The organism is Streptomyces sp. NPDC042201 (genome assembly GCF_055582185.1).
The window spans coordinates 286,156-342,627 of record NZ_JBVJDS010000004.1 but is presented as its reverse complement, the minus strand read 5'-3'; the positions used below and the strand labels follow the sequence as shown (position 1 = coordinate 342,627).

The 56,472-nt window shown below is 71.0% G+C and carries 50 protein-coding genes and 1 pseudogene (2 of these 51 cut by a window edge); 28 read left to right on the top strand and 23 right to left on the bottom strand.

The genetic code is table 11. The features are described from left to right. Window positions 1-20, top strand: the end of a protein-coding gene (gene ppk2 / locus ACZ6MZ_RS11945; protein WP_384193592.1) for a polyphosphate kinase 2. The gene continues 937 nt to the left of window position 1, outside the view; only the last 20 of its 957 coding nucleotides appear in the window; the start codon falls outside the window, past its left edge; it ends in the stop codon at window positions 18-20. A 26-nt stretch (window positions 21-46) separates the two neighbouring features. On the opposite strand, the gene ACZ6MZ_RS11940 is transcribed toward ppk2, so the two are convergent. Further along, complete coding sequence (locus ACZ6MZ_RS11940) at window positions 47-574, bottom strand: GNAT family N-acetyltransferase (protein WP_469351365.1); 528 nt, start codon at window positions 572-574, stop codon at window positions 47-49. Between the two features lie 208 nt (window positions 575-782). On the opposite strand from ACZ6MZ_RS11940, the gene ACZ6MZ_RS11935 reads away from it, so the two are divergent. Then, entirely contained in the window at window positions 783-1,529 is a 747-nt protein-coding gene (locus ACZ6MZ_RS11935; protein WP_389788055.1) for a DUF4118 domain-containing protein, read from the top strand. A 142-nt stretch (window positions 1,530-1,671) separates the two neighbouring features. Further along, window positions 1,672-2,913, top strand: coding sequence for a D-mannonate dehydratase ManD (gene manD / locus ACZ6MZ_RS11930; protein ID WP_469351363.1), 1,242 nt, complete (start codon window positions 1,672-1,674; stop codon window positions 2,911-2,913). On the opposite strand, the gene ACZ6MZ_RS11925 is transcribed toward manD, so the two are convergent. After that, window positions 2,885-4,261: a DUF2252 domain-containing protein gene (locus tag ACZ6MZ_RS11925; RefSeq protein WP_469351362.1), complete on the bottom strand. Its 1,377-nt coding sequence runs from the start codon at window positions 4,259-4,261 to the stop codon at window positions 2,885-2,887. The two genes, manD and ACZ6MZ_RS11925, sit on opposite strands and share 29 nt — an antisense overlap. Before the next feature lie 286 nt (window positions 4,262-4,547). Between ACZ6MZ_RS11925 and ACZ6MZ_RS11920 the strand changes: the two genes are divergently transcribed. Then, window positions 4,548-5,720, top strand: a complete 1,173-nt coding sequence (locus ACZ6MZ_RS11920; RefSeq protein WP_389788051.1) for a methyltransferase — start codon at window positions 4,548-4,550, stop codon at window positions 5,718-5,720. Window positions 5,721-5,746: 26 nt separating this feature from the next. Here the strand turns inward: ACZ6MZ_RS11920 and ACZ6MZ_RS11915 are convergent. Then, window positions 5,747-5,965: pseudogene (locus tag ACZ6MZ_RS11915) on the bottom strand (TOBE domain-containing protein); the annotation flags it as partial. 110 nt (window positions 5,966-6,075) lie between these two features. Here ACZ6MZ_RS11915 and ACZ6MZ_RS11910 point away from each other — a divergent pair. From ACZ6MZ_RS11910 to ACZ6MZ_RS11875, 8 genes are all read left to right on the top strand, one after another. After that, entirely contained in the window at window positions 6,076-6,471 is a 396-nt protein-coding gene (locus ACZ6MZ_RS11910; RefSeq protein WP_384193529.1) for a TOBE domain-containing protein, read from the top strand. Between the two features lie 48 nt (window positions 6,472-6,519). After that, the gene (gene modA, locus ACZ6MZ_RS11905; protein ID WP_389788047.1) at window positions 6,520-7,320 is read left to right on the top strand and encodes a molybdate ABC transporter substrate-binding protein; all 801 of its coding nucleotides are present in this window, start codon (window positions 6,520-6,522) and stop codon (window positions 7,318-7,320) included. A 111-nt stretch (window positions 7,321-7,431) separates the two neighbouring features. After that, the gene (locus tag ACZ6MZ_RS11900; protein ID WP_469351361.1) at window positions 7,432-9,399 is read left to right on the top strand and encodes an ABC transporter permease; all 1,968 of its coding nucleotides are present in this window, start codon (window positions 7,432-7,434) and stop codon (window positions 9,397-9,399) included. 75 nt (window positions 9,400-9,474) lie between these two features. After that, window positions 9,475-10,428, top strand: coding sequence for a LysR family transcriptional regulator (locus ACZ6MZ_RS11895; RefSeq protein ID WP_384193535.1), 954 nt, complete (start codon window positions 9,475-9,477; stop codon window positions 10,426-10,428). Window positions 10,429-10,530: 102 nt separating this feature from the next. Beyond that, window positions 10,531-11,694, top strand: coding sequence for an NAD-dependent formate dehydrogenase (locus ACZ6MZ_RS11890; protein WP_389788042.1), 1,164 nt, complete (start codon window positions 10,531-10,533; stop codon window positions 11,692-11,694). A 180-nt stretch (window positions 11,695-11,874) separates the two neighbouring features. After that, on the top strand, window positions 11,875-13,815 hold the full coding sequence (locus ACZ6MZ_RS11885; protein ID WP_389788150.1) for an NAD-binding protein: 1,941 nt from the start codon (window positions 11,875-11,877) through the stop codon (window positions 13,813-13,815). Between the two features lie 118 nt (window positions 13,816-13,933). After that, window positions 13,934-14,134: a hypothetical protein gene (locus ACZ6MZ_RS11880; RefSeq protein ID WP_384193540.1), complete on the top strand. Its 201-nt coding sequence runs from the start codon at window positions 13,934-13,936 to the stop codon at window positions 14,132-14,134. Between the two features lie 405 nt (window positions 14,135-14,539). Continuing rightward, window positions 14,540-15,583 carry a phosphatidylinositol-specific phospholipase C domain-containing protein gene (locus tag ACZ6MZ_RS11875; protein WP_384190364.1) on the top strand — a complete coding sequence of 348 codons (1,044 nt, stop codon included), beginning with the start codon at window positions 14,540-14,542 and terminating at the stop codon, window positions 15,581-15,583. A gap of 143 nt (window positions 15,584-15,726) precedes the next feature. Here the strand turns inward: ACZ6MZ_RS11875 and ACZ6MZ_RS11870 are convergent, their stop codons facing one another. From ACZ6MZ_RS11870 to ACZ6MZ_RS11840, 7 genes are all read right to left on the bottom strand, one after another. Further along, window positions 15,727-17,280 carry an ATP-dependent DNA ligase gene (locus ACZ6MZ_RS11870; RefSeq protein WP_469351358.1) on the bottom strand — a complete coding sequence of 518 codons (1,554 nt, stop codon included), beginning with the start codon at window positions 17,278-17,280 and terminating at the stop codon, window positions 15,727-15,729. A 195-nt stretch (window positions 17,281-17,475) separates the two neighbouring features. Continuing rightward, window positions 17,476-18,444: a recombinase family protein gene (locus ACZ6MZ_RS11865; protein WP_389790827.1), complete on the bottom strand. Its 969-nt coding sequence runs from the start codon at window positions 18,442-18,444 to the stop codon at window positions 17,476-17,478. Window positions 18,445-18,785: 341 nt separating this feature from the next. Then, window positions 18,786-19,766, bottom strand: coding sequence for an aldo/keto reductase (locus tag ACZ6MZ_RS11860; RefSeq protein ID WP_389790828.1), 981 nt, complete (start codon window positions 19,764-19,766; stop codon window positions 18,786-18,788). A gap of 37 nt (window positions 19,767-19,803) precedes the next feature. Continuing rightward, window positions 19,804-20,568 (bottom strand): SDR family NAD(P)-dependent oxidoreductase, encoded by a 765-nt coding sequence (locus ACZ6MZ_RS11855; protein WP_389790829.1) that lies wholly within the window; start codon window positions 20,566-20,568, stop codon window positions 19,804-19,806. 204 nt (window positions 20,569-20,772) lie between these two features. After that, window positions 20,773-21,186: a (R)-mandelonitrile lyase gene (locus ACZ6MZ_RS11850; RefSeq protein ID WP_389790830.1), complete on the bottom strand. Its 414-nt coding sequence runs from the start codon at window positions 21,184-21,186 to the stop codon at window positions 20,773-20,775. Window positions 21,187-21,361: 175 nt separating this feature from the next. Then, window positions 21,362-21,808: a nitroreductase family deazaflavin-dependent oxidoreductase gene (locus ACZ6MZ_RS11845; protein WP_389790831.1), complete on the bottom strand. Its 447-nt coding sequence runs from the start codon at window positions 21,806-21,808 to the stop codon at window positions 21,362-21,364. 73 nt (window positions 21,809-21,881) lie between these two features. Then, complete coding sequence (locus ACZ6MZ_RS11840) at window positions 21,882-22,727, bottom strand: SDR family oxidoreductase (RefSeq protein WP_389790832.1); 846 nt, start codon at window positions 22,725-22,727, stop codon at window positions 21,882-21,884. A gap of 241 nt (window positions 22,728-22,968) precedes the next feature. Between ACZ6MZ_RS11840 and ACZ6MZ_RS11835 the strand changes: the two genes are divergently transcribed. The 3 genes from ACZ6MZ_RS11835 to ACZ6MZ_RS11825 all read left to right on the top strand — a co-directional run bounded on the left by ACZ6MZ_RS11835 (window position 22,969) and on the right by ACZ6MZ_RS11825 (window position 25,209). Continuing rightward, on the top strand, window positions 22,969-23,928 hold the full coding sequence (locus ACZ6MZ_RS11835) for a helix-turn-helix domain-containing protein (protein ID WP_389790833.1): 960 nt from the start codon (window positions 22,969-22,971) through the stop codon (window positions 23,926-23,928). Window positions 23,929-24,149: 221 nt separating this feature from the next. Continuing rightward, window positions 24,150-24,596: a hypothetical protein gene (locus ACZ6MZ_RS11830; RefSeq protein WP_389790858.1), complete on the top strand. Its 447-nt coding sequence runs from the start codon at window positions 24,150-24,152 to the stop codon at window positions 24,594-24,596. A gap of 280 nt (window positions 24,597-24,876) precedes the next feature. After that, window positions 24,877-25,209 carry a transposase family protein gene (locus tag ACZ6MZ_RS11825; protein WP_469351780.1) on the top strand — a complete coding sequence of 111 codons (333 nt, stop codon included), beginning with the start codon at window positions 24,877-24,879 and terminating at the stop codon, window positions 25,207-25,209. Window positions 25,210-25,349: 140 nt separating this feature from the next. On the opposite strand, the gene ACZ6MZ_RS11820 is transcribed toward ACZ6MZ_RS11825, so the two are convergent. Beyond that, the gene (locus ACZ6MZ_RS11820) at window positions 25,350-26,279 is read right to left on the bottom strand and encodes an NADP-dependent oxidoreductase (RefSeq protein WP_389790834.1); all 930 of its coding nucleotides are present in this window, start codon (window positions 26,277-26,279) and stop codon (window positions 25,350-25,352) included. Between the two features lie 75 nt (window positions 26,280-26,354). On the opposite strand from ACZ6MZ_RS11820, the gene ACZ6MZ_RS11815 reads away from it, so the two are divergent. Continuing rightward, on the top strand, window positions 26,355-26,747 hold the full coding sequence (locus ACZ6MZ_RS11815) for a winged helix-turn-helix transcriptional regulator (protein WP_389790835.1): 393 nt from the start codon (window positions 26,355-26,357) through the stop codon (window positions 26,745-26,747). Between the two features lie 326 nt (window positions 26,748-27,073). On the opposite strand, the gene ACZ6MZ_RS11810 is transcribed toward ACZ6MZ_RS11815, so the two are convergent. Next, window positions 27,074-30,115: a Tn3 family transposase gene (locus ACZ6MZ_RS11810; RefSeq protein WP_469351352.1), complete on the bottom strand. Its 3,042-nt coding sequence runs from the start codon at window positions 30,113-30,115 to the stop codon at window positions 27,074-27,076. 295 nt (window positions 30,116-30,410) lie between these two features. Here ACZ6MZ_RS11810 and ACZ6MZ_RS11805 point away from each other — a divergent pair, with 295 nt between their 5' ends. Continuing rightward, the gene (locus tag ACZ6MZ_RS11805; protein WP_469351350.1) at window positions 30,411-32,675 is read left to right on the top strand and encodes a serine/threonine-protein kinase; all 2,265 of its coding nucleotides are present in this window, start codon (window positions 30,411-30,413) and stop codon (window positions 32,673-32,675) included. 103 nt (window positions 32,676-32,778) lie between these two features. Further along, window positions 32,779-34,347: a phytoene desaturase family protein gene (locus tag ACZ6MZ_RS11800; protein ID WP_469351347.1), complete on the top strand. Its 1,569-nt coding sequence runs from the start codon at window positions 32,779-32,781 to the stop codon at window positions 34,345-34,347. Between the two features lie 147 nt (window positions 34,348-34,494). Here ACZ6MZ_RS11800 and ACZ6MZ_RS11795 read toward each other — a convergent pair whose 3' ends face one another. Continuing rightward, window positions 34,495-36,246, bottom strand: coding sequence for a serine hydrolase domain-containing protein (locus tag ACZ6MZ_RS11795; RefSeq protein WP_469351345.1), 1,752 nt, complete (start codon window positions 36,244-36,246; stop codon window positions 34,495-34,497). 179 nt (window positions 36,247-36,425) lie between these two features. Between ACZ6MZ_RS11795 and ACZ6MZ_RS11790 the strand changes: the two genes are divergently transcribed. Both ACZ6MZ_RS11790 and ACZ6MZ_RS11785 read left to right on the top strand, forming a co-directional pair. Next, on the top strand, window positions 36,426-37,532 hold the full coding sequence (locus ACZ6MZ_RS11790; RefSeq protein ID WP_384190350.1) for a calcium:cation antiporter: 1,107 nt from the start codon (window positions 36,426-36,428) through the stop codon (window positions 37,530-37,532). A gap of 148 nt (window positions 37,533-37,680) precedes the next feature. Next, complete coding sequence (locus ACZ6MZ_RS11785) at window positions 37,681-39,180, top strand: fatty acyl-CoA synthetase (protein ID WP_389790860.1); 1,500 nt, start codon at window positions 37,681-37,683, stop codon at window positions 39,178-39,180. Between the two features lie 67 nt (window positions 39,181-39,247). Here the strand turns inward: ACZ6MZ_RS11785 and ACZ6MZ_RS11780 are convergent, their stop codons facing one another. After that, window positions 39,248-39,721, bottom strand: coding sequence for an NUDIX hydrolase (locus ACZ6MZ_RS11780; RefSeq protein ID WP_469351343.1), 474 nt, complete (start codon window positions 39,719-39,721; stop codon window positions 39,248-39,250). Between the two features lie 200 nt (window positions 39,722-39,921). Here ACZ6MZ_RS11780 and ACZ6MZ_RS11775 point away from each other — a divergent pair, with 200 nt between their 5' ends. Continuing rightward, window positions 39,922-40,353 carry a VOC family protein gene (locus ACZ6MZ_RS11775; RefSeq protein WP_384337128.1) on the top strand — a complete coding sequence of 144 codons (432 nt, stop codon included), beginning with the start codon at window positions 39,922-39,924 and terminating at the stop codon, window positions 40,351-40,353. An 85-nt stretch (window positions 40,354-40,438) separates the two neighbouring features. Here the strand turns inward: ACZ6MZ_RS11775 and ACZ6MZ_RS11770 are convergent, their stop codons facing one another. Continuing rightward, window positions 40,439-40,687, bottom strand: a complete 249-nt coding sequence (locus ACZ6MZ_RS11770; RefSeq protein ID WP_469351341.1) for a transposase — start codon at window positions 40,685-40,687, stop codon at window positions 40,439-40,441. Between the two features lie 179 nt (window positions 40,688-40,866). Between ACZ6MZ_RS11770 and ACZ6MZ_RS11765 the strand changes: the two genes are divergently transcribed. Then, a complete protein-coding gene (locus ACZ6MZ_RS11765) occupies window positions 40,867-41,151 on the top strand; it encodes a hypothetical protein (protein WP_469351340.1) in 285 nt (94 codons plus the stop codon). A 165-nt stretch (window positions 41,152-41,316) separates the two neighbouring features. Here ACZ6MZ_RS11765 and ACZ6MZ_RS11760 read toward each other — a convergent pair whose 3' ends face one another. Then, the gene (locus tag ACZ6MZ_RS11760; RefSeq protein ID WP_389790842.1) at window positions 41,317-41,916 is read right to left on the bottom strand and encodes an MBL fold metallo-hydrolase; all 600 of its coding nucleotides are present in this window, start codon (window positions 41,914-41,916) and stop codon (window positions 41,317-41,319) included. A 147-nt stretch (window positions 41,917-42,063) separates the two neighbouring features. Here ACZ6MZ_RS11760 and ACZ6MZ_RS11755 point away from each other — a divergent pair, with 147 nt between their 5' ends. From ACZ6MZ_RS11755 to ACZ6MZ_RS11735, 5 genes are all read left to right on the top strand, one after another. After that, window positions 42,064-43,584, top strand: coding sequence for an alpha/beta fold hydrolase (locus ACZ6MZ_RS11755; protein ID WP_469351337.1), 1,521 nt, complete (start codon window positions 42,064-42,066; stop codon window positions 43,582-43,584). 93 nt (window positions 43,585-43,677) lie between these two features. Beyond that, on the top strand, window positions 43,678-43,920 hold the full coding sequence (locus ACZ6MZ_RS11750) for a DUF397 domain-containing protein (RefSeq protein WP_384190336.1): 243 nt from the start codon (window positions 43,678-43,680) through the stop codon (window positions 43,918-43,920). 299 nt (window positions 43,921-44,219) lie between these two features. Continuing rightward, on the top strand, window positions 44,220-44,720 hold the full coding sequence (locus ACZ6MZ_RS11745) for a hypothetical protein (protein ID WP_469351336.1): 501 nt from the start codon (window positions 44,220-44,222) through the stop codon (window positions 44,718-44,720). Window positions 44,721-44,946: 226 nt separating this feature from the next. Continuing rightward, a complete protein-coding gene (locus ACZ6MZ_RS11740; protein ID WP_469351334.1) occupies window positions 44,947-47,220 on the top strand; it encodes a glycoside hydrolase family 95 protein in 2,274 nt (757 codons plus the stop codon). A gap of 181 nt (window positions 47,221-47,401) precedes the next feature. After that, complete coding sequence (locus ACZ6MZ_RS11735) at window positions 47,402-48,511, top strand: baeRF3 domain-containing protein (RefSeq protein WP_389790845.1); 1,110 nt, start codon at window positions 47,402-47,404, stop codon at window positions 48,509-48,511. 165 nt (window positions 48,512-48,676) lie between these two features. Here ACZ6MZ_RS11735 and ACZ6MZ_RS11730 read toward each other — a convergent pair whose 3' ends face one another. Both ACZ6MZ_RS11730 and ACZ6MZ_RS11725 read right to left on the bottom strand, forming a co-directional pair. Further along, window positions 48,677-50,656 carry an N-acetylmuramoyl-L-alanine amidase gene (locus tag ACZ6MZ_RS11730; protein ID WP_469351331.1) on the bottom strand — a complete coding sequence of 660 codons (1,980 nt, stop codon included), beginning with the start codon at window positions 50,654-50,656 and terminating at the stop codon, window positions 48,677-48,679. Between the two features lie 330 nt (window positions 50,657-50,986). Beyond that, entirely contained in the window at window positions 50,987-52,114 is a 1,128-nt protein-coding gene (locus tag ACZ6MZ_RS11725; RefSeq protein WP_389790847.1) for an aminoglycoside phosphotransferase family protein, read from the bottom strand. Window positions 52,115-52,348: 234 nt separating this feature from the next. On the opposite strand from ACZ6MZ_RS11725, the gene ACZ6MZ_RS11720 reads away from it, so the two are divergent. Next, entirely contained in the window at window positions 52,349-53,842 is a 1,494-nt protein-coding gene (locus ACZ6MZ_RS11720; RefSeq protein ID WP_389790848.1) for a DNA-binding protein NsdB, read from the top strand. 65 nt (window positions 53,843-53,907) lie between these two features. On the opposite strand, the gene ACZ6MZ_RS11715 is transcribed toward ACZ6MZ_RS11720, so the two are convergent. From ACZ6MZ_RS11715 to ACZ6MZ_RS11695, 5 genes are all read right to left on the bottom strand, one after another. Further along, window positions 53,908-54,090, bottom strand: coding sequence for a hypothetical protein (locus ACZ6MZ_RS11715; RefSeq protein WP_469351329.1), 183 nt, complete (start codon window positions 54,088-54,090; stop codon window positions 53,908-53,910). 139 nt (window positions 54,091-54,229) lie between these two features. After that, entirely contained in the window at window positions 54,230-54,739 is a 510-nt protein-coding gene (locus ACZ6MZ_RS11710; RefSeq protein ID WP_469351327.1) for an SRPBCC family protein, read from the bottom strand. A 128-nt stretch (window positions 54,740-54,867) separates the two neighbouring features. After that, window positions 54,868-55,770: a MauE/DoxX family redox-associated membrane protein gene (locus ACZ6MZ_RS11705; RefSeq protein WP_469351325.1), complete on the bottom strand. Its 903-nt coding sequence runs from the start codon at window positions 55,768-55,770 to the stop codon at window positions 54,868-54,870. A gap of 1 nt (window position 55,771) precedes the next feature. Then, window positions 55,772-56,389, bottom strand: coding sequence for a cell wall protein (locus ACZ6MZ_RS11700; protein WP_469351323.1), 618 nt, complete (start codon window positions 56,387-56,389; stop codon window positions 55,772-55,774). Between the two features lie 14 nt (window positions 56,390-56,403). Beyond that, window positions 56,404-56,472 carry the 3' portion of an RlpA-like double-psi beta-barrel domain-containing protein gene (locus ACZ6MZ_RS11695; RefSeq protein WP_384190310.1) on the bottom strand. It continues 135 nt past the right edge of the window, so the window shows 69 of its 204 coding nt (coding positions 136-204); its start codon lies off the right edge, out of view — the gene reads right to left on this strand; the stop codon is at window positions 56,404-56,406.

The following is a 56,472-nucleotide window of genomic DNA, read 5'->3' as shown; positions in this document are numbered from 1 at the left end:
GTGATCACCCGCCCGGCTGACGCGCCGGAACTCGCCAGAACGCCCCCTAGAAGCCGGGGGCCGTCGTGTCGTCCGTGTCGTCGTCGGGCCATACGATCCGGAAGTACTTCAGCTGCTCGTCCTGCGCGACGAGCAGCATGCCGGCCGCGCTCATGACGTGCTGGGACGCGATGTTGTCGTGATCGGCGTCGCCCTCGACACAGGTGATGCCGCTCGCCCGCGAGAACCGCAGCAGCTCTCGGAGCGCTTCGCTGGCGTATCCCTTGCCGTGCGCCGACGGGATCAGGCCGTAGCCGATCGTCACCTTGAGATTCTCGTCCGGGGCGCCGTGGAAGCCGAGACCGCCGATGGCCCGGCCGTCCTCGCGGCGACGGATCTCGTACGCGCCGAAAGGCTGGGGGTCACCGGTGATGGAACAGGTCGTCAGAAAGCGCCTGGCCCCCACCATGTCACCGTCGGCGGGATATCCGGGAGCCCACCGCTCCTCGCCGTCCGGCTCGCCCGACGCCACCCGTTCGGCTTCTATGACACTCATCGGATGCAGCACGAGCCGCTCTGTCACAAGATCGTCCATGACAGGGACAGCTATCACGAGTGGGGGCCGTGCCACAGCGGATTTACCCGACTGTGCATCGAGCGTTCGCCGGGGAGCCAGCAGGGGCGCGTCAAGACACCGCCCATCCCGGGCCCGGCGGGCCCGGCGGGTGGACCATGGAGGTGTGGGCGCCCGACGGGGCCGCCGATTCCGAGGGTCCGACGTACGAGGTACGGCGAGGTGGACCATGAGATACCCGCTGCGTGATCGCGTCGCCCTGGGCGTCGCCGTGGCCGCGCCTCTCGCGGTCGCCCTGCTGCTGGTGCCGTTCCGTACGGACCTGGCGAGCACCAACCTCGCGCTGATCCTGGTCGTGGTCGTCGTGGCGGTCGCCGCCCTGGGGAACCGCGTCGCCGGCGCCCTCGCGGCGCTGTCGTCGGCCGTGTGGTTCGACTTCTTCCTCGCCCGGCCGTTCCAGCAATTCGCCATCAGCGGCGCGAAGGACATCGAGACGGCCGTCCTGCTGCTGGCCGTGGGTCTCGCCGTGTCGCAGATAGCGGCCCGCGCTCGGCGGCTGCATGTCATCACCGTGACCGACGCCGGCCTCCTCGCCCGGGTCCACGACACGGCCCGGCTGGTGCAGGCCGCCGGCTCCCCCGACGCGGTCGTCAGCCAGGTCAGAGGGCAGCTCGCCGACATACTGCGGCTGCGCGGCTGCCGCTTCGAGTACGGCAGCCTCCTCGGCCATCCGGCGCGGCTGGAGCAGGACGGCACCGTCGTCGTGAACCGTAAGCCCTGGGATCTCGAACGGCTCGGCTGGCCGGAGGGCGAGATCGAACTCCGGGCCGCCGCCAACGGCCGCTACTTCGGCCGGTTCATGCTGCTGCCCGCTCCCGGGTCCGTCCCGTCCCGGCAGACGCGGCTGGTCGCCGTGACGCTGGCCGACGACGCGGCGGCGGCGCTGGACACCGCCGGCCCGGCGCTGGACGGCTGACAGGCCGCGGAGGCGCACCACAGGCCCTGTGGACGAGGACATGCCATGGGTCAATCCTGAAGGCGTACGGCGGGCGCGGTCATCGCGCCCGCCGGCTGTACGGCACCGCCATGCCTCTCGTACGACAGGAGCCGCGCCCGTCATGAAGATCACCGCAGCCGACGTCATCGTCACCAGCCCCGGCCGTAACTTCGTCACCCTGCGTATCACCACCGAGGACGGTCTCACCGGACTGGGCGACGGCACCCTCAACGGGCGGGAGCTGGCCGTCGAGAGCTATCTGCGCAGCCATGTGGTGCCCCTGCTGATCGGCCGCGACGCCGCGCGGATCGAGGACACCTGGCAGTACCTGTACCGCGGCGCCTACTGGCGCCGCGGCCCGGTGACGATGGCAGCGGTCGCGGCGGTCGACACCGCCCTGTGGGACATCAAGGCCAAGGCCGCCGGCATGCCGCTCTACCAGCTGCTCGGCGGAGCCTCCCGCACCGGCGCCCTCGCCTACGGCCATGCCTCCGGGCGCGACATCGCGGAAATCCTGGACTCCGTACGCGCGCATCTGGCCCAGGGGTACCGGGCGATCCGTGTCCAGTCCGGGATCCCGGGGCTGGATTCGGTGTACGGCGTGGCCGCGTCCACCGCGGCGGCCGGTGACCGCTACGACTACGAACCGGCCCGCCGTGGCGCGGACGGGCCGCCGCGCCCCGTCGAGGAGGCCTGGGACACCCGCGCGTACCTGCGCCACATGCCCCGCGTCTTCGAGGCGGTCCGCGAGGAGTTCGGCCCGGAACTGCCGCTGCTCCACGACGCCCATCACCGCATGACCCCCATCCAGGCCGCCAAACTCGGCAAGGAACTCGAGCCATACGACCTGTTCTGGCTGGAGGACGCCACGCCCGCCGAGGACCCCACCGCCCTGCGGCTCATCCGGCAGCACACCACCACCCCACTGGCCATCGGTGAGGTCTTCAACTCCCTGCACGACTACGGCGCTCTGCTGAGTGAGCGGCTGATCGACTACGTACGATCGGCGGTCACGCATGTCGGGGGCGTGACGGCGATGCGCAAGCTGCTCGACCTCGCCGCCGTGTACGGCATCAAGTCAGGCATCCACGGGCCCACCGACATCTCGCCCGTCGGTATGGCCGCGGCGCTCCATCTCGACCTCGCCGTACACAACTTCGGCATTCAGGAGTACATGAAGCACACGGACAGCACCCTGGAGGTCTTCAGGACCTCCTACCGCTTCACCGACGGTCTGCTGCATCCGTCCGACCAGCCGGGCCTCGGGGTGGAACTCGACGAGGCGGCCGCCGCGCGCTTCCCGTACGAAGCGGCCTACCTGCCGGTCAACCGTCTCACGGACGGAACGGTGCACGACTGGTAGCCCCCGCCGCGACCGCCGTGACGAGCGCCGCGTGGTCGGCCGCGTTGCGGGCGGTGTAGCGCAGCGCGAAATCGGCGACGGCCCGGTCGAAGGTGTCGGAGCCGCCCAGGTAGGCCGCGATGGCGATGCGGTCGCCCGAGCGGGCGTGCGCGCGGGCCAGGGCCGTACCGCACAGCTTCGCGTAGTCGTGCAGCAGCGACGGCGACATGTCGTCGACGCCGGCGGAGGTCTTCATGTCACGGACCTGACGCCAGTAGAAGTGCCGGCCCTCAGGGCCGGTGACCCAGCCGAGGAAGAGGTCGCCCGCCGCCTGGAGCAGCCGCTGCCCCGTCACCACCCGCCGGCCCTGGTGGGGGTACGCGCTCTGCTGCAGATGGGGTTCGAGCACGGACGTCTCGGCCTCCTTGATCTGGAGGAACAGCGGGTCCTCGGCGTTCCACCCCTCCAGCAGCACGAGGTAGCAGCGCGTGCCGACACTCCCGATCCCCGTGGCCTTCCGGGCCGCGTCGACGAAACGGAACCGGTCCAGGAGCATGCGCTGCTCCTCGGGAAGCGTGGACCGGTAGCCGATGAAGATCCGGCGCAGCGCGGCCGTGTCGAGTCTTCCGAGCGGTTCGAGCAGCGGCGGGTCGGGGGTGATCCGGCGCTGTCCTTCCACCACGTCGGTCAGCTTCTCCAGCGCCCGCAGGCTCGTCCGCCGCCCGGCCCGCGACGGGTCCTCCACCGCCCGTTCGCGATGGCCCGCCCGTATGAGGGGAAGGAGGTCGGCGGTGTCGATCCGCTCGTACCAGACGTCGAGTTCACCGAGGGCGGCCAGCCGCCGCATCGCCGTGCGGTACGCCTCGACCGCGGCGCACACCGCGCGCCGCGCCTGCGCCTCGGACTGGCCGTTGTCGCTCGCGGCCACCGCGATGCTGGTGGCGAGACGCTTCACATCCCATTCGAAGGGCCCCGGCAGGGTCTCGTCGAAGTCGGTGAGGTCGAAGAGCAGGGCGCGCTCGGGTGAGGCGAAGACGCCGAAGTTCAGCAGATGAGCGTCCCCGCAGAGCTGTACGGTCAGCCCGGTGCGGGGCTGTGTGGCCAGATCGGCGGCCATGACGGCGGCCGCGCCGCGCAGAAAGGCATACGGGGAGGCCGCCATCCGTTCGTAGCGCGGCGGCAGCAGCTCAGGGATCCGGGTCGCGGTCTGCCGGGCCAGTACGGTCAGCGGGTCGAGACGGTCGGCGCTCGGTATCCACAGTCCGTGCGAGGACCGGGATGCCCGCTTGCGAGCGGCCCGGCCGCGCTCAGCCCGCGCGGCGGGAGTGACGGACGTGGTGTAGGCGGCGTACGTGGCGGGAGTGGTCATACGGCCCCTCCCGCTCCGATCGTTCAACGCCGTGTCACAGCTGCTGACCACGAGCATCGCGCCCCCGCGGCCGACCGGCCCGGCGTGGCGGGCATACGGGTGGTGCCGGTCGGGTGGCGCCGGTTTCCAGCAGCGGATGGGCGGATCGAACGACATCCGGCCCCGCGGACGTGGTGGTGTGACACCGGCGGGAACCCGGCGTGAACCCGGCTCCGACGCGCTGAACAGGCAACGCGCGGGCCTCGCCGCTCGCGTCCGCCTCCCGTGGCGCTAGCCTGAGTGCACGATGAACCGGTTGACGACACCCTGGGGCGAGTTCGGCCTCACCCGATTTCCCGAGCATCCCCGCGACACGCTGCGCGCGTGGGACAGCGCCGACGAATATCTGCTGCGGCACCTCGACGGAATCGACGCCGAGCCGACGGACCTGTCGGGCACGGTGGTCGTCGTCGGCGACCGGTGGGGCGCGCTGACCACGGCGCTCGCCGGCCACCGGCTCGAACGGCTCGTCACGGGCCCTCTCGTACAGATCACCGATTCCTATCTCACCCAGCAGGCGACCCGCGCCAATCTGCGGCGCGGCGGCGCCGACGCCGTCCAACTGCTGTCCGCCAGGGACACCCCGCCGGAGCGGATCGACGTCCTGCTGATCCGTGTCCCCAAGAGCCTCGCTCTCCTGGAGGACCAGCTGCACCGCCTCGCGCCGGCCGTCCACCCGGGGACCGTCGTCATCGGTACCGGACGGGTCACCGAGATCCACACCTCGACGCTGAAACTGTTCGAGCAGATCCTCGGCCCGACCAGGACCTCGCTCGCGGACAAGAAGGCGCGGCTCATCTTCTGCGCGCCCGCCTCGGGACGCGTACGGACCCCCAGCCCCTGGCCGCACAGTTACGCGCTGCCCGACGGGCTCGGAGCCGTATCGGGCCGTACGGTCGTCAACCACGCGGGCATCTTCTGCGCGGAACGGCTCGACATCGGCACGCGGTTCCTGCTGCGTCACCTCCCGCGGCGCCGCGGCGCCGAGCACGTGGTCGACCTCGGCTGCGGCAACGGCGTGGTCGGGACGGCCGCGGCCCTGGACAACCCGGCGGCCAGGGTGACCTTCATCGACGAGTCCTTCTCGGCGGTGGCCTCGGCCGAGGCCACCTTCCGCCGGAACGCCGACGCCGCCACCCCGGCGGAGTTCGTCCTGGGCGACGGGCTGACCGAGGTACCGGCGGGGACGGTCGACCTGGTGCTGAACAATCCGCCGTTCCACACCCATCAGGCGACGACCGACGCGACGGCCTGGCGCATGTTCACCGGATCACGCGCGGCGCTGCGCCCCGGCGGCGAACTGTGGGTCATCGGCAACCGGCACCTCGGGTATCACATCAAGCTCCGGCGGCTCTTCGGCAACTGCGAGATCGTGACGAGCGACCCGAAGTTCGTCATCCTGCGGTCCGTCAAAAGCTGACTCACGCGCGGGCACCGCGCTCAGGCGGTGGCGAGCGAGATCTCGGTCGACTTGATGAGCGCGGTGACGGCGGACCCGGCGCTCAGCCCGGGGTCGGTGACCGCTATCCCCAGCTCCTCGACCGCCTCCAGCGTGATGGCGGCGCTGATCTCCTGACCACCGTCCAGCCGCACCTTGACGGCGGCCATGACCTCGCCGCGGGTGACATCGGTGACGGTGCCACCTGGTGTGGCGGTCCGCTCGATGGGGCGGCCGGTTCATGGTGCTGAATCTTCCTCCAGGCGACCTCGCATCTGCTATGGACTATTGTCCAGAGAGTTGTGAATGCGAGGGAAAACGCCCTACGGTGTCGCACATGCAGTCCTACACGATCGGTCAGGCGGCCCGGCTTCTCGGCGTGAGTCCCGACACCGCACGCCGCTGGGCCGACGCCGGCCGGGTCGCGACGCATCGCGACGACGGCGGGCGCCGCCTCATCGACGGCCGCGCTCTCGCGGCGTTCTCCGTCGAGGTCGCACAGGGCGCCGCCGGTGAGGAAGAGGTCTCGTACACCTCGGCCCGTAACGCGTTCCCGGGCATCGTCACCGCCGTCAAGCTCGGTGATGTCGCGGCCCAGGTGGAGATCCAGGCGGGACCGCACCGGCTGGTCTCCCTGCTGACCAGGGAAGCCGTCGAGGAACTGGGACTGGAGGTCGGCATGCAGGCCACCGCCCGCGTGAAGTCCACCAGCGTGCACATCGACCGCGTCTGACCGCTCGCGCGCCCTCCCCGGGCCCGCACTGCCAAGGAGTCCACCCTGATGTCTTCCGCCTTCACCCGCCGCGCCGCCGCCGCGTTCGTGACCGCAGCTCTTCTTGTGCCGCTGGCCGCCTGCGGCGGCAACGACGACAGCGAGAAGGTGACCGGCTCCCCGAGCGGGTCGGCGAGTGCCACCAAGGCGAACCTGACCGTGCTGGCCGCCTCGTCGCTGACCGATGTGTTCACGACGGCGGGCGCCGCCTACGAGAAGGAGAACCCCGGCACGAAGCTGACGTTCTCCTTCGCCGGTTCGCAGGAGCTGGCCGCGCAGGTCGAGCAGGGCGCCCCCGCCGACGCGCTGGTCACCGCCGACACCAAGACCATGGACGGGCTGAAGGCCGACACCGGCACCCCGACGATTATCGCCAAGAACCGTCTGGTGATCGCCACCGGTGAGGGCAACCCGGACAAGATCGAGAACCTCAAGGACCTCGCCGATCCGGATCTGAAGGTCGTACTGGCAGCGCCCGAGGTCCCCGTCGGCCGCTACAGCAAGCAGGTGCTGGACGCGCAGAAGATCAATGTGAAGCCGGTGTCCGAGGAGCCGAACGTCCGCGCCGTCCTGAGCAAGGTCGAGCTGGGCGAGGCCGACGCGGGCATCGTCTACGAGACCGACGCCGAGAGCGCTCCTGACAAGGTCGACGCCGTCGAGATCCCCGACGCGCAGAACGCCATCGCCGCCTACCCGGCCGCCACCCTGAAGTCGTCCAAGAACGCCGACGCCGCCGCGGCCTTCGTGGCCTGGCTCAGCGGCCCCGAGGCGCAGAAGATCCTGCAGGCCGCGGGATTCCAGCAGCCGTAACACCCCCGGTGCGAGGGAAGGGGCCGGCCGGGTCGCAGGACCGGTCAGCCCCTGACCGCACCGCCGTCCTGATCCGCCCGCGCCCCGGACTGCCGAGCCCAGGAACCCCAGATGAGACGCTCTCGCATCCGCACCGGCAGGACCGGCGCTCCCGTCGCCCTGGTGCTGCCCGCCCTGCTCGCCATCGCGTTTCTGCTGCTGCCCCTGATCGGCATCCTCGCCCGTACGTCCTGGGGCCACCTCGGCGCGGATCTCACCGACCCCGCCGTCGTCGAGGCGCTGAAGCTGTCGCTCCTGGTCTCCTTCTGGGCGCTCGGCCTCTCCCTGCTGTTCGGGGTGCCGCTGGCCTGGCTGCTGGCCCGCGTCCGGTTCCCCGGCAAGACCCTCGTGCGCTCGCTGGTCCTGCTGCCGATGGTGCTGCCGCCCACCGTCGGCGGAGTCGCGCTGCTGCTCGGCTTCGGCCGCCGCGGACTGCTCGGCCCCTGGCTGGAGAACACCTTCGGCATCACCCTGCCGTTCCACACCTCGGGCGCCGTGGTCGCGGCCACCTTCGTCGCGATGCCCTTCCTCATCATCAGCCTCGAAGGAACCCTCGCCGGACTGCGCCCCGCCTACGAGGAGACCGCCGCCTCGCTCGGCGCATCTCCGCTCCGGGTGTTCCTCACCGTCACCCTCCCCATGGTCGCCCCCGGGCTGGCCGCCGGCGCCGCGCTGACCTGGGCGCGCGCCCTCGGTGAGTTCGGCGCCACGATCACCTTCGCCGGCAATCTCCCCGGCACCACCCAGACCCTTCCGCTCCAGGTCTACCTGCTGCTCCAGAACTCCCCGGAGGCCGCCACCTCCGTCTCGCTGCTGCTGCTCGCCATCGCCATGGCCGTATTGATCGCCCTGCGCGGCCGCTGGACCAGCGGGCCCGTCGGCAGCGCAGGCCGCCCACCGGACGCCGGCCATCCGCCGGACGATCCCGAAACGGCGTCGGCCGCCCGGGCCGTGACTGTCGCCGGCACCGGCACCGGCCCGGCCGGGCCGGCGGCCGCGCCGGAGCGCTGGCGGCTGCACGCCGAGGTCACCGGCTTCAACCGGCTCACCCTGGACGCCGAACCAGGCACCACCATCGCCGTCGTCGGCCCCAACGGCGCGGGAAAGACCACCCTGCTGCGCGCCCTCCTGGGACTGACCCCGCGCGCCCACGCCGACCTCCGCCTCGGCGACCTGGATGTCACCTCGCTCCCTCCCCACCGCCGCGGCGTCGCCTGGGTTCCGCAGAACGGCGCGCTCTTCCCGCATCTCAGCGCCCTCTCCAACACCGCCTACGGACTGCGCGCCCACGGCGTCGGGCGCGGCGAGGCCCGCCGTACCGCACAGGAGTGGCTCGACCGGCTGGGCGTCGGCCATCTCGCCCACCGCAAGCCGCACCAGGTCTCCGGCGGCCAGGCGCAGCGTGTCGCGCTGGCCCGCGCGCTCGCCGCCCGGCCGCGGCTGCTGCTCCTGGACGAGCCCCTGGCCGCCCTCGACCAGACGACCCGCGCTCAGGTACGGCACACCCTGCGCGGCCATCTGGACAGCTTCGGCGGCGTCTGCCTGATCGTCACCCACGACCCGGTCGAGGCCATCTCCCTGGCCGACCGGGTTCTCGTACTCGACGACGGCCGCGCCCTCCAGGACGCCCCGCCCGCCGAAGTGACCCGCAACCCGCGCTCCCCGTGGGTGGCCCGGATGCTCGGCCGCAACGCCTGGCCCGGCACCTTCGGCCCCGACGGGCTCGACCTCACCGCGGGCGGGCGGCTGGTCGTCGCGGAGCCGTCAGCCGACGGCTCCGCGGCCCTCGCGATCATCGCCCCGGAGGCCGTGTCCGTACACCGGGACCGGCCCGGCGGCAGCCCCCGTAATGTCTGGCGGGGAACGGTCCGGGAGATCACCGCCCTCGGCAGCCGGCTGCGTGTCCTGATCACCTCGGACGAGGCGCCCGACCTGGTCGCCGAGATCACGCCCGAGGCCGCCGCCGAACTCGGCCTGGCCGACGGCGTGTCCGTCTGGACCAGCGTCAAGGCCACCGAGGTCACCCTCGTCGCCCTGTGAGACCCGTACCGGAAGATCCACCGGTGCCACGGGCCCGACCAGGGCCGGGAGGCAGACAGAGCAGGGGAGCACACGATGTTGCTGCGTCAGCTGGAGTACCTGGTCGCGCTCGCCAGGGAACGGCACTTCGCCAGGGCCGCGGCGTCCTGCTATGTGTCGCAGCCGTCGCTCTCCGCGGCGATACGCAAACTGGAACACGAGCTGGACGTCCCCATCGTCCGGCGCGGCCGCCGCTTCGAAGGGCTGACGCCCGAGGGCGAACGTGTGCTGCTGTGGGCGCACCGCATCCTCGCCGAGCGCGACGCGCTGCGCCATGAACTCTCCGCGATGCGCGACGGTCTCGCCGGCACCCTGCGGCTCGGTGCCATCCCCACCGCGCTCACCGCCGCCTCGCTGCTCACCACACCGTTCGTCGAACGGCACCCACGGGCGCGCGTCTCGCTGGAGTCCCTCTCCTCGCGCGAGATCACCCAGCGGCTGGCCGCGTTCGAACTCGACATCGCGCTCACCTACCTCGACGACCAGAGCCTCGGCCAGGTCCGCAGGACCCCGCTGTACGAGGAGCGCTATCTGCTGCTCACCCCGCACGACGGTCCGATGGCCGGACAGCCGGTGGCCCGCTGGGCACGGATCGCGGCGCTGCCGCTGTGCCTGCTGTCGCCGCAAATGCGCAACCGCCGTATTATGGACGAGTATTTCGCCGCTGACGGAGTGGCCGCCGTGACCCCGGCCATCGAGACCGACTCCGTGGCCGGCCTGTACGCGCATCTGACCGCGGGCCACTGGTCGAGCGTGATCTCGCACGCCTGGCTGCATATGTTCGGTGTCCCCGACGGTATGCGTGTGGTCCCGCTGGAGAATCCGGCGCACGGGCCGCGGGTGGGCCTGGTCATCGCCGACCGCAGTCCCGAACCCGTGCTGGCCAGAGCCCTGTTGGAGATTGCCAGGGAAGCGGGCGTACGGGAAGCGCTCGACCAGCTCCTGGCCACATATCTGCACCCGGTGGCCCCGCCGGGCGCTCGCGGATAGCCGGGCTCTATCCCGACATAGAAAGGTTCATTTTGACCACGGGCACCAGCCCCGAGGACCGTGGAGGCACCTTCCCGCAGTAACGGATGAGGAGCCGCAGTCATGGCAAAGGTGCTGTGTGTGCTGTACGACGACCCGGTGGACGGGTACCCGAAGTCCTACGCCCGTGACGACCTTCCACGTATCGACCACTACCCGGGCGGCCAGACCACCCCGACCCCGCAGGGGACCGACTTCACGCCCGGGCATCTCCTGGGCAGCGTCTCCGGTGAACTGGGCCTGCGTGACTTCCTGGAGTCCCGCGGCCACACCCTGGTTGTCACCTCCGACAAGGACCGGGACGGATCGGTCTTCGACCGGGAGCTGGTGGACGCCGATGTGGTCATCTCGCAGCCGTTCTGGCCGGCCTATCTGACGGCAGAGCGCATCGCGAAGGCCGAGAACCTGAAGCTCGCCATCACCGCGGGCATCGGGTCCGACCATGTCGACCTCGACGCCGCCATCGCCAAGGGCGTCACCGTCGCCGAGGTCACGTACTGCAACAGCATCAGCGTCGCCGAGCATGTCGTGATGATGACGCTGTCGCTGGTGCGGAACTACCTCCCCTCGCACCAGTGGGTCCTGGACGGCGGCTGGAACATCGCCGACTGTGTCTCCCGCTCGTACGACCTGGAGGGCATGCAGGTCGGCACGGTCGCCGCGGGCCGTATCGGCCTCGCCGTCCTGCGCCGTCTCGCCCCCTTCGACGTGGGGCTCCACTACACCGACCGGCACCGGCTCCCCGAGTCCGTCGAGCAGGAGCTCGGGCTCACCTGGCACGCCAGTACGGCCGACATGGTCCCGCACTGCGATGTGGTCACCATCAACGCGCCCCTCCACCCCGAGACGGAGGGACTCTTCGGCGACGAACTGCTCGCCACCATGAAGCGCGGCGCCTATCTCATCAATACCGCCCGCGCGAAGATCTGCGACCGCGACGCCATCGACCGCGCCCTGCGCAGCGGACAGCTCGCCGGCTACGCGGGCGATGTCTGGTACCCGCAGCCCGCACCCGCCGACCACCCCTGGCGGACCATGCCGCACCACGGGATGACCCCGCACATCTCCGGTTCCTCGCTCTCGGCCCAGGCCCGCTACGCCGCGGGAACCCGCGAGATACTGGAGTCCTGGTTCGCCGGCACCCCCCTGCGCGACGAGTACCTGATCGTCGACAAGGGCGCACTGGCCGGCGTGGGAGCTCACTCCTACTCCGTATCCAAGACCTGACAGAGGTTCAGATCTGCCTGTCGGGTGCGTATATGACAGGTGCGTATATGACAGGACATCAGCTGCCCCGGCGCTCGATCATGGCCGGGGCAGCTGTGTTCTGTCCGGGCATCCGTTCGGCACACTGGTGCGGTGTCTTCACTTCCTCACCAACTACCCCACGGCTTTCCGGCGGGCCACATGGTCGTCTGCGGCGACGACACGCTGGCCCACCGGCTGGCGGGCGAGCTGCGCGACGTCTACGGCGAACAGGTCGTGCTGGTCGTGCCGCCCGTACGCGCCTCCCGCCTGCCGCCCGCACCGCTCGCAGGACGGGGCAGGGCCTCCACCTTCCTGGGACGGATGTCCGCCGCCATGGTCCGTACGGCCATCGCCGCGCCGGGCCCGGCCGGTGACGGGCCGGGGAGAGCGGACGGCCCGCGCGTCCTGGAGGCACTCGAACTCGACGAGGACGTGCTCGTGGACGCGGGGGTGGCGGAGGCGGCCGCGCTCGCCCTCGTCCATGACGACGATGACATCAACATCCGGGCCGCACTCGCCGCCCGCCGGCTCAATCCCCAGTTGCGCCTGGTCATCCGGCTCTACAACCGCAAACTCGGCCAGCATCTGGAGGAGCTGCTCGACCAGGCAGCCGCCGTCGCCGTCCCCGGGCTCGACACGGCGGCCCTGGACGCCTCCACCACCGTCCTCTCGGACGCAGACACCGCGGCCCCGGCCCTCGCCGCCACCGCCGTCGCCGGTACCAGCAAGGTGGTCAGGGCCGACGGCCTGCTGCTGCGGGCCGTGGAGCGCAACCCGCCAGGACCCGGCGAGGTGGCCGACCCCGGGCTGTGCACCCTGGCCCTGCTCTCGGCCACCACCAACGACCCGGCGGGCGAGGAGGGTTCGGACAACAGCGGGCAGGACGGGCCGCGGCTGCTGCCCGACGAGGCGAGCGCGGCCGCCGCCACCGGGCGGGGCACCGTGGTCCTGGAGGCCGTGTCCCACGCGGGGCCCGACCTGCCGCTGGGCCGGCTGGCCGGCCGCGGCGCCCCGCTGGGCTCGCTGTTCTCCCGCCGGCTGCGCTGGTCGTTCGCCGGGATCCTCGCGGCCGTGTTCGCCCTGGCCGTCGCCGCCACACTCGCCACCGACGCCGGTCCGCTCCGTGCCACGTACCTCACGCTGCTCGACCTCTTCGGCATCGGCGATCCGGCGGTCGGAGAGCCCGCCGGCCGGCAGATCCTGCAACTCCTCTCCGGAGTCGCCGGACTTCTGCTGCTGCCCGTGGTGCTCGCGGCCGTCCTGGAGGCCCTTGGGACCTTCCGTACGGCGTCGGCGCTGCGCAGGCCGCCGCGCGGTCTTTCCGGCCATGTCGTGCTGCTCGGACTCGGCAAGATCGGCAGTCGGGTGCTGGTGCGGCTGCGGGAGCTGGGCATTCCCGTGGTGTGTGTGGAGGAGGACCCCGAGGCGCGCGGCATCGCGCTCGCGCGCAGCCTGCGGGTACCGACCGTCCTGGGCGATGTCACCCAGGAGGGCGTGCTGGAGGCCGCCAAGATCGAGCGGGCGCACGCGCTGCTCGCCCTCACCAGCGTCGACACCACCAATCTCGAAGCCGCGCTGTACGCGCGCTCCGTCGCTCCCGGGCTGCGGGTGGCGCTGCGGGTGTACGACGACGACTTCGCGACCGCCGTCTACCGCACCCTGCGCGCCGCTCACCCCGGGGCGCTCACCCGCAGCCGCAGCGTGTCCACCCTGGCGGCCCCGGCCTTCGCCATCGCCATGATGGGGCGTCAGATCCTCGGGGCCATCCCGGTGGAGCGCAAGGTGCTGCTGGTCGCCGCCATCGATGTGGCGGGCCATCCGCGGCTCGAAGGGCGCACGATCGCGGAGGTGTTCCGTCCCGGCGCCTGGCGGGTGATCGCGCTGGACACCGCGGGCCCGGGGGAGCGGGTGCCCGATCTGGCGGACACCCGGCTGGACCGCGAGGAGCGGCGGCCCGCGGGGCTCGTATGGGATCTGCACCCCGGCTATGTCCTGCATCCCCGGGACCGGGTGGTGCTGGCGGCCACCCGGCGGGGCCTCGCCGAACTTCTCGGACGGCAGTCCGCCTCCCGGCTCCGCCCCTCCCCGGACCCCGGCTGACCAGGTGCGCTGTACCGGCGGGTAACGGCCGGGAGGTCCGGCGGGCGCGGGATACAGCGGATGCGGCGGCGGTGGGCGGGAACGAGAATGGCGAACACCGGACGAACGAGGAGGCGGCATGAACGCACAGTCCGATGCGCGGCCGGAGCGCGAGAACGTGACCCCGGACCGGCTGCTGCACACCGGCGCATATGACGAGGTCACGGCCGAGGATCTCGCGCTGGCCTCCGGCCGCGATCTCACTCCGGACACCATCGAGTGGGCCCGGCGGCGACTGGCCGAGCGGGGCCGCGCGGCCATCGAGGAACAGCTTCCGTAGAGCACCGCTGTAGGCCGTGTCCGCAAAGTTTCGCCTGGCCGACGACGCCCGGCACGCACGCTCGCCGCGTTGTCGGAATCATCCGAGTACATCCAGTACACGAATGATCCTCCGCCTTGCGATCGCACGCACCGAACGCCGTCGGCCCCGCCCTCCGGGCGGACGGCGCTACTTTGCGGACACGACCTAGCCCCGCTTCCACCGGAGCGAGCAGCGCGCCCCGCCGCGAGCAAGCGGCGGGGCGCGCTGCTCGCTGTCCGGCGGCCGCGCCGCGCCGGCCGCCCCCTGCTGGTCGCTTGCGTGATCAGTTACGTAAGCTCGCGTCCTCCCGCGCGTCACCGAACTCCTTTACGCTCCTCCACGGTTGACATGCCCAAGACATGCGCAACGGGAGGAACAAGGAATATGGCAAAGCTCCTTCGCACCACGGTGGCGGCCGGTGCCGTCGCAGTGCTCGCTCTCGTCACCACCCCGGCCCACGCCGCCGACCCCGCTCAGCTGCCGTACTCCTCCACCACCGGGGTCGGTGTCCACAACGCGTACGTGAAGACCACCTTCCCCTACTTCGCGGACGCGCTGGACTCCGGTGCCGGAATGCTCGAACTCGACGTATGGACCAATGTGTTCGGCGCCTCCTGGCGTGTGTCGCACGACAATCCGATCGGCAACGACAACAACTGCGTGAACGCCGCCAACGCGAGCGGGCTGCGCACCGGTGCGCAGAACCGCGATCTGGCCGGCTGCCTGGCCGACATCAGAGCCTGGCACGACGCCAACCAGGGCCACCGCCCCATCGTCCTCAAGATCGAGCTGAAGGACGGATTCCAGGGAAAGTCGGGACGCGGCCCCGCCGCCCTCGACGCGCTGCTCGGCAGTAAGCTCGGCGACGCGCTCTACCGCCCTGCCGACCTGGTGGGCGGTCACAGCGACCTCGACCAGGCCGCCCAGGCCGGCGCCTGGCCCACCCGCGCGCAGCTGGCCGGCAAGTTCATCGTCGAGCTCATCCCCGGCACGGTCGAGGAGCAGAACCCGCTCGACACACTGTGGACCGACCGTGAGTACGCCACCTATCTGCGTGACCTCAAGGCAGCAGGACGGCTGAGCGAGGCAGCGGCCTTCCCCGCCGTCCACGGCGTCGCGGCCGGCGATCCCCGCACCCGGTACGCGGACGCGTCGATCAGGCCCTGGTTCGTCTTCTTCGACGGCGACGCCTCCGGCTACGCGGCCAGCGGCTTCGACACCGCCTGGTACGACCAGCGCCACTACTTCCTGCTGATGACGGACGCGCACAACGTGGCGCCCGCCATCGACGGCACCAGCCCCACCGAGCAGCAGGCCCGCGACCGGCTGACGCTGCTGGCCCAGCGGAACGCCAGCCTGATCTCGGCGGACTGGCACGCACTGCCGACGGTGCTCTCGACCGTCGTCCCGCGCGGCACGGCCCAGTAGCGGCGCGGATCCCGGGACCGGCGCGGTGCCGGTCCCGGGCCCTCAAGGACCCGCGGCGACTCGTAAGGACCCGCGGCGACTCGTAAAGACCGAGGCGACCTGCAAAGACCGAGGCACCGCACGTCCGGCGCGGCCCGACACGCTCAGTCCTGTGGTCCCGCGTCCCGGCCGTGGGCCGCCAGCACCGTCCCGACCGTGTCCGCCTCCGCCGCCGGTTTGTCCTCGCGATAACGGATCACCCGGGCGAAGCGCAGCGTCACCCCTGCCGGATAGCGGGACGACCGCTGTAGCCCGTCATAGGCGATCTCGACCACCAGTTCAGGACGTACGGTCACGGTGAAGCCGTCGTCCCGGACCGCCAGTTCCCCCAGGCGCTCGGTCTGCCACTCCAGCATCGCGTCCGTCAGCCCCTTGAAGGTCTTGCCGAGCATCACGAACGAGCCGTCCCGCCGCCGCGCGCCCAGATGCAGATTGGAGAGTCTGCCGGTGCGCCGGCCATGGCCCCACTCGGCGGCCAGCACCACGAGGTCCAGGGTGTGCACCGGTTTCACCTTCAGCCACCCCGCGCCGCGCCGGCCCGCGCTGTACGGCGCGTCGAGTCCCTTGACCACCACCCCCTCGTGCCCCCGCTCCAGGGTGTCCCGCAAGAACTCCTCGGCGGCGCGTCCGCTGTCGTCGGACCGGCCGGCGACGACGATCCGCCGCACCCGCATCGGCTCCGGCACCAGCCGGGCCAGCGCCTCGTACCGGTCCGCGCACGGCAGATCGAGCAGATCCTCGCCGTCGGCCGCGAGGATGTCGAAGAAGACGGGGGAGAGCGGCACCGCCGCGGCGGCCGAGCGCACATCGGTACGTGAGCCGACCCGGCCCGCGACCTCCTGGAACGGCCGGGGCCTGCCCTCCTCGTCCAGCGCGATGACCTCCCCGTCCAGCACGAAGCGGTCGCCGTCCAGTCCCCGCGCGACCGCGGTGACCTCGGGCAGCCGGTCCGTGATGTCGTCGAGCGTGCGGGTGAAGATCCGTACCGTGGAGCCGTCCCGGTGCACCTGCACCCGGATGCCGTCGAGCTTCTCCTCGACGGCGCAGTTCCCGAGCCGGCCGATCGCCTCCGTGACACCTCCGGCGCTCTGCGCGAGCATCGGCAGTACGGACCGGCCCACGGTCAGCTGGAACTCCTCCAGCACATACGGGCCGTCGGCGAGCAGCCGCTCGGCCACCCGCTGCAACGAGCCGGCCAGCATCACCGCCCGCCGGACAGCGCCGGCGGCGGCGCCCGAGGTCTCCGCGAGCGCCTCCACGGCGACGGCGTCCAGTGCTCCCTGGCGCACCTCGCCGGAGATCAGCCCCACCAGGAAGCGCTGCTCCTCGCCGGTGGCCGCGCCCAGCAGTTCCTGCACCAGCCGTCGGCGCTCGCCCTGCGCGCCGGGGCCCGCGACGGCCGCGAGGGCGCTGAAGGTGTCGTCGACCTTGTGCACGGTCAGCGTGGCCCGGTCCGCCGCCGGGGGCGGGTCCTTCAGGGCGTTCCAGCCGACCCCGATCCGGCCCTGGGGCAGCCGCCCGGCCAGATAGGGGATGACGACGGGCACGTCCTCGGGACCGGCCGTACGGAAGAGTCCGGCCAGCAGGGAGATCTTCCGGGACCTGGCCGACGTCTCGGCGACCTCCCGGGAGACATGGGCGAGCGGTGCCAGCAGCATGCAGCCATCGTGCTACGCCGGGCGCGGGTTCGCCCGGCAGGCGCCGGCGCGCACCATTCCGGGCGCACGCCATTCCGGGCGTGCGAAGGACAGCCACGCGCGTGGGCTCCTTCGCGTCCGGCGCGGGAGCCCGCACACTTCTGTGAGGCCGTGTTCTCGTATAGCTGCCGCCATCCGTCATGTAGCGCTGAGTAACTACGCGGGGCTGTGGTCGCGCTGCTGGAGGGCGACGAAGTCGGCGTGCGCTGTCTCGATGGCCTCCGGGTACGCCTCCTTCTTCTCGTGCTCGGCGAGCGCGCGGTAGATGCTCGCGACGCTGGGAGCCTGGCCCTTGCGCTTGCCGGTGGGGATGATCAGGTCGGGCTGGATCTGTTCGACCGACTCGCCGTTCGCCTGGCGGCGGAGCACGGTGTGCAGCATGTCGTCGGTGATCACGGGTGGTCGGCCGCCGTGCTTGCCCTTGCGGGCCGCCGCGTCGAGTCCTTCGAGGGTCGACTCCCGGATGTTCTCCCGCTCGGTCTCGGCCATCGCTGCGAAGAACGCGAACAGCAGGCGGCCGGGCCCGCTCGGGTCGTACATCCCGGGCAGGGGTCCGGCGAGCATCTCCAGGACCAGGCCGTGGGCGGTGAGGTGGTCGGCGAGCGCGGTGAGTTCGGCGGCGTCGCGGCCCAGGCGCTTCATCTCGTAGACGGTGAAGATGACGCGGCAGTGTGGGGCGTGGGCTTTGATCTGGCGGGCGAGGGCGAGCGCGGCCTCGAACCGGGGCCGGACCCGTACGCGGGTGCTGATCTTCTCGGAGAACACCTTGTCCCGCGGGATGCCGTGCTTGGCGAGGGCGTCGAGCTGGGACTGGAGTTCCTGGGTGAGCGTCGAGCACCGCGCGTACCCGATGCGGATGTCGGCACTCGGGGTGTCCGGCGCCAGGGCGAGCGGCACCGGGGTGCCGGGGCGCCACGGCTGGCCAGGACCGCGGTCGGCGGGGGTGGGCACCCGCAGGAGCTTGGCGAGCCGGGGCACCTTTGTGAAGCGGCCGGTGTGGTAGGTGCCGGCGACCGCGCCGGAGCGCGAGCGGCACGGCGAGCCGGGTTCGGCCCGACAGCGCGGGCAGGGGTGGCGCTCGACGTCGTCCGCGTCGCTCGGGGAGGCTTCTTGAGGGACCGTCACGGCACCGGATGCTGTCACAAACGATTCTCAGAAGTACCCCGAACCCACCTTTGAGTGAGAACGAGTTCTGCGAACCGAACCGCCAGTGCGCGATCACTGAGACGCCGTCTTTGATCTTGCTCGGGCAAAGGACCGTTTGTGAGAAAGGGGGGCAGTCGCGGATGCTCCCCTTTCGCGCCGCCTGGGTCGAGAGTCGTTGGCGAGCAGAACATGCTCACGCGGGCCGCGGCCGGTGCCGGTGCCGGCCGTAGCTATAGGAGAACGGGGCCTTCCCCTGCGCTCGGCGAGCGCAGGGGTTGAGCCGGGTAGGGGCGACCTCCGTGTTGGGGTGCGGCGCGCGGTCAGCGGTCGATGCTGGCCATGTTCGCCTCGTCGTGGCGTTCGCCTGCGGCCGGTGTGAGGTTGTTGAGGCGGTCGAGTTGCGCTGCGGTGAGCTCGATACCGTCGGCGGCGGTGTTCTCCTCGACGCGCGAGACCCGGCGGGTTCCGGGGATGGGGGCGATGTCGTCGCCACGGGTGAGAATCCACGCCAGTGCGGTCTGGGCCGGGGTGGCGCCGATCTCGGCGCCGATGGCCTGTACTTCGTCGACGATCGCCAGGTTGCGCTGGAAGTTCTCGCCGGTGAAGCGCGGGTTGGTCTTGCGCCAGTCGTCGTCGGCGAAGTCGTCGACGGTGCGGATCTGCCCGGTCAGCAGGCCGTGGCCGAGCGGTGAGTAGGGCACGAATCCGATGCCGAGTTCGCGCAGCAGCGGGAGGATTTCGGCCTCGACGTCGCGGGTCCACAGGGAGTATTCGGTCTGCAGCGCGGCCACCGGGTGCACGGCGTGCGCACGGCGGATCGTCTGCGGGCCGGCCTCGGAGAGGCCGATGTGGCGCACCTTGCCTTCGGCGACCAGCTCGGCCAGCGCGCCGACGGTCTCCTCGATGGGGGTGTCCGGGTCGACGCGGTGCTGGTAGTAGAGGTCGATGTGATCGGTGCCGAGGCGCTTGAGTGAGCCCTCGACGGCTGCCTTCACGTTGGCGGCGCTGCTGTCGACGACACCGGGGCCGTCGCCGGCGTGGGAGACGAGACCGAACTTCGTCGCCACGACAACGTCGTCGCGGCGGCCCTTGATGGCCTTGCCGACGATTTCCTCGCTGTGGAAGGGGCCGTAGATCTCGGCGGTGTCGATGTGGGTGACCCCGAGGTCCAGCGCGCGGTGGATGGTGCGGATCGATTCGGTGTCGTCGAGCCCTGCGCCGGTGGTGTAGGTGCCGGCCATGGTCATGGCTCCCAGGCCGATGCGCGAGACGTCCAGTCCGCCCAGCGATACGTGCTTCATCAGGTACTCCCTCTTCGTGGTGGTGTGGTGTACGTGGTCAGGCTTGGTCGGTGGGCATGACCCAGAGTTCGGCGATCGCCGCGTGCCGGGGCCGGGTCACCATGTAGGTGATCCCGTCGGCGATGTCCGCGGGGACGAGGCGCTCGTGCTGCTCGTTGAACGGGTCGAGGATCTCGGCGCGGATGGTGTCGTTGTTGTGCGAGAGCAGCTCGGTGTCGACGGCACCGGGCTCCAGGACACCCACCCGTACATGCCGGCCGGCCAGCTCCTGCCGCAGCGACTCGGTGAACCCGTTCACGCCGAACTTGGTGAGGTTGTAGACCCCGTAGTTTGCCCACGCCTGGCGGCCGGCGATCGAGCTGACGTTGACGATGTCGGCGACCTGCCGCGGCCCTTCCTCAGCGGCCTTGAGCAGGTGCGGCAGGGCCGCGTGGGTGGTGTGGAGCAGGCCCTGGACGTTGACGGCGATCATGCGTTCCCACTCCTGGGGATCCGCGCCGACGACCGGTCCCAGCAGCATCAGCCCGGCGTTGTTGACCAGGATGTCCAGCCGCCCGAACCGTTCGACCGTCTGCCGCACGGCTCCTTCGGCCTGGTTACGGTCGGTGATGTCCGCCTCCACCACGAGCGCGGAGCCGCCGGCTTGGGTGATCTCGTCGGCCAGCGTTTCCAGGCGGTCCTTGCGGCGGGCCACCAGAGCGACCGTGGCACCCTGTTCGGCGAGTCGGCGGGCGGTGTCGGCGCCGATACCGCTGCTCGCGCCGGTGACGAGCGCGACGGTGCCGGTCAGTTTCGAAGCCATGGGGTTGTCCTCTTCTCCAGACGTACGGGGTAAGGGATGCGCTCTCCTGCGTGCTTTACCGCGCACTCCTTAAATGATCAGTGCCGTGCGGCAGGCCCGCTGTCCGGGCAACCGCCGCCCAGCTGGACTATCGGGCGAGGTTCTCGCCGAAGAGCGGGGCGGCCTAGGTGAGGGCCGGTCCCCCGCTCGGCGGTCTGCGGCGTCTCAGCCATGCCCGCAGCCCCGTCCGCTGCTCCGCACTCCGCCGTACTCGGTGTCGCTGACGTGTTCGAGCCAGGAGACCTCGTCGGTCTCCCACAGGGCGAGGTGGGTCATGAACTGGTCGGGTGCCGCGCCATGCCAGTGTTCCTCGCCCGGCGGGGTCCAGACGACGTCGCCGGGGCGGGCCTCGATGATCTTGTTGCCGCGGGACTGGATCAGGGCGATGCCCTCGACGATGTAGAGCGTCTGGCCGAGGCCGTGGCTGTGCCAGGCGGTCCGGGCGCCGGGCGTGAAGCGGACCGTGTTCGCTCGGGCACGGGACGGCTCCTCGCCGCGGTAGATCACGTCGGCATAGGCATCACCGGTGAACCACTGCGCGGGCAGCTTCATGGTGGCCGGCTTCTTCAGGAGCTCCATCGGGTTCTCGTTCCCTGGTAGGCGGTGGCTGGGACGGGCAGTAGGTCAGGCTGCCGAGGACGGATGGCGTGGTCGTCCCTGATGTGCTTCATCCGGGCGAGCCGGGTGCGTACCGGCCGACCACAGGGGATGGGAGTCGGCAGCCGCCAGGTGGGATCCGACGCTCTGCGCCGGGTCAGTGCGCGTGGGGTGCCGGCTCCAGAACCAGGACCGGAATCTCACGGTCTGTCCTTGTCTGGTACTCGGCGTAGTCGGGGAAGGCCTCTACGGCCCGGGCCCACCGCAGGGCCTTCTCGTCCCCGGTCACCTCGCGGGCCAGCATGTCTTGGCGCGCCGGGCCGTCCTGGAGCTCGACCCGGGGCTCGGCCACCGCGTTGTGGTACCAGACCGGGTGGGTGGGCGCTCCGGCCATGGAGGCGATGACGGCGTAGGAGCCGTCACGCTCCACGCGCATGACGGGTGTCTTTCGGATCTTGCCGCTCTTCGCGCCCAGGGTAGTCAGGATGACGACGGGAAGGTCCTGGAGCGTCGTTCCCTGCGTGCCGCCGGAGCTTTCGTACAGCTCCACCTGGTCACGTACAAACTGTGCCTTGCTCGGCTCGTACTCGCCTTTCAGGGGCATGGTGACTCTCTCCGTGCTGTGGAAACGCACCGGGCGCGGTCCTGCGCGTCAGCCGAGGTGCGGGGCTGGTGGGTCAGGCGTGGGCGTCGTCGTGGCCGAGGTCGCCGCCCAGTTCGCGGGACGCCCGGGCCTGGGCGAGGAGCTCCGTCGCCTTGGCCTCGGCGGCCTCGATGGCGTCCGCACCGGCGACGAAGCGCAGCAGCGGCTTGTCCTGGCCGGCGATGGTCAGCAGGGCGCGGGCGAGCTTGGCGGGGTCGCCGGGCTGCTGGCCGTTCATGCTCTTCATGCCCTCGATCCGAGGGGCGGTGCGCGGCGCATAGTCGTCGATGGACAGCTCGGGCCAGGTGGTGGAGCCCTCCACGAGGAACTCGGTGCGGAAGTAGCCGGGCTCCACGATCGTGGTGTGGATGTTGTACGGCTCGACGTCGTAGCGCAGGGACTCCATCCAGCCCTCTGCCGCGAACTTGGAGGCGGCGTAGGCTGAGGTGAACTCCATGCCGACCAGACCGGCGGTCGAGGTGATGGTGATGACGTGGCCGGCGCGCTGCTTGCGCATGACGGGCAGGACGGCGCGGGTGACGTTCATCGGGCCGAAGAGGTTGGTCTCGAACTGCTGGCGCATCTGCGCGGGCGAGATCTCCTCGAAGTAGCCGGTGAACAGGTTCCCGGCGTTGTTGATCAGGACGTCGATGCGGCCGAAGCGGTCGACGGCTGCCTGCGCGGCGGCCTCGGCGTCCTCCACGCTGGTGACGTCGAGCCGGGTGACCAGCAGATTGTCCTGCGGTCCGCCCAGGGTCTTCTCGACCCCTTCGGGGCGGCGGCCGGTGGCGACGACCTGGTGGCCGGCGGTGAGGGCCTCGCGGGCGATGTCCGTGCCCAGACCGCGTCCGGCACCGGTGACGAGAATGACCTTGCTCATGGGGTTTCCTTTCGGGCGCCGTGATCCGGCACCCGCTGTGCGCGGGGGATCTGCAGCGCAAAGAGCGCCGCACAGGGCGCCGAAACCGGCGGCGCGAGCGCCGTCCGTATCGACAGTCCCACACCGCCGTGAGCGGTGCACCACCAACAAAACCCGATGTCACGCAGGGGTGGGAGTCCCTGATGAGGGGGTCACTGACAGGGACCCCCACCCCGGCGGAAGCGCTCGTAGAGTAAAACGCATGGCAGGCAGAAACGACCCAGATGGTAGCAACCGCGACGTTCGCGCGGATTTCCGTGCACAAATCCGGGAATTCCTCGGCACGCGACGGGCCAAGGTCACCCCCGAGCAGGCCGGACTGCCCCTGTACGGCGGGGAGCGCCGACGGGTCACCGGGCTGCGCCGCGAGGAGGTCGCCCTCCTCGCGGGCATTTCCAGCGAGTACTACACCCGCCTGGAGCGCGGCAACGCCACCGGCGTCTCCGAGGGCGTCATCGACGGCATCGCGCAAGCACTGCAGCTCGACGAGGCCGAACGCATCCATCTGCTCGACCTCCTGCGCGGTGCCGGCACGACCCGCCCGCCACGCCGCCGCCCGGCCCAGCAGCGGGTACGGCCCACGGTCCAGCGCGTCCTGGACTCCATGGCCGGCACACCCGCGTTCATCCTCAGCGGCCGCGGGGACATCCTGGCCGCCAACCACCTCGGGCGCGCCCTGTTCTCCCCCGTCTACGCCGACCCCGCACGGCCGCCGAACAACGCCCGGTTCGTCTTCCTCAGCCCGCACGCGACCGAGTTCTTCCGCCACTGGGACGAAGTCGCCAATGACACGGTCGCCATGCTCCGCGCCGAAGCCGGCCGCGACCTCTACGACCGGCGGCTGACCGACCTGATCGGGGAACTGTCCACCCGCAGCGAGGAATTCCGCCGCCGCTGGGCAGCCCACAACGTCCGCATGCACACCACCGGGGTGAAACTCCTGCACCACCCGGTCGTCGGCGACCTCGACCTGCCCTTCGAAACCTTCCCGCTCCCCGACGGCCCCAGCCAGTTCCTCCTCACCTACACCGCCGAGCCGCACTCCCCCTCGCGGGACGCCCTGAACCTGCTGGCCAGCTGGGCTACGACCAACGACACCATCGAGCGGCCCGCGTCGGCCAAGGACTCTGAGCCAGCCGACTCGGCCGAGACACCCGACTGAACGGGATCAATGAGCGGTGTGCATCGTGAAGTCGCAGGTCACGGGTCTGGTGTGGATGGCGAGTTGGGTACTCGTGCCGGTCGGCGGCCGATGACCATGGCGTAGATCATCGGGCAGGTCCGGCTCCGGCGGGATGCCGGGTTCGGCTGCGCCCGCGACCGGCCCCCGACTACGATCCGTCAGCAGGTCGGCACGCCGTGAGAACGCGGGAGGGCGCGGGGATGCAGGAGCGGCAGCGGATCACCGCCCGCCGGAGCGAACTAGACGCCCTCGCCGAGGAGTTGGCCAAGCAACTCCAAGAGATCCAGGCCGAGCGGAATGAACTGGAGATCGCGGAGCGGGTGTTGAACCGCCTGGCCGAGCAGGCCCGGGCCGACGCCGGGGCTGTCGCTCCGGTATCGGTGAAGGTGGCCGGGCGGGCAGTCCTGCTCAACCCGCACCGCAGCGACGCGGCCGAGGAGGGCGCGCTGCCCGGCGACTACCGCAAGATCCTGGCGATCGTGCGGGAGGCCGACGGCCCGGTGCAGGTCAGGGCGGTCGGTGAGCGGCTGGGTCTGGACGCCTCGGTGCGCGGCAAGCTGGAACCTTTGCGGGCGAAGATGACCAGGCTCGCCGACCGCGGCTGGCTGCACAAGCGGGGCGACGGGCGGTTCACGGCACGTCCGTAGTCGCGCGGGGCGCGCCCGTAACTGACGGGCCCCCGACGGAAGTTGAGTTTGGTGTGAAGAAAAACAACGGTCTCGCCGAGGGCCCTGATCGCCCGAAAGGGCGGCGGCGTGGTCCTGCTGGACGGCTTCCTCATACGCACCCGACGTCGCACCGGAGCGGACAACCGGCCGAACTACTCGGGCAAACACAAATGCCATGGCCTGCTCGTGATCGCGCTCACCGACGACCGCGGCCGACTGGTATGGATCTCCGCGGTGCGGCCCCGGACGCACATCCGAGATCACCGCCTGCCGACACGACAAGCTCACCGCCCACCTGCGGGCCGCCGGGCTCGGCGCCATCGCCGACCTGGGGTTCATCGGCCTCGACGACGGTCCTCCGGACGCCGACCCGGCAGTGATCTGCGGCTACAAGGCGGCCCGGAACCGGCCCCTGACCCGCGGCCAGAAGCTGTCCAACAAGGCGCTGGCCGCGGTGCGGGCCCTGGTCGAGCACGGCTTCGCCCATCTGAAGAACTGGAGAGTTCTCGGCAAGGTCCGCACGGATCCGAGGTGGGCGACCGCGCTGGTGCGGGCCCTGCTGGTGCTGACGAACCGGGAAGTGGCCCGCTGACGAATGATCTTGTCGATGGACCACCGCTCCGGACCTGCCCGAGCTTCCTGATGCCTACGCGCACCAGGCCGTCTGACGTGCAGTTTTCATTACGCGCGGGTCTCATTGGGGCCTCGCTCACGCGAGGCCCCACGACGGGATCAGACGGTGAGGACGAGCTTGCCCTGGAGGTGACCGTCGTCGAGCAGCCGGTGCGCGTCCGCGACGCGCTCGAACGGGAACGTCTCCTGCACGTGGACCCGGAGCTTGCCCTGTTCGACGAGTTCGACGAGACCTCGCAGGGCGACCGGATCGGGGTCGACCGCGATGCCGCTGAAGCGCATGCCGGCCGCCTCGTACTTGGCGATGAGCTCTGACTCCTCCTCGGCGACCGCCGTCACCAGGTGACCGCCTGGGCGGAGCACTTCGAGCGACCGCTCGACGGTGTCGCCGCCGATCGTGTCGAGCACGACATCGATGTCGCGGACCGCCTCGGTGAAGTCGATCGCCGTGTAGTCGATCACCTCGTCGGCGCCGAACCCCTCGACGAACTTCCGCTTGCTCCCGCTGGCGGTCGCGATCACGTGCGCGCCGAGCGCTTTCGCGATCTGGATCGCGACGTGGCCGACCCCGCCACCACCGCCGTGGACCAGGACGCGGTCGCCCTCGGTCACGCCGCCGAGGTCGACGAGGCCCTGCCACGCCGTCAGCCCGACGACCGGCAGCGCCGCCGCCTCGACGTGCGAGAGCGATGCCGGCTTGCGTGCCAGGTGCAACGCCGGCGCCGACACGACCTCGGCGTACGCGCTCGCCGCCCGCGGGAACATCGGCATCCCGAACACCTCGTCGCCGGGCCTGAACCGCCATGTCGACGCCTCCTCGACCACGCCGCTGATGTCCCAGCCGAGGACGAACGGCGGTCGGCCGAGCAGCGGGGGGAACTCGCCGGCGCGCAGAAGTGCTTCGATCGGGTTCAGCCCGATCGCCTTGACGCGGACGAGAACCTCGGTCGGGAGGGGCCGGGGCTCGGGCGCGTCCACGATGGTGAGCACCTCGGGACCGCCGAGCGACTGCTGGGTGATGACGCGCATGACTCTCCTGGCTCTGGAAGGGGGAGAGAACCCAGGCTATGCATCCGATAGGAACTAGCAGGTACCTTAGGCGCCATGAGCGGTTTCGGTCCCGGTGATCCCTTTCTCGCCGACTGTCCGGCGCGTCTGGCGGTCGAACTCATCGCCGACAAGTGGACGGCGGTCGTGCTCTACGGCCTCAGCGAGGGCCCGGTGCGCCATGGCGAGCTGATCGAGCTGATCGGGGGCATCTCCCGCAAGATGCTCACCCAGACGCTCCGACGGCTCCAGGCGCACGGACTCATCCGCCGCCACGCCTACGCCGAGGTGCCGCCCCGCGTCGAGTACGAGCTCACCCCGCTCGGGGCGACGCTGATCGATCCGATCCGCATGCTGACCGAGTGGGCGAGGGCGAACGGCGACGCAGTGCTCGATGCGCTCGACGCCGATCCCGAGCCGGTCGCCCATAGCGACCGAGGCCCCAGCTAGGGCACTGAGTGTCCTCTCGGTCGCTACTCGGTATCGGCCCGGCCATGCTCGGTCTGCAGGCTCTCGATGCGTTGGACGATCTGCCACATCGGGGTGGTGGTCCTGGCGCGCCCTCCCGCGTTCTCACGGCGTGCCGACCTGCTGACGGATCGTAGTCGGGGGCCGGTCGCGGGCGCAGCCGAACCCGGCATCCCGCCGGAGCCGGACCTGCCCGATGATCTACGCCATGGTCATCGGCCGCCGACCGGCACGAGTACCCAACTCGCCATCCACACCAGACCCGTGACCTGCGACTTCACGATGCACACCGCTCAATGGTCCGGGTGTCACGCCGGGGTCGCGGCTGCCTCATCGTGCAGGGTGCGTGGGCCGGGCATTGTCGCCCGGATGGGCAGGTCCAGGTCGAGGCGGCTGTTCATGTCCAGCTCGAACCGGCCGTAAGGGTTCACGTGCGTCCAGAACAGCGGCGACAGGGCCCGGCGATCCGCGTCGGTGAGCCTGTCCACCCACTCCTCATCGGCGAGGACCTGCTGCATCAGCAGTGTGTTGACGTGCACGAGCGCGGACTGGAGCAGGTGCAGCGCGAGCATGCTGACCTCCTGGGACTCCTTGTCCGAACCGGCCAGGTCGCCGTCCTTGCCGTAGAAGAGGTCCTTGTTCGCGGAGTTCCAGTTCTCCACGACCTGCAGTCCTTCGTGGATCTCCTGCCGCATTTCGACATCGGCGAGGTAGTCGCAGACGAACGCGGTCCGCACCGCCCGCCCGAGTTCTTCGATCGCCTGATAGGTGGGGTGCTTGGGCCCTCCGCGGGTGAAGCGTCGCAAGACCTGCTCGGCCTCGGCGGTGCCCAGACGCAGGGCGGTGGTGTACTTCACGATCTGGTCGTACTGCTGGGCGATCAGGTCCCAGTTGATCGTCTTGGTGGAGAGCACCGGCCCCAGATTCGGCCACTTCTCGTCTTCCCCGGCCGCCGGCCGGTACAGCTTCGCGGAGCCGATGTTCTTCAGCCTCGGCATGAGCTTGAAGTCGAGCATGTGGGCGAAGGCGAACCCGAGGATGGACGCGCCGTGGGTGTCGGTGTACTGCCGATCCACTTCCATGTCGGTGCAGTGCCGCAGCACGCCCTCGATCATCGAGGCGACCTCGGAGGCCGAACAGGACTTGAGCTGGGAGTAGATACACACCGACTTCCGCTCGACGTGCCAGTAGATCATCACCCCGGGGCCGCGGTAGCGCTGGTGCCACTCGGTCATCAGGTTGGAGGACCAGGCGCCGAACTTGCGGCTGTCGGAGGCGCACGCCGTGCCTGTGCCCCACCACATCTCATCTCGGACGGCGAAGGTGGCGTTCACGAGCTTCCGCAGGGCCGCGCGCATGTTGGTCCGGTTGACGAACAGGTGCCGCACCCGGCGCAGCGTCGCTTCCGACTCGCCGTGCTTGCCGGTCACCGCGACCCGCTTGATACCCATGTTCGTGCCCAGGCCGAACAGGACCAGGAGCAGCCGACGCCGCAGCACGTCCTTCGACAGCATCTCGCGGGTCGCCACCGAGGTGAACTCCTCAGTGAAGCCGGTGTCGAACTCGGCGTACTTCAGGATGTCCAGCAGGTCGATGGTGCCCCAGCGCCGCTCGATCTCCCCCTTGATCGCCACCAGGGACTCCGGCTCTTCCTGCTTGCCGCGCGGGGAGACCTTGATCCAAGGCTCGCCGTGCTTTTTGACGATCGCCACCCCGCCCGTCGTCCCCTCCGCCAGCGCACCCTCGAAGCGGTCCAGCGAGATGCGGAGCCTGTCTTGAAGGGCGGCGATGAACTCGCCGGAGTCCTGCGGCTGGCCCAGCGCGGCGTAGTGCACGTCCCGGTTGTCCTCGAAGTCCGCGGGCAAGTCGTCCTCCGGGTTGCGCCACCGGTTCGCCCCCACCACCCAGATCTCCCGCCGGCGCACCGCGTCCCGCAGCGCGACCAGCACGCACAGCTCGTACGGGATGCGCTCGACACGGCCCTTGTCATCCACCACCGCCGCCCGCCACTGCTCGGGCACCACCCCCGCCAGCGGGACACTCTCCGCCGGATCGAAGAACGCCCCCTCCTTCAGCGGCTGCTCCAAGTAGCGCTGAAGCAGCTCGATCGCGTCCATCACCGGCCGGTAGGAGGTGTTGTTGCACTTCAGCTCCAGCGCACCCAGCAATGGCGAGAGCATCCGCCGCCAGTGCGCCGAGTACGACGACCGCAACACCGTACGCACCCGGGCCTTGTAGCGGGCCTCGTTCGCCGCGGCCTCCGCGGCAAGGGCCTTGAGCGTCTTCTCCCCACCGACCACCGGGTAGATCACCCGCCGTACCGTGCCGGACGGCTCCGACAACGCCGCCTCCGCGACCCGCAGCAGCATCGCATCCTTGCCCCGAATCCTCTTCAGCTCGGCGTGGAGCTCCTTGTCGACCTTCCGCTCGGCCCGAGTGTTGATCTTCAGTACGAGCTGGATGAACAGGTCCACCAGCGAGTCGGTGATCTCCGTCTGCCGTACGTGGCACAGCGCGGCCAGCAGCGTCAGGCGCCTTGGAGGCTTCATCCGCTCCAGGTTCGCCGGGTACTCCTTCGACGCCCGTGCCCGCCACGCGTCGACCAGCTTCTCGGACACGTCGGCGAACAGGTCGGCGGGCAGCTCCAGCCGCCGGACTCGTTGGAGCTTGTTCACCTCCGCCAGGAGGCTCTCCAGCCCCGGCGCCCCCGGATCGGCTTTCAACTCGGCGAAGTGCGAGCGCCCGCCGCCCGACACCGCGCCCTCACCATCCCCTTCACCGGCCGTCTCGTCCTCGCTACCGGCGACCAGGTCCTCCAGGCGCGAGCGCGTCGCGTGCGAGATCCGCTCCACCCTGCTGCGGCAGAACCGGGCCTCGAAGTCCGTGACCGCCCGACCCACCAGCCGCTGTACTTTCGCCGGGGCCGGCGGCTCGACGTGGTCGTTGCGGCACCGGGCCACCACGGCCGCCATCAGACGCTCCCGAGAGAGCTCCACCGGGCACAGCTCTGCGGCCAGCCACTCCGCCAGCCGCTCCTGGTCCTCCTTGGTACCTGCCCGGAATCCGAAAACCGTACGGATCTCCGTGCGATGCCGGGTGATCGCCCGGCCCTGCCAGTCGTACGAGGCCCACTGCTCGGCCGGGACCTTCACCTGCTGGGCCACGTACGCCACCGCAGGCGCCGGTACTTCTCCCACGCTCTCAGGGAAACACGCCTCGACCTCGAAGAACTTCAGCAACAGAGCGAAGCCCAGCCGGTTCGCCCCGGTCTTGTTCCGGAGCCGCACAACCTCGTCCTCAAGAAGCGTCCAGACCTCGATCAGGTCCTCCGGCTCCCACTCCTGCCGCACCGGTTCCTCCGCGCCTCAAACAACTGGATCTCCACATCTGGCGACCACTCGCCCCACCTGGACGGAAAGCGCAGAACCCCACCACAACCCCATCACGTTCTGCTATATGACGGGTGGCGGAAGCTATACGAGAACACGGCCTGTGAGGAGAGCGACCGGCCCCGCCCGGCCAGGGCGGACCTCCGAGAGGGACAGGCCCCGGCACCCGTCCCGCCCCGTGCACTGCGCACCGCCGGGCGGCCATACTGGACGGGCCGGGGAGGGCGTAGCGAGGCGACGGGGGCGACAGCACGCGATGGCGGAGACCAGGCTGATCCAGGGCCGCTACCGGCTGCTCGATCTGATCGGGCGCGGGGGGATGGGAGAGGTGTGGCAGGCGCGCGACGAATCGCTCGGCCGGCGCGTCGCGGTCAAGTGCCTCAAGCCGCTGGGACCTCAGCAGGACCACTCCTTCACCCGGATCATGCGCGAGCGGTTCCGCCGTGAGGCGCGGGTCGCGGCGGCTCTCCAGCACCGGGGTGTCACCGTCGTCCATGACTTCGGCGAGGACGAGGGTGTCCTCTATCTCGTGATGGAGCTGCTGGAGGGACGCAACCTCAGCCAGCTGCTGGAGGACAACAAACAGCTGCCCCTGCCCGTGCCCGATGTGGTCGACATCGCCGAGCAGGTCGCCGACGCCCTCGCGTACACGCATGAACAGGGCATCATCCACCGCGACTTGAAGCCCGCCAACATCATGCGGCTCACCGACGGCACGGTGAAGATCTGCGACTTCGGCATCGCCCGCCTCGGCCACGACATCGGCTTCACTTCGCGGCTCACCGGCACGGGCATCGCCATGGGCACCCCGCACTACATGTCGCCCGAGCAGATCGGCGGCGGCCATGTCGACCACCGCAGTGATCTGTACTCGCTGGGGTGTGTGCTGTACGAGATCGCCACCGGCGCACCGCCGTTCGACCTGGACGACGCCTGGGCGGTGCTGGTCGGCCACCGCGACACCGTGCCGGAGCCGCCCCGTACACACCGCTCCGACCTCCCCGTCTTCTTCGACCGGATCGTCCTCGATCTGCTGGGGAAGACGCCCGAGGAGCGGCCCGCCGACGCGGGGGACCTCCGGCGCAGGTTCGGCGCCGCGCGCCCGGCCATGAGCCGTCACCACTTCGTGGCCGTACCCGCTCCGGACGAGGGCCGGGCGCAATCCCTCTCCGGGGTGCCCGGGCCGTCGGCGAGCGAGTCCCGGCTGCCGTCCTGGACCTGGGGCATGACCACAGGACACAAGGCGACCGGCATCTCCGTCCCGCGGCCCACCCCGCCCGACCACACCGCCGGCCTGACCGGCGAGTGGACCAGCCCGGCGGACCCGCGCGCCGCCGCCCGTACCTCCGCCGGCTCCGCGCGGCCCACCCCGCCGCCCGAGCATCTCGCCGTCCTCACCAGCAGACACAACGCCGGTCTGAGCCTCGGCCGGCTGGGCCGCTGGGAGGAGGCGGGCGAGGTGCACCGGGCGGTCGCCGCAGAGCGCGAACACACCCTCGGCCCCGACCACCCGGACACCCTCGGCAGCCGGTACGAGGTCGGGTTCACCCTCAGCAGGACCGGGCGGACGGCGGACGCGCTGCGTGAGTTCACCCGCGTCGCCGAGGGACGCGAGCGGACCCTCGGCCCCGACCACCCGGAGACGCTCGCCGCCCGCCAGGAGATGGCGTACGTCCTGGGACAGCTCGGCCGCCACTTCGAGGCCCACCAGGCGTTCGCGGCGGTGCTCGCCTCCCGCGAGCGCACGATGGGGCCCGACCATCCGGACACCCTGCGCTGCCGTCACAACCTGGCGTACAACCTCGGCAGGCTGGGACGGCTGGACGACGCGTACCGGCTCGCGCACGAGGTCGCCGCGAGCCGCTCCCGGGTGCTCGGCGCCGGCCATCCCGACACCCTGGTCTCCCAGTACGAAGTGGCCTACGCGCTCGGCCGGCTGGGCCGCTGGTCCGAAGCGCTGGCGGGCTACCGGGAGGTGGCCGCGGCCCGCGCTCAGGCGCTCGGCCCGGACCACCCCGACACGCTCGCCGCCCGCTACGAGACCGGTATCAGCCTGGGCAGCCTCGGCCGCAGCGCGGAAGCCCTGGAGCTGTACCGCGCGCTGGCCGACGACCGAACCCGTGTCCACGGACCGCTGCATCCCGAGACCCTGCGGGCCCGGCACGGCCTCGGCGTCAACCTCGGCCGGCTCGCCCGCTGGGTGGAGGCCCTCGCCGAGGCCCGCGCTGTCTGCGCGATCCGCGAACGGGTCCTGGGCCCCGACCACCCCGACACGCTCGTCAGCCGTCGGGAGATCGCCGTCGGCCTGGGCTGGCTGGGCCGCTGGCCCGAGGCCCTGTCCGTCTACCGCCAGGTCGCGGGAGCCCGTGACCGGATCCTGGGCCCCGCCCACCCGGACGCCCTGGCCGGCCGCAACGACGAGGCGCACTGCCTGGAACGGCTGGGCAGGGGAGCGGAAGCGGCGGAGCTGTACCGCCAGGTGGCGGCGCTCCGGCAGCAACCCGGCGCGCGGGGCGGCTGACGGCAGGGCGGCGACTCGGACGGCAGGGGGGCGACCCGTCGGCCTCCGGCCACGGCAGCCGCGCACCCTTGGCTTCGCGATCATCCTCGTGTTACCAAGGGCCATGCCCGCACATGTCTCGTACGACGTCGTCATCGTGGGCGGCGGCCACAACGGTCTGGTCGCCGCCGCTTATCTCGCCCGCGCCGGGCGCTCCGTTCTCGTACTGGAGCGCCTGGGAAACACCGGAGGCGCGGCGGTGTCCAGCCGGCCCTTCGCGGGGGTGGACGCACGGCTCTCCCGCTACTCCTATCTGGTCTCCCTGCTGCCGGAGAAGATCGTGCGGGAGCTGGGGCTGCGCTTCGCCGTGCGCAAGCGCACCGTGTCCTCGTACACCCCGCAGGGCGGCGGCGGACTGCTGGTGGGCGAGGGGCGTACCCGCGCTTCCTTCGCCGCTCTGACCGGCGGCGAGGCGGAGTACGCGGCCTGGCAGGACTTCTACGCGATGACGGGGCGGGTCGCCGAGCGGGTCTTCCCCACGCTCACGGAGCCGCTGCCCACCCGCGAGGCCCTGCGTGAGCGGATCGGCGACGAAACCGCCTGGCGGACGCTGTTCGAGGAGCCCATCGGGGTCGCGATCGAGGAGCGGTTCAGCGATGACCTCGTACGGGGAGTGGTGCTGACCGACGCCCTGATCGGCACCTTCGCCGACGCCCACGACCCGTCGCTCGTGCAGAACCGCTGCTTCCTCTACCACGTGATCGGCGGCGGCACCGGCGACTGGGACGTGCCCGTCGGCGGGATGGGCGCCCTCACCGACGCGCTGGCCGCCGCCGCCAGGTCCGCGGGCGCGGAGATCGTCACCGGGCACGAGGCGACCCGGATCGACACCGACGGACAGCGCGCCGAGATCTCGTTCCGTACGGACGACGGAGGCGGGGACACCGGCGCCGGGGACAACGGCGGCGCGGGCGGTACGGTGACGGCCCGCCAGGTCCTGGTGAACGCGTCGCCCCAGGCCCTCGCCGCACTCCTCGGTGAGGAGCCCCCCGCCGCCGCCGAGGGCGCCCAGCTCAAGATCAATATGCTGCTGAGCCGGCTGCCGCGGCTGCGTGACCGGTCCGTCGATCCCCGCGAGGCCTTCGCGGGAACCTTCCATATCGCCGAGGGCTACGGGCAGTTGGCCACCGCCTACCAGGAGGCGGCCGCGGGCCGGCTGCCGAGCGCCCCGCCGTCCGAGATCTACTGCCACTCGCTTACGGACCCGTCGATCCTCGGCCCCGAACTCGCCGCCCAGGGCTACCAGACGCTGACCCTGTTCGGACTGCACACCCCCGCGCGGCTGTTCGCCCAAGACAACGACGCCGTACGCGCGCAGCTGCTCGCCGCCACCCTCGCCCAACTGGACGACTGCCTCGCGGAACCGATCGCCGACTGTCTCGCGGTGGACGAGGACGGCCGCCCCTGCATCGAGGCGAAGACCCCGCTCGACCTCGAACGTGAACTGCGGCTGCCCGGCGGCCATATCTTCCACCGCGACCTCTCCTTTCCCTACGCCGCCGAGGGGACAGGACGCTGGGGCGTGGAGACGGCGCACGCGAACGTGCTGCTGTGCGGCGCGGGCGCGGTGCGCGGCGGCGGGGTCAGCGGAGTGCCCGGCCACAACGCCGCGATGGCGGCGCTGGGGCGGTGAGCACGGCCGCCGCGCGGGGCGGCGTCGGTCCGGCCGGCGTCACCGGCCGGACCGATGGTGGCGTGAGGCGGGCCGGCGGTGGCGTCAGCCGGTCAGGCGGTGGCGTCGAACGGACCGGCGGTGGCCTCAGCCGGTCCGGCGGTGGCGTCAGTCCGCGGACGTCACCCAGCCGGACGCCTCGATACGGTCCGCGTCCCCCTGCCGCGCCTCGTCGAAGACGGTACGGCTGCCGTCCTCGACCCGCAGCCCCTCCACGTACGCGCCCCGCCCCACATACCGCCGGTCCGTCGTGTACCGCCAGCGCAGCCGTACCTCCGCGCCGCGCCAGGCGGCGAGGTCCGCGGACAGCCGGTGCCAGACCCGGCCCGACCAGCCGGTGGCCGTGCCCGCCGGATGGGTCCGCTGCTCCTGCCCCGTACGTACGGTCGTGAAGGGCACCGGCCGCCAGCTCGCCCCCGCGTCGGCCGAAGCCTCCAGGAACAGCGCGTCGCTCCCGGGCTCGGTGTCCCACCACAGGGAACAGCGCAGCCGCCCGTGCTCCGAGGCCGGCGCGACCGGGGGCAGCGTGAGCGTGGCCGTCGTGCCGCTCGCCATGCCGGAGAACCAGGCGGTACGCCCCCGCTGGGGCCGGACCGCGACCGCGCGCGCCAGCCGGTCGGCGGCCGCCACCCGCGGCCCACTGCCGGAGCGCCAGCCACGTACGGGATGAACGGAGTTGCCGAGCACGATCAGGAAGGAGTCGGTCGTCGGGTCGAGGACGAGACTGGTGCCGGTGAATCCGGTGTGGCCCGCCGTGCGCGGAGTGGCCATCGCGCCCATGTACCAGTGCTGGTAGAGCTCGAAGCCCAGACCGTGGGAGTCACCGGGGAAGCCGGTGTTGAAGTCGGTGAACATCAGCTCCACGGACTCCGGGCGCAGGATCCTGGCCCCGCCGTACGCGCCGCCGTTCAGGAGCGTACGGGCGAGGATCGCGAGGTCCCAGGCACAGGCGAAGACCCCGGCGTGGCCCGCGACCCCGCCGAGGCTGTACGCGTTCTCGTCATGGACCTCGCCCCAGACCGGACCCCGGTCGAGACCGGACCACGGTGGCCGCGCGTCCTCGGTGGCGGCGATCTTCGGCTTCCAGGAGGCGGGCGGGTTGTAGCGGGTGCGGTGCATCCCGAGCGGAGCGGTGATCTCGGTTCGGAGCAGGGCGTCCAGCGGGTGCCCCGTGAGCTGCTCCAGGATGAGCTGAAGCGAGATCAGATTGAGGTCCGAGTACAGATAGGCCGTGCCGGGCGGATGCGCGGGCGCCTCGTTCCACAGGAGCTGGAGCTTGCCCTCGCGGGTCGGCGCCGCGTAGAGCGGAATCCAGGAGCGGAAGCCGGACGTATGGGTCAGCAGCTGGCGCACCGTGATGTCCTGCTTGCCGCCGCCCCCGAACTCCGGGAGGTACGTGGTGACTTGCGCCTCCAGCTCCAGCGCGCCGCGCTCGATCTGCTGGACGGCGAGGACCGAGGTGAACAGCTTGGAGACGGAGGCGAGATCGAAGACCGTGTCCTCGGCCATCGCGATCTGCCGGTCGGCCGGGAACTCCACTCCGGTGTCGGTCTTCTCGTCGTACGCCGCATAGCGCACGGCCGTGCCGATCGCCCGGTGCAGCGCCACCGTTCCACCCCGCCCGGCGAGCAGCACGGCCCCGGCGTACCAGGGGTGTGCGGGGGACGGGCCGAGGAAGGCCACCGCGTCGATGACCAGCCGCTCCAGCTGACCGGGGATCAGCCCCGCCCGCTCGGGGGTGCCGCGCCGCAGCGTCCGCCTTCCGGAACTGGGCCCCCGGCCCGAACGTGTCCCGGCCCCGCAACCCTGTCCGGCCGTCTCGGCACGGGGCGGGCCCGCGGCGAAGGGAATCGGTGCCACCAGGAAGCCTTCCCCTTGAAAGTATCTTTCGGGATCTAGATCAACGGCTGAAACTTTCTTGCGGGACGCGGGCGCTGTCAACCCCTTTACTACCTGCGGCCCGGCGGTCCCGGAGACGCGCGCGCCGTCTGGCGCAGCCCACCGCGCGTGCCTCCGCCGCCTCTGGCAGCGTGTGCCGCATGAGTGCGAGCACCGGCATCAGGTCGCTGACGTCCCAGTGGACCGTGGTGGTGCCACTGCTCGCGATCGTCGCCCTGGTGCTCAGCTGGGGGCGGCAGCTGCCCGGCTTCGCGGTCGGGCTGGTCGCCCTGTGTCTCGCCGGCGCGGTGCTCGCCGCCGTGCACCACGCCGAAGTCGTCGCCCACCGGGTGGGGGAGCCGTTCGGCTCGCTCGTCCTCGCCGTCGCGGTGACGGTCATCGAGGTGGCGCTGATCGTCACCCTGATGATCGACGGCGGTAGCAAGACCGCCTCGCTCGCGCGCGACACCGTCTTCGCCGCCGTCATGATCACGTGCAACGGCATCCTGGGCCTGTGCCTGCTGGTCGGGGCGGTCCGCAGCAGGGTCGCCGTGTTCAACGCCGAGGGCACGGGCGCCGCACTGGCCACCGTCGCGACGCTGGCCACCCTCACCCTCGTCCTGCCGACCTTCACCACCAGCAAGCCAGGACCGGAGTTCTCCCCGGCCCAGCTGGCCTTCGCCGCGGTCGCCTCGCTGGCGCTGTACGGGCTGTTCGTCGCCGTACAGACCGTGCGCCACCGCAACTACTTCCTGCCCGTCACCCAGGAGGGTGAGGTGCGGGAGGAGGACGCGCACGCACCGCTGCCCAGCCGGCGTGCGACGACCCTGAGCCTGGTGATGCTCCTCGTGGCGCTGGTCGCCGTCGTCGGGGACGCGAAGGCGGTGTCCCCCACGATCGAGTCGGGGGTGGAGTCGGCGGGGCTGCCGCAGGCCGTGGTCGGTGTCGTCATCGCCCTGCTGGTGCTGGCGCCCGAGACGCTCGCCGCCGTCCGCGCCGCCCGCCGCGAGCGGGTACAGACGAGCCTCAACCTGGCGCTCGGCTCCGCGATGGCCAGCATCGGGCTGACGATCCCGGCCATCGCGCTGGCCACCATCTGGCTGAACGGACCGCTGGTGCTGGGGCTGAGCGCGACCCATATGGTGATGCTCGCCCTCACCGTGGTGGTGGGCGCCCTGACCGTGGCCCCCGGCCGGGCCACGCTGTTGCAGGGCGGGGTCCATCTGGGGATCTTCGCCGCGTTCGTCTTCCTCGCCATCAGCCCGTGAATTCCGTCCGGTGTCCGCGCTCTTGACCCGCCGTACGGCTCCACGGAGGATCGCGCCCATGAACGCCGAGGACAGCGCAGAGGACAGCGCCGAGGACAGGGCCGAGGGCAGCATCGGGGAGACCGCAGCGAACCGCGCCCGGGACGACATGTTCCCGGACCTGCTCGACAGCACCGTCGACGGCGTCGTGCGCCGCAGCGCCGCACGGATCCCGGACCGCGTCGCCGTACGGTACGCGGACCGCGTCTGGACGTACGCCGAGCTGGACGCGGCCGTCTCCACCGCCGCCGCCCTGCTGAGGGCTCACGGGCTGGCCGACGGTGACCGGGTCGCGGCCTACGGACACAACTCGGACGTGTATCTGATCGCCTTCCTCGCCTGCGCGCGGGCCGGGCTCGTCCACGTACCGGTCAACCAGCACCTCACCGGCGACGATCTCGCGTACCTCGTCGCGCAGTCGGGCAGTGCCCTCGTACTCGCCGACCCCGCCCTCGCCGGACGGCTCCCCGCGGGCGTACCGGTCCGCGCCTTGCGGGACACCGACGACTCCCTGCTCACCGCGCTGGACACCCCGAAGCCGTACGAACGCGAGGGAGACCCGGGCGACCTGGTCCAGCTCCTCTACACCTCGGGCACCACCGCGCTGCCCAAGGGCGCGATGATGACGCACCGCGCCCTGGTCCATGAGTACGTCAGCGCCCTCACCGCCCTGGATCTGCGCGAGACCGACCGGCCCGTCCACTCGCTGCCGCTCTACCACTCCGCGCAGACGCATGTCTTTCTGCTGCCGTATCTCGCGGTCGGCGCGGAGAACACGATCCTGGACGCACCGGATCCGGTGACGATCTTCGACCTCGTGGGCGCGGGCCGTGCGGACAGCCTCTTCGCGCCGCCCACCGTATGGATCGCCCTGGCCGGCCATCCGGAATTCGCCGCACGCGATCTCAGCGGGCTGCGCAAGGCGTACTACGGCGCGTCGATCATGCCGGTGCCCGTACTGGAACGGCTGCGCGGCCGGCTGCCGTCGCTCGCCTTCTACAACTGCTTCGGGCAGAGCGAGATCGGTCCGCTCGCCACCGTCCTCGGCCCTGACGAGCACGAGGGCCGGATGGACTCCTGCGGCAGGCCCGTCCGGTTCGTGGAGGCCCGGGTCGTCGACGAGAACGGCAAGGAGGTCCCTGACGGCACGGCCGGCGAGGTCGTCTACCGGTCCCCGCAGCTCTGCGAGGGCTACTGGGCCAAGCCGGTGGAGACGGCGGAGGCCTTCCGCGACGGCTGGTTCCACTCCGGCGACCTCGCGGTGCGGGACGCCGAGGGCTTCTACACCGTGGTCGACCGGGTGAAGGACGTCATCAACTCCGGTGGTGTGCTGGTCGCTTCGCGGCAGGTCGAGGACGCCCTCTACACCCATCCGGCCGTCGCTGAGGCCGCCGTCATCGGACTGCCCGACGACCGCTGGATCGAGGCCGTCACCGCCGTCGTCGTCCCGCGCGGCGAGGTCACCGAGGCCGAACTCCTCACCCACGCACGCGAGAAGCTGTCCCACTTCAAGGCCCCGAAGCGGGTCCTGTTCGTGGCGTGGCTGCCGCGCAACGCCAGCGGGAAGATCCTCAAGCGTGAGCTGAGGGACCGCTTCAGCGCGTCCTGAGGTCCTCGCCCCGGCTTCCCGCCCCACGCCCCGTTCGCCGCGCCCTCTATGACTGTTGGCGGGGCCCTCAGTGCCGGATCAGGCCGCCGACCGGGACGGGAGCGACGTGGCCGGTTGCCGGAACGGTCTGCGCCAGGGCGAGGCCGATGTCAAGCAGCGAGGATCGGCCGAGGCGAGCGACGTCGGGGATCGGAGTCCAGACCGACTCGGCGGTTTCGCCGTTCGGCTCAGGCCGGAGTTCGCCGCCGGTGATGCGGACCTGGTAGAAGATGCCCACATTCTGGAGCTCGGGCCGATCGGGCAAGCGGCGCTCTGCCGCCGGGATCACCCGTGAGTCCACGCCCAGCAGGCGTTCCACCACAGCATCCAAACCGGTCTCCTCGGCGACCTCCCGGATCACCGCATCGAACGGATCTTCCGCGTGCTCGACCCTGCCGCCCGGAAGAGTCCACGTCTTCTCGCCGTCCGGCCGCACGGCATGAGCGAGCAGCACCCGCCCGTCCTCGATACACACGGCGTACGCCGCCAGTCGAAAATCCATCCCCGGAGGCTATCCAGGCATGGGCCGACCTGCCGCAGCGGCTGTGGCGGCTCACGCAGATGCTGCTCCGCTAAATTAGGGCTGAGATTGGACGACCTTCTTCCGCGTCCGCGAAGGTCTCCGGTGACGAGCAGCCCTGGCGTCCGCTGGTGGGTACGTACTTCAGTCGCGCGGCGCGGCCCAAACGTCTGGAGTCAGACATGAAGCCGAATCGCTCCATTCCGGCGTCGACGGTTATCCCCGTCCTGATCTATCCCGATGTGCGCGAGGCGGTCGCCTGGCTTGGTGCAGCCTTCGGGTTCGCCGAGCGGGTGCGGATCGGCGAGGACCACCGCGCTCAGCTCAGTTTCGGCGATGGTGCCGTGATCGTCGGAGATGTACGACATGATCGCCGCCCGCCACGCCCCGGCGAGGTCACACACTCGGTGACGGTGCGTGTGGAAAACGTTGGCGCCCACTACGAGCGGTCCCGGGACCATGGCGCACGCATCATCATGGAACCGACCGACTTCGAGTACGGCGAACGGCAATACACCGCCGAGGACCTTGCGGGCCACCAGTGGACGTTCTCGGAGACGCTCGCGGATGTTGCCCCGGAGGAATGGGGCGGAACGTCCGTCGCGACCGATTGACGCATCCTTGGCGTCGCTGCGTGGCGATGTGGGTGGCGAGCCGCGTCTCCGCGGGTAGGCGCGGTTCGTGCGGGAGCCGTACGCCTTATCGGTGCAGACCTTGTCCGGCCGGGTGCGCGGTCGGACCAGGCCGGGGCGGGCACCCGGATGGCCTCCAGGAGCCCTTCGTGTCGGCCCCGGCCTGCAACTGCTCGAAGATCCGCTTCCAGGTGCCGTCGCGCTGCCGGCGCCGGAACAGGTCGTAGGCCCGGTCCCACGGCCCGTACCGTTCTGGTACGTCGCGCCACGGCGCACCGGTCCTGGTTCGCCACCGTATGCCGTCGACCAGTTGCATGCCGCGACCACATCGGCGGCCGGCCCGACTTCTTGCCCACCGGCAACAACGGCGGCTCAAGTCGTACGTGACTCGGGGAAATCATGCAGTACTGGCCGCACGGCTGCGCCGATAGTCTCTCCGGAACAGACCCGACGAACGGTGAGTAGCCAGTGATCCGAGACCTTCACAACGTCCGGTTGCAGCCTGCGGAAGGCGGCTCCACACCACTGACCGAGGAGGAAGAGCAGCGTGCGCGGGCGGTGTTGTTCAGTGATCTCGGCAACGTGATCGCCGAACGGGGCTGGGTCCGGTTCCCCGCGTACTCGCCGGAGGAGCGCCGCCGGCTGGTCGATGTCGCGCACCGTCTCAGCTCTCATTGGGGGCAACAGGTGTACGTCGAGGCCGAGGACCAGTGCGCCCTGAAGCTCTATCTCGCCGGGCACGGGCCGCAGTTGGCGAATCCGCCGTTGCCGCAGGCGTAGGGCGGGTCCACGCCGGTGGACGGCCCGGCTTGATGCCCTGCGGTAACCCATGCCCGGCCGGTGGTCGTTGCCGCATTGCGCACCACGTCGTTACTGGACGCAGAACTCGTTGCCTTCAGGGTCGGCCATGACGACAGAGCCGAAGGCGACGGCCGTTCTCGGTCGTCAGGCGGACGAGCCCGGCGGGAGCCAGCGGTAGCGGCCGCCGCACTCGTTGGTGAGCCAGCCGTTGAGGCTGCCGAGACCCCGCTCGTTGATCTGTCCGTCGTGGATGCCGTACGCCCGTTCCGGCTCGACGGCGCGCACGAAGTCGATGGCCTCGTCCGTCTTCAGCCATGACCCTTGCAGGGGGACGAGCAGAGTTTCCACCGGCCGGTCGGGAAGGTGCAGCGAGTCCCCGGGGTGGTAGAGGCTGTCCTCGACGAGGTAGCCCAGGTTGGCGCAGTCCGGGAGGCCGCCGTAGATGCGCGCGTGCCGTCCGCCTTGGGCGGTCACCCGGACGCCGGCCGCGGTGAACTCCTCACCGGCGGCGACGCCGATGAAGTCCAGGCCCGGGATCCGCGCCGCCTCGGGTGCGTAGACGGGCACGCTCAGGTCCTTCAGCCGCGACAGGTCGACGTGGTCGTTGTGCTCGTGGGTCACCAGGACCGCATCCGCGCCGGCGAGTGCCTCGGGCTCGCTCCAGACACCGGGATCGATGACCAGTGTGCCGCCGCCGTCGTGTTCCAACCGGACACAGGAGTGGGCGTACTTGGTAATCCGCACCCGCGTGAGCTTAGCCGGAAGCCACGGCCGGGCCGACGCCGCGAGCGGCAGTCTCCGGGAGCAGCCCGGCCTCGTGCCTGGCCTCGTCTGTTCATCCGGTGCGGAAAGCCGTTGCCGTGATCGTCGGCGGGCTGTGAGGATCGCGCCATGCCCACGTTCAGCGCGCACGACGGAACGGAACTGGCCTATCGCCTCCTTGGGGAGGGCGAGCCCCTGGTGTGTCTGCCGGGCGGGCCGATGGCGTCGGCGGCGTATCTCGGCGACCTGGGCGGACTCTCCGCCCACCGGCAGCTGGTGCTGCTCGATCCGCGGGGGACGGGCGGCTCCGCGGTGCCGGACGACCCGTCGACGTACCGATGCGACCGCCAGGTCGACGATGTGGAGGCACTGCGCTCCCACCTCGGCCTGGACCGCTTCGACCTCCTCGGGCACTCGGCGTCCGGGAATCTCGCCACCCTCTACGCGGCCCGTTATCCGCGGCGGCTGAGGTCTCTCATCCTGGTGACCCCGGGGATGAGGGCGGTCGGGATCGAGGTGACCGAGCAGGACCGGCGCGAGGCCGTGGACCTGCGCGTCGGCGAGCCCTGGTACGCGGCGGGCCTGGCCGCCTTCGAGGAGGTCGTACGAGGCCGGGCGACGCCCGAGGCGTGGGACAGCCTGGCGCCCCTCGGCTACGGACGCTGGGACGACGCGGCCAGGGCCCACGCCGCGTCCACCGACGAGCAGCGGAACGGGGAGGCGGCGGCTGCCTTCTACGGAGACGGGGCGTTCGACCCGGACACGACGCGGGCGGCGCTCGCCGCGGTGGACGCGCCGGTGCTGGTGCTCGCCGGGGAACTGGACGCCGGGCCGCGGCCTGAGCGGGCCCGTCAGCTCGCGGAGCTGTTCCCGTACGGCTCGTTCGCCGTACAGCCCGGCGCGGCGCACTACCCGTGGCTGGACGGCGCGGGGGCCTTCGTCCGTACGGTCGCGGCCTTTCTGGACCCCGGCGTACACAGCGTGGCGGTGAACGGCGTCCGGCTCGCTCATCGCGTCTGGGGCGCCGAGGACGCGGAGCCGGTGGTGCTCGTCCACGGGCGCTGCGGCAGCGGCCGGGACTGGACCGAGATCGCCGAGCGGCTCGCGGGCAGACGCCGGGTCATCGCCGTGGATCTCAGCGGTCACGGGCTGAGTGACTGGCCGGGCGACTACTCCCTGCCGGGGTACCGCGACGAACTGCGCGGCTTTCTGGCGGCCCTCGGTCTGGCGGGCGTGGATGTTATCGCGCACTCCATGGGCGGGTTCGCGGCGTATCTGCTGGCGCAGGAGTCACCGGAGCTGTTCCGCAGGCTCGTCCTTGAGGAGAGCCCGCCGCTCTTTCCGCTGGACCCGCCCCGGCCGCCGGCCGAGTGGCCCGGGGGCGAGCCGGGTTACGACTGGGCTCTCGTACCCTCCATCGACGCCCAGCTCAATGAGCCCGACCCGCGGTGGCGGGAGCGCTTCGACCGCGTCACGGTGCCCACGCTGGTCATCGCGGGCGGCGCCGACAGCCATATCGCCCAGGAGAAGTTCGCGTGGATGGCGGACCGGATCCCGGACTGCCGGCTGGTCACGATCGAGGCCGGCCATCTGGTGCACAGCACGCGGCCGGCGGAATTCCTGGCGGCGCTGGAGGAGTTCGGAATCTGATGTGGTGGGGGCCGTGCCCTTCCTCCGCGGCCTGTCCGGGACCGGCGGCGCTCGCTAGTCTGACCCCGGACGACGCAGCGGGAGGAGCAGGACGTGGCCGAGAGCACCACCACCCACCAGCCGCTTTCAGGCTGGGACAAGCCGGATCTCGATCTGAGCAACGCGGACTGGCAGTCGGGCAGCACAGGAACGGGCGACGTCCAGATCGCCTTCGTCGAGGGCTTCATCGCCATGCGCAACAGCGGCCGGCCGGAGAGCCCGTCGCTGATCTTCAGCCCGGCCGAGTGGCGGGCCTTCGTGATCAACGCGCGTGACGGGGAGTTCGACCTCACCTGACGGGCGGGGAGGCCGGCGGCAGGGGGCCGGACCCTGCCGGTGACTCAGGTGTCCGGACCCCGCCGATGACCTGGGTCCTGTCCGGCGAAGGGCTCGATATGGCGCGGAGGGGGCGGCGGGCTCCGGCATGGCCCCAACGCCCGGGAGGGCGTGTCACACCCGCCCCGTTCGTACCACCCGCACCACCCGCACCACCCGTCACGACGTGCCGAAACCGGCCCGCGCGGCCCCGCCCGCACCCGCTTGAGAGACGGTCCACCCGGCTCCGGAGGAGCGGCGCGAACACGTACCATGGTGGGATGTCCTTCCTCCGCCGCCGCAGCGCCGCCACTCCCGCCGGCCCGGACTTCGATGTCCTGGCCATGGACCCGGGTGACTGGCCCGGAAACCTGGGCGCCGGTCTGCTGCCCGCGCCCGACGGCAGCTGCCAGGGTGTCTTCCTCCGGTACGACCTGTTCGGCGGCCGTGGCCCCGCGATGATCATCGGCAATCTGCCGGAGGGCTCCCCGGCCCGTGATCTCGAGGACGGACAGATCCCGTTCGAGGTGGCGCAGCTGCTGCTGGCGCTGGAGAACGAAGAGCCTGTCGAGGTCGTCGCTGTCGAGGACATCCCGGTGATGCAGGGGGACAATCTGCTGATCGTCCACCGTCTGAAGCTCTCCGAAAGCCGCATCTCCTGCGTGCAGTTCGACCGCAGCGACAATGTCCTGGTCACCATCGCCAGCTGGGACCGGCCGATCACCGATGATCTCTACGCGCTGCTGAAGCCGCTGCCCGCGGAACTGTTCCGGCAGGGCTGACCGGCGGGGCCGGCCGGGAGCTGACCGGCGGGGCCGGTCCGGCCGACTGAACCACGGGCCGAGGGTCGGGGGCCGAGCACGGCCGCCCGGCGAATTTGTCATGTCCCTTGCCAATTCAGTCATCGGACTTTTAACGTGGCTGGCCATGACTCCTGGGATGAGCCGCAGAACCACAATCAAGTCCGCACTCGGGGTAACAGGCGCCCTGGCGCTGGGTATTCCGGTCATGTCCGGAACCGCCGCCGCTGCCGACCCCTCCGATGAATTGACTCTCTGGTACGAAACACCCGCAGCCGACTGGGAACGCGAGTCGCTCCCCATCGGCAGCGGTGCGCTCGGCGCGAGCGTCTTCGGAACGCTCGCCACCGAGCGGCTCACCTTCAACGAGAAGAGCCTGTGGACCGGCGGTCCCGGCTCCCGGGGCGGCTACGACCACGGCGACTGGACCCAGCCCCGGCCCGGTGTCCTCGCCTCCGTCCAGCAGCGCCTCGACTCCGAGGGGAAGCTCACCCCGGAGGCCGTCGCCGCCGAGCTCGGCCAGCCGAAGCGCGGCTTCGGCGCCTATCAGGTCTTCGGCGATCTGGAGCTGGCCGTTCCCGGCACGCCCACCGGCCCCGACGGCTCGTACCGGCGTTCCCTCGACATCGGGTCCGCCGTCGCCGGCGTCGCGTACAGCCACCAGGGCGTCGCGTACACCAGGGAGTTCTTCGCCTCCTACCCGGGCAACGTCATCGCGGGACGGTTCGCCGCCGACCAGCCGGGAAAGATCGGCTTCACCCTGCGCTACACCTCACCGCGCGACGACTTCAGCGCCACGGCGAGCGGCGACCGGCTCACCGTGAAGGGCGCGCTCCAGGACAACGGGCTGCGGTTCGAGGCCCAGATCCGGGTGCGCACCGACGGCGGCAGCGTCAGCGCGGGGGCGGACGGCACGCTCACCGTCAGCGGCGCCGACCGGGCCTGGTTCGTCCTTGCCGCGGGCACCGACTACGCCGACACCTATCCGGACTACCGGGGCGACGACCCGCACGCGGCCGTCACCGGCGCGGTCGACGCGGCCGCCGCCCGCTCGTACGACGATCTCCGCGCCGACCATGTGAGCGACTACCGCGCCCTTTTCGACCGGGTCTCGCTCGACATCGGCCAGCAGCTCCCCGATCTGCCCACCAGCCGGCTGCTGACCCAGTACACCGGCGGGACGAGCGCCGCCGACCGGGCGCTCGAAGCGCTCTTCTTCCAGTACGGGCGCTATCTGCTGATCGCCTCCTCACGCGCCGGCTCGCTGCCCGCGAACCTCCAGGGCGTGTGGAACAACGTCACAGAACCGCCCTGGTCGGCGGACTACCACGTCAACATCAACCTGCAGATGAACTACTGGCTCGCCGAGGTCACCAACCTCGCCGAGACCACGGCCCCCTACGACCGCTACATCGAGTCGATGCGCGCACCCGGCCGCCGTACCGCACAGGAGATCTTCGGCTCGGACGGCTGGGTCGTGAACAACGAGACCAATCCGTACGGGTTCACCGGCCTGCACAACTGGGCGACGTCGTTCTGGTTCCCCGAGGCCGCCGCCTGGCTCACCCAGCAGATGTACGACCACTACCGCTTCAACGGGTCCACCGACTATCTGCGCTCCACCGCCTACCCGGTGATGAAGGAGGCCGCGGAGTTCTGGCTCGGCTTCCTGCGGACCGACCCGCGCGACGGGAAGCTCGTCGTCACCCCCAGCTACTCGCCGGAGCACGGTGACTTCACCGTCGGCGCCGCGATGTCCCAGCAGATCGTCCACGATCTGTTCACCAATACGCTGGAGGCCGCGCAGACCCTGGGGGACGACCCCGCTTTCCGTACCCGCCTGGAGGACACCCTCGGCAACCTCGACCCAGGGCTGCGTATCGGCTCCTGGGGCCAGCTGATGGAGTGGAAGACCGACGTCGACAGCCAGACGGACGACCATCGCCATGTCTCGCACCTCTTCGGGCTCCACCCGGGCCGGCAGATCGAAGCGGGCAGCGAGTGGGCGGAGGCCGCCAAGGTCTCACTGACCGCGCGCGGCGACGGCGGCACCGGGTGGAGCAAGGCGTGGAAGATCAACTTCTGGGCACGGCTGCGTGACGGCGACCACGCCCACAAGATGCTCTCCGAGCAGCTCAAGAGCTCGACCCTGCCGAACCTCTGGGACACGCATCCGCCGTTCCAGATCGACGGCAATTTCGGCGCCACGTCGGGCGTCGCGGAGATGCTGGTGCAGAGCCAGCACGGACCGGTCGAGGTGCTGCCCGCACTGCCCGCCTCCTGGCCCGACGGCCAGGTGACCGGGCTCCGGGCGCGCGGCGGCGTCACGCTCGATCTCGTCTGGTTGGCCGGCCGGGCGAGCCGGATCACCCTCCGCGCGAGCCGTACGACGGACCTGACCCTGCGCAGCACCCTGTTCCCGGGGGGCGAGCACACGTTCAGGGCGAGCGCCGGACAGACCTACGTCTTCCCCGGCGCCTGAGAAACGCCCTATGACAGGTGGCCCCGCCCGTGCCGGGCGGGGCCACCTGCCGTGCCCGCCTCGAAGATCGCGCGCCCCTCCTGCGGAACCCGGCGGCATCCCGCAAAATGGATCCACGACTGGGGGCCCGCATGCCGGCCGTCCGACCCGCTGCCGGACCTTCATCGAGCGAAGGGACAGCATGGACAGCAACGCTCTGACGCCCGACGTCCTGCGGGAGCTGCGCGCGCCGCGCCCGTATCCGGCTGTATCCCTGACGATGCCCACACATCGGCGTGAGCCACGCAGCGAACAGGACGGGGTACGGCTGCGCAACCTGCTCGCGGAAGCCGGCCACAGGCTGGACGCCGAACCGCAGCTGGACAAGCGGGCGCGCGCCGCGGTCAAGGAGCAGCTCGGCCGGGCCGTCGCCGAGGTCGACCTGCTCCACAAGCTCGACGGGCTGCTGATCCTCGCCGACGCGCAGGAGCACCGGATCTGGTATCTGCCGCGCGAGGTGCCCGAGCGCGTCGTCCTGAGCGACACGTATCTCACCCGGAATCTGGTGGCCGCCACCGCGCAGTCCCGGCCGTACTGGGCACTGGCGGTCGCCGCCGACCGCGCCCAGCTGTGGAGCGGCTCCGGCGAGTCCCTGCACGGGCACCGCGGGGACGGCTTCCCCATGACCCCGCCCGAGGAGAGCTGGGACGTCGAGCGTGAGGAACGGATCGGCGACACGCCGAGCACCTTCACCGACGAGGAGACGCGCCGGTTCCTGCGGTCCGTCGACACCGCCATGGGCAAGGTCCTGTCGTGCCGGCCCCGGCCGCTCCACCTGGTCGGCCTCGCGCCCGCCCTCGCCCTGCTGGAGGAGGTGGGCAACGCCAGCCACACGGCCGTCGGCCGGCTCGTCAAGGGCGGTCTGGCGGACGGGCCGGCCCCCGTGCTGCTGAAGGAACTGCGGCCCGTGATCGAGGAGTACGCGCGCCGCGAGAAGGACGAGGTGCTGACCCGTCTGGACGAGGCGAAGGGCCGGCGCACCTTCGCCGCGGGACTCGACGAGGTGTGGGAGTCGGTGCGCGAGAAGCGGGCGGATCTGGTCGCGCTCGAAGACCACTTCCAGCGTACGGCCCGGGTCAGCGACGGCCATCTGGTCCCCGTCGACGACCCGCCCGTGGCCGGCCCCGACGTCCGCGACGACATCGTCGACGAACTGGTGGAAGCGGCTCTGGACAGCGGCGCCGAGGTGGTGTTCCTCCCGGACGACACCCTCGCGGGGCACGACCGGATCGCCGCCGTACTGCGCTACTGACGCACCGCGCACTCTGACGCACCGCGCCCACCGGCACAGGCAGCGGCCGGGCGCCACCGGCCCCGGAGCGTGTGGCGAAAGTCCCGCTATGTTCGCAACACGCCCCGGGCCCGTGACGCCCGGCCTCCTGGCTCCTAGCTCCTGCGGTCAGCGGCGCGTCGGCAGTCAGCGGCGGGTCGGCCGCACCTCCACATCGGCCGCCTTCACATAGCCGATCCGGTGGCCGAACTGGATCTCGTAGTACATCTCCTTGCCCCGCACCACCTGGTGTCCCGTGGTGTCGAAGGTCGGGGCGAAGTAGTACTCGCCCGGCGCGAGGTCACCCACCACATACCGCTGGCCCGCGAGGACCTTGTACGGCAGCGCGGAGACCGTCTGCACCGGAACGCCCGCGGGATACGCCGACGCCTCCGGGTAGGCACGCCCGTACACCGGCACCTCCGCGACCCCCGCCTTCGGCGTCAGCACCGACGCCTTGGCGCCCACCGCCGTCGGCTGCGTACGCGGGTTGTGGAACCACGCCTTCTGACCGAGGTACCAGATCGCCGTCCAGTCGCCCTCGCGCCCGGCGACCGCGTACTGCTGGCCGGTGGAGGCACGGGCCCCCAGGTCATTGACGTCGATCGTGGAGTCCTGGCCGCCGGGGCGCAGCCCGATGTCCTTCACCAGCGGCGCGTTCTCGTCCGGCGCGGTGCGCAGCCGTACGGCGCCCGAGCCGTGCGGGGCACAGGCCTCCCCGGCCTTCTCACACCCGGTGTACGGCGGCTTGTGGGCCGCGAAGTCGGGCCGGATCGTCACCGCTTCCGCGTTCGCGCCCGCCGTCGGGACGAACGGCTTGCCCAGCAGCTGGAAGTAGTGCGCCCAGTCCCAGTACGGGCCCGGGTCCGTGTGCATCCCCGGGATCGTCGCGGTCGTCGTGCCCGGCACATTGTCGTGACCGATGATGTGCTGCCGGTCCAGCGGGACGTCGTACTTCCGCGACAGGTACTTCACCAGCCGCGAGGACGTGCGGTACATCGCTTCCGTGTACCAGGCGTCCGGCGAGACGAGGAAGCCCTCGTGCTCCAGACCCACCGACTTGGCGTTGATGTACCAGTTGCCGGCGTGCCAGGCGACATCCTTGGCCGGCACATGCTGGGCGATGTGCCCGTCGGAGGAGCGCAGCGTGTAGTTCCACGACACATAGGTCGGGTCCTGCACCATCGTGAGGGTGGTGTTCCAGGAGCCCTCGGTGTCATGGATGACGATGTAGTCGATCGACTGGGACGTCGGCCGCTCCGCCTTGTCGTGGTTGCCGTAGTCGCCGTCGCCGAACTCCGCGTACGCCGCCGGGATCCACTCGCAGGCGACCGAGCTCGGGCACTCGGTCTCTCCCGCCCTGGCCTTGCGCAGCCCGAGCTGGGCGGCCTGGGAGGTGTTCGGCGAGATCTGCGGGGCCGCGTGCAGCGCCACCTGCTGGCCGCTGTCCGTGGTACGCCGCTGGCCGTCCTTGATCACCGCGTACACATCATTGGCATAGGTGGCGGCGGTCGCGGAGTCGTCAGCCCCGGAGAACCGGGCGACCGCTCCGTACCATTCGGCCGGATCACTGCTCAGCGGCTCACCCAGCTCCCGCTGGGCCGCGGCCAGCAGCGCCGCGCCGCCCCGCACATTGGCGGCGGAGCTCTCGCGCAGTTCCTTGGCGGACAGCCCGGTCAGCTTGGCGGCGCGGTCCAGGGTGCGCAGCCGCGCGGGGAGTTCCGACGTCTTGGGCAGCACGGCCTCGGTGACCGTCTTCACCTTGCGGGAGGTGTCGCCGCGCGGGTCCTCCGTGCCTTCCGAGTGGTGCGGTGCCTCGGCGAGCGCCGTCCTGGCGTCGGTCAGATGCATCGGGCCGTAGCCGCCGGTGACGCTGGGCGCCCCGCTGTGCGTGTCCCAGCGGGACTGGAGATACGAGACGCCGAGCAGCACACTCTGCGGCACGTGGTACCGCGCGGCCGCCGCGGCGAACTCACCCTGAAGTGTGCCGGACCGGGGCTGTTCCGCGGTGGCGGAGGGACCGGCCGAGACCAGTGGCAGCAGCAGGGCGGCGGACGCCACGACGCCTCCTGCTCTCAGCGCGCGCCCGCGGCGGGTTCTCGGGCGTGGGGGGACGGAACCTTGCAATGCAGCCTCCAGTGACGGGTGGTGCGCGAAGGGCCTGCGGAGGGCCGAGTCGACTACAGGGGTATCGGCTTCCGCACGATCCGTCAATCATGCGCCACAGCAAGGATTTCGCACGTCAGCACGGGTTCGCGGAGTTTCGCGGCGGTGGGGCCCCGGCCTGCGGCGCGTCAGTGGAGTGAACCAATGAAGGTATACGGTCCGTCGCTCGACGGGCGCGGAGGCCGCCCCGGCGGCGGGGGGCGCCGGCCTCGCGAACGCGCCGTGCGCCCCGTGTGTCGGCACGGAGCCCACAGCGCTGTCTTCCCCCGGACAGCCTCTGGGCCGGCCGGGTCAGCGCGTGCCGACCGCGGCCCGCACGGCGCGCCGTGCCATGGCGCAGTCGTCGTGCAGGCGCCGCAGCAGCAGCCGCTGTTCCTCGCCCGCCGACAGACCGCTCTGCCGGGGCGGGGACTGGGCCGGGGGCGAGCCCGCACCGGGGGAGGGCTCACGCATCGCGCGCTGCACCGCCGTCTCGTACATCCGGATCTCCCTGGTCAGGACGAGCATCAGATTGACCAGGAACGCGTCCCGCTCCGCCGGCCCGTTGGCCTGGGCGAGCTGGCTGATCCGCCGCCGCGCCGCCGGCGCGTACCCGAGCACCGCCCACAGCGTCGCCAGGTCGTACCCGGGCAGATACCAGCCCGCGTGCTCCCAGTCGACGAGCACCGGGCCGGCCGGGGACAGCAGTATGTTGGAGAGCAGGGCGTCGCCGTGGCAGAACTGGCCCATCCCCTGCCGGCTGCCCGCGAGACCGTGCAGCAGCTTCTGCAGATCATCCAGATCGCGGTCGGTGAACAGGCCCAGCTCGTGATAGCGGGCGATCCGCGGCCCGTAGTCGAGCGGCGCGTCGAACAGTCCGGCCGGCGGCCGCCAGGTGTTGAGCCTGACGATGGCGCCGAGCGCGGCCCGCAGATCGGCGCGCGGCGGAGCCTCCACCGGATGGCGGGTCAGCGCCGCCGCACGGCCCGTCATCCGCTCGACCACCAGCGCGCAGTTGTCGGGGTCCGCGGCGATGAGCCGGGGCACCCGCACCGGCGGGCGGTGCCGGACGAAGGAGCGATAGGCAGCTATTTCGTGGCGGAACCGCTCCGTCCATACGGGGGAGTGGTCGAGCAGACACTTGGCGACCGCGGTGGTGCGCCCGGTGGATCCGACGAGCAGGACGGAGCGCCCGCTGCGGCGAAGCACCTGCACCGGATTGAACTCCGGACAGATCCGGTGCACGGCGGTGATCGCCATCCGTAGCTGCGCGCCCTGAGGGCCGGACAAGTCGATCCTCCCGCTGAGCGGTTGGGTGACTGTCCCCGCCCTGAACCGGGTCCGGCCGGCGTGCGCGGGGTCGAGATACGGTCCGCTGCCGGGCGCGACCGTACGCTGCGTCCGGGGCGGGGCGGACACGGAGGACGATGCTGTGTACATGGGCGATACAGATCCCTTCGTGTGCCGATGAGTTACGTGCGCCGTCCCGTCCCGGCGACTGGTCCGCACCCTGGGGAGTACGTCCGGTCGCCGGGACGGGGTGGCGCGTTCCTACCCGACACCGGCGAGCGGGTGGCACACCATCTGGCGCACCCTGGCGAAACCCTGGCGAATAGTCGCTCAGCATCTGACAGGGGGTTAGTGTCAACCCAGCCGAGAACCTGGGGGCTTGACGTGAGCGGAGAACCCAACACCCGTCTGTCGGATCTGTTCGGCCTGGCCGGCTGGTCCAAGGGCGAACTCGCACGGCTGGTGAACCGGCAGGCGGCGGCCATGGGCCACCCGCAGCTGGCCACCGACACCTCGCGGGTGAGGCGCTGGATCGACATGGGGGAGACCCCGCGCGATCCCGTGCCGAGAGTGCTGGCAACCCTGTTCACCGAGCGGCTCGGTCGTGTCGTGACCATCGAGGACCTCGGGTTCGTCAGGAACGGGCGCGCGGGAAAACGACAGGACGCCGGGAAGGCCGACAACCCCGACGCCCTACCGTGGGCGCCCGACCGGACGGCAGCGGTCCTCACCGAATTCACGGGAATGGACCTCATGCTCAACCGCCGCGGCTTGGTGGGCGCGGGTGCCGCGCTCACCGCAGGTTCCACACTCAGCAGCGCCATGCATGACTGGCTGCACTCCGACCCCGCACTCTCGTCCGACGCCCCCCGGCTGGACGATCCCCTGCCCGCAGAACCCGCCGGGTTCGACCGTTACGAGGCCGCCCCCATCGGGTCGCAGGAGATCGAGGCGCTGGAGCATTCCGTCGAGGTGTTCCGCGCCTGGGACGCCGCCCGTGGCGGCGGACTCCAGCGCAAGGCCGTGGTGGGCCAGCTCAATGAAGTGGGCGGCATGCTCGCCTACCGTCACCCCGACCATCTCCAGCGCCGCCTGTGGGGCGTCGCCGCCAACCTCGCCGTACTCGCCGGCTGGATGTCCCACGACGTCGGCCTCGAACCCACCGCCCAGAAGTACTTCGTCATCGCCACCCATGCGGCGCGCGAGGGCGGCGACCGTCCCCGTGCGGGCGAAGCCCTGTCCAGGGCCGCCCGGCAGATGATCCATCTGGGCCGGCCCGACGAGGCACTCGATCTGATGAAGCTGGCCAACTCGGGATCGGGCGCGGAAGCCCTGCCCCGTACCCGCGCCATGCTGCGCACGATCGAGGCCTGGGCCCAGGCGTCCATGGGACGGGGGCAGGCCATGCGCCGGACCCTGGGCGAGGCGGAGGAGCTCTTCGTCTCCGACAAGGGGGACTCCCCGTCGCCCTGCTGGATGCAGATGTTCGACGAGGCCGATCTCCACGGCATGGAGGCGCTGGCCTTCCGTACCCTCGCCGAATACGAACCCTCGGCGGCGAACATCGCGCAGCGCCATGCCAAACAGGCACTGGAGCTGCGGATCGGCGGCCGGCAGCGATCCAAGATCTTCGACTACATCTCGCTGGCGTCCGCCTGCTTCATCGCGGACGACCCGGAGCAGGCCGACGGCTATGCCCGGCTCGCGCTGGTGTCGATGGGGGAGACCTCCTCGCACCGCACCTGGGACCGGCTGCGGGAGATGTACCGGCTCACCGGCCAGTACGCGCACTACCCGAAGATCGAGAATCTGCGCGAGGAGATCGAGCTGTCCCTGCCGAAGAATCGCGCCAAGAGGGCGAGGAACGCGGCTATTTAGGGCATCCCGTGCCGCTTCCGGCACCGTTTGCCGCGTCGAGGTTCACTCGCCGATTCTGGCGGACATCACAGAGGCGGCGTCCGCGCGCCCGTCATCGCCAGGAGCCGGGCCCGCTCCGGGCCGGTGGTGTCACCGTCGCGCCCCGTCCCGTCGCGGAACAGCAGCGGGGCGGGGTGTCCGGGAGTCACGCAGCGCAGATTCCACGCGGCGTTGCCGGCCCGGCCGCGGTTGAGCTGCGCGGTTCGCATGAGGGACCGTAATGACTGTGGCACAGGCGTACGGGGCTCGTACAGGATTCGGCGATACTCGATCCGGTGGTGCTTCTGGCATATGCCGCAGGCCGTAAGAATCCCGGGTGCCCCCACCGGCAGCGGGTGTTCCCGGCCGTCAGTGCGACGTCGGCGGCTCTTCCATCGCGCGCTTGAGATTGCGCAGCGTGGTCCGGATGTTCCGGGTCTGGAAGGCGGCGAAGGTGTGGCCCCGGGTGGCGATCCGGTCGAACGCGTTCGCCACGGCGTCCGGCCACGAGCGCCGGTCGTCCGTCCAGGTCTCGGTGACACGGGTGCCCCCGGGCACGGGCTCGAACCGGTACTCCCAGGTGGCGATGGGGCCCCGCAGCCGTGGCGTCCGCATGCCTATCGCATGGACCCGGAAGGCGAACCGTTCCCCGGGATCGGCGGCGGTCACCGTGCACCGCGTGGTCCAGCGCGCGGGACCACGTTTGTTGTGGCCGTCGAAGACCGTCCCGACCGTCGCCTCCCGCTCGTCGTGGACAGTCGCTCCGAGATTCTCCGGACTCCACCGGCCCATCAGGGAGGGCCTGCTGACCTGTCCGTAGTCGGTGGAGGCGTCCGTCGCGATGACGATGGAGTCGGAAACGGTGAACGTGCGAGGCATGGAATCTCCGATCGTGTGCCGACGACAGTAGCGGCCTCGCGCGCGGGCGGCACGGACGTCGGCGGGGTCTGCCCGCTTCCCGTCCGTGCCGCGCCGTGGCACCCCCGTTCATGACCGCCGGACCGCTCTTAGCCTGCCAGCGGCAGGAGCTTCCGCGAGGGCACCGCCTTCAGCAGTTCCGCTCCCACCGGCTCCCCGCTGTCCGCGTCGAGGAAGCTGACGCGGACGAGGGGGTCGCCGGGGGTGTCGCGGCTGGACGTGGCGTCGAGTGCGAACACCACGGAGACCGGCCGGGCGCCCTCCTGTGTCCCGTACACGCCCGAGAACAGGAGAAAGCGCCAGCCGCCCTCCTCCCAGTGATCCAGCAGAGCCGACCGGACGACGGGTGAAGCGGCCTGCCAGGCAAGGGAGTTCTCCAGCAGTTCGACGCTCGCCGCGACCGGTACCCGGTCCTCTGTCGCGGTGCCGAAGAGCGGATGCCCGAAGACGCGCAGCCTCGCCCGGCGCAGCGGCAGCAGCCACCACCGGTCGAGATCGGCCGAGAGTGCGATCAGGACGACCGCGGCCGTGGCCAGGAATCCGAGCGAGCCGGCGGGCCGCTCGGAGACCGTGGACCACCAGGTGCCGTTCGCCGCGGCCGCCGTCACCCCGCTCACCAGCACCATCGCGGCACGCGCGAACGCGCGCCAGGTGATCGGTGTGTCCTCGTTCGCCGAGCAGCCGCAGGAGGACTCCGGCGCGAGCGCCCGCCCGTAGCCGAGATAGCCGAGAAATCCCATGCCGAGGACGGCGGCGGCCGCCCCCGGCACCGGGTTCGTCGGTACGGCCAGCAGCCCCGCGGCGATGAGCAGCTCTCCGGCGCCGACGCCGCGCAGCACCAGCGCTGCTCGCTCGCTGCTGCTCAGCATGCGGGCCAGCGCCGTCTTCGGCGCCTGCAGAGCGGTGCCCCGGCTGAAGAGCTTGACCGCGCCGGTCCACCCCAGCAGACCCGCGAGGACCAGCGGGGCGAGGCTTGTCGTCAGGGAGAGCATCTCAGTGCCCGACCGAGATACGGACGACGTCCACGGAGTTGTCGGCCGGCCGCCAGGCCCCGAGGACCTGGGCGCTCTGCCCGATGCGCAACTGGGACAGGTCGGACGTGAGCGCGCGGCCCGCGTAGGAGGCGTTCGTGGTGTCCGGGACGATGCGGCCGACGAGTTCGTGCTGACCGTGGGCGAGGTGCAGCCGGTCCTTCCCGATGCCACGGATCCGGGCGTCGAGGTTCACGATGTTCACCCACACCGCGTCGGCGGCGACGGTGCCGTCGGGCATCGGTACGCCGCGGGCGTAGAGCCCGTCGCCGATCTCGATCTCCGCGGCCGTGGTGGCACGGACCTTCCACACACTGGTGGCGTTGGTCATCTGGACGCGGGAGCGGTCGCCGTAGGAGCCGGCGACCTCCAGAACGCTGCCGGTGATGCCCGTGATCCGGCCCTCCACGAAGGAGGACTTCGCGATGGCGGGGTCGAGTGACGGCTCGGCGGCGAAGGCGGCGTCGGCGTCGATGCCGCCGAGCGCGGTCGCGCCGATGATGGTGGCGCCGCTGAGGGCGGCGGTGGTGAGGAAGCGCCGGCGGCCGAGGTCGCGGCTGTTGTCCTGGCGAGAGGTCATGACCGGATCACTCCTCACTCGTAGATGTAGACCGGCAGCTTGCCGGAGCTGAGGTTGCCGAGGACCGAGAAGGCGGCCGGGGT

Bases quoted from the DNA above. Each gene is read 5' to 3' on its own strand.
- ACZ6MZ_RS11940 (WP_469351365.1), bottom strand. From the start codon at position 574: ATGGACGATCTTGTGACAGAGCGGCTCGTGCTGCATCCGATGAGTGTC.
- ACZ6MZ_RS11935 (WP_389788055.1), top strand. From the start codon at position 783: ATGAGATACCCGCTGCGTGATCGCGTCGCCCTGGGCGTCGCCGTGGCC.
- manD (WP_469351363.1), top strand. From the start codon at position 1,672: ATGAAGATCACCGCAGCCGACGTCATCGTCACCAGCCCCGGCCGTAAC.
- ACZ6MZ_RS11925 (WP_469351362.1), bottom strand. From the start codon at position 4,261: ATGACCACTCCCGCCACGTACGCCGCCTACACCACGTCCGTCACTCCC.
- ACZ6MZ_RS11920 (WP_389788051.1), top strand. From the start codon at position 4,548: ATGAACCGGTTGACGACACCCTGGGGCGAGTTCGGCCTCACCCGATTT.
- ACZ6MZ_RS11910 (WP_384193529.1), top strand. From the start codon at position 6,076: ATGCAGTCCTACACGATCGGTCAGGCGGCCCGGCTTCTCGGCGTGAGT.
- modA (WP_389788047.1), top strand. From the start codon at position 6,520: ATGTCTTCCGCCTTCACCCGCCGCGCCGCCGCCGCGTTCGTGACCGCA.
- ACZ6MZ_RS11900 (WP_469351361.1), top strand. From the start codon at position 7,432: ATGAGACGCTCTCGCATCCGCACCGGCAGGACCGGCGCTCCCGTCGCC.
- ACZ6MZ_RS11895 (WP_384193535.1), top strand. From the start codon at position 9,475: ATGTTGCTGCGTCAGCTGGAGTACCTGGTCGCGCTCGCCAGGGAACGG.
- ACZ6MZ_RS11890 (WP_389788042.1), top strand. From the start codon at position 10,531: ATGGCAAAGGTGCTGTGTGTGCTGTACGACGACCCGGTGGACGGGTAC.
- ACZ6MZ_RS11885 (WP_389788150.1), top strand. From the start codon at position 11,875: ATGGTCGTCTGCGGCGACGACACGCTGGCCCACCGGCTGGCGGGCGAG.
- ACZ6MZ_RS11880 (WP_384193540.1), top strand. From the start codon at position 13,934: ATGAACGCACAGTCCGATGCGCGGCCGGAGCGCGAGAACGTGACCCCG.
- ACZ6MZ_RS11875 (WP_384190364.1), top strand. From the start codon at position 14,540: ATGGCAAAGCTCCTTCGCACCACGGTGGCGGCCGGTGCCGTCGCAGTG.
- ACZ6MZ_RS11870 (WP_469351358.1), bottom strand. From the start codon at position 17,280: ATGCTGCTGGCACCGCTCGCCCATGTCTCCCGGGAGGTCGCCGAGACG.
- ACZ6MZ_RS11860 (WP_389790828.1), bottom strand. From the start codon at position 19,766: ATGAAGCACGTATCGCTGGGCGGACTGGACGTCTCGCGCATCGGCCTG.
- ACZ6MZ_RS11855 (WP_389790829.1), bottom strand. From the start codon at position 20,568: ATGGCTTCGAAACTGACCGGCACCGTCGCGCTCGTCACCGGCGCGAGC.
- ACZ6MZ_RS11850 (WP_389790830.1), bottom strand. From the start codon at position 21,186: ATGGAGCTCCTGAAGAAGCCGGCCACCATGAAGCTGCCCGCGCAGTGG.
- ACZ6MZ_RS11845 (WP_389790831.1), bottom strand. From the start codon at position 21,808: ATGCCCCTGAAAGGCGAGTACGAGCCGAGCAAGGCACAGTTTGTACGT.
- ACZ6MZ_RS11840 (WP_389790832.1), bottom strand. From the start codon at position 22,727: ATGAGCAAGGTCATTCTCGTCACCGGTGCCGGACGCGGTCTGGGCACG.
- ACZ6MZ_RS11835 (WP_389790833.1), top strand. From the start codon at position 22,969: ATGGCAGGCAGAAACGACCCAGATGGTAGCAACCGCGACGTTCGCGCG.
- ACZ6MZ_RS11830 (WP_389790858.1), top strand. From the start codon at position 24,150: ATGCAGGAGCGGCAGCGGATCACCGCCCGCCGGAGCGAACTAGACGCC.
- ACZ6MZ_RS11820 (WP_389790834.1), bottom strand. From the start codon at position 26,279: ATGCGCGTCATCACCCAGCAGTCGCTCGGCGGTCCCGAGGTGCTCACC.
- ACZ6MZ_RS11815 (WP_389790835.1), top strand. From the start codon at position 26,355: ATGAGCGGTTTCGGTCCCGGTGATCCCTTTCTCGCCGACTGTCCGGCG.
- ACZ6MZ_RS11805 (WP_469351350.1), top strand. From the start codon at position 30,411: ATGGCGGAGACCAGGCTGATCCAGGGCCGCTACCGGCTGCTCGATCTG.
- ACZ6MZ_RS11800 (WP_469351347.1), top strand. From the start codon at position 32,779: ATGCCCGCACATGTCTCGTACGACGTCGTCATCGTGGGCGGCGGCCAC.
- ACZ6MZ_RS11790 (WP_384190350.1), top strand. From the start codon at position 36,426: ATGAGTGCGAGCACCGGCATCAGGTCGCTGACGTCCCAGTGGACCGTG.
- ACZ6MZ_RS11785 (WP_389790860.1), top strand. From the start codon at position 37,681: ATGTTCCCGGACCTGCTCGACAGCACCGTCGACGGCGTCGTGCGCCGC.
- ACZ6MZ_RS11780 (WP_469351343.1), bottom strand. From the start codon at position 39,721: ATGGATTTTCGACTGGCGGCGTACGCCGTGTGTATCGAGGACGGGCGG.
- ACZ6MZ_RS11775 (WP_384337128.1), top strand. From the start codon at position 39,922: ATGAAGCCGAATCGCTCCATTCCGGCGTCGACGGTTATCCCCGTCCTG.
- ACZ6MZ_RS11770 (WP_469351341.1), bottom strand. From the start codon at position 40,687: ATGCAACTGGTCGACGGCATACGGTGGCGAACCAGGACCGGTGCGCCG.
- ACZ6MZ_RS11755 (WP_469351337.1), top strand. From the start codon at position 42,064: ATGCCCACGTTCAGCGCGCACGACGGAACGGAACTGGCCTATCGCCTC.
- ACZ6MZ_RS11745 (WP_469351336.1), top strand. From the start codon at position 44,220: ATGTCCTTCCTCCGCCGCCGCAGCGCCGCCACTCCCGCCGGCCCGGAC.
- ACZ6MZ_RS11740 (WP_469351334.1), top strand. From the start codon at position 44,947: ATGTCCGGAACCGCCGCCGCTGCCGACCCCTCCGATGAATTGACTCTC.
- ACZ6MZ_RS11735 (WP_389790845.1), top strand. From the start codon at position 47,402: ATGGACAGCAACGCTCTGACGCCCGACGTCCTGCGGGAGCTGCGCGCG.
- ACZ6MZ_RS11725 (WP_389790847.1), bottom strand. From the start codon at position 52,114: ATGTACACAGCATCGTCCTCCGTGTCCGCCCCGCCCCGGACGCAGCGT.
- ACZ6MZ_RS11715 (WP_469351329.1), bottom strand. From the start codon at position 54,090: ATGCGAACCGCGCAGCTCAACCGCGGCCGGGCCGGCAACGCCGCGTGG.
- ACZ6MZ_RS11710 (WP_469351327.1), bottom strand. From the start codon at position 54,739: ATGCCTCGCACGTTCACCGTTTCCGACTCCATCGTCATCGCGACGGAC.
- ACZ6MZ_RS11705 (WP_469351325.1), bottom strand. From the start codon at position 55,770: ATGCTCTCCCTGACGACAAGCCTCGCCCCGCTGGTCCTCGCGGGTCTG.
- ACZ6MZ_RS11700 (WP_469351323.1), bottom strand. From the start codon at position 56,389: ATGACCTCTCGCCAGGACAACAGCCGCGACCTCGGCCGCCGGCGCTTC.